The organism is Actinomadura sp. DC4 (assembly GCF_030406325.1).
Lineage (GTDB): Bacteria > Actinomycetota > Actinomycetes > Streptosporangiales > Streptosporangiaceae > Actinoallomurus.
In genome coordinates this window covers 1-55610 of record NZ_JAUEQY010000002.1, presented here as the reverse complement: position 1 = coordinate 55610, position 55610 = coordinate 1, and the positions used below count along the sequence as shown (strand labels likewise).

At 71.0% G+C, this 55610-nt stretch carries 56 protein-coding genes and 1 pseudogene (1 of these 57 running past the window's edge); 31 read left to right on the top strand and 26 right to left on the bottom strand.

Translation table 11 applies throughout. The features are described from left to right. Positions 1–503, bottom strand: partial view of an NADH:flavin oxidoreductase/NADH oxidase gene (locus QWU11_RS02775; protein ID WP_290103392.1) — the beginning only. The gene continues 580 nt to the left of window position 1, outside the view; 503 of the gene's 1083 nt are visible here — the first part of the coding sequence; the start codon lies at positions 501–503; the stop codon falls past the left edge of the window. A gap of 115 nt (positions 504–618) precedes the next feature. Between QWU11_RS02775 and QWU11_RS02770 the strand changes: the two genes are divergently transcribed. Next, complete coding sequence (locus QWU11_RS02770) at positions 619–975, top strand: helix-turn-helix transcriptional regulator (protein WP_290103391.1); 357 nt, start codon at positions 619–621, stop codon at positions 973–975. On the opposite strand, the gene QWU11_RS02765 is transcribed toward QWU11_RS02770, so the two are convergent. After that, the gene (locus QWU11_RS02765) at positions 959–2011 is read right to left on the bottom strand and encodes an aldo/keto reductase (protein ID WP_290103390.1); all 1053 of its coding nucleotides are present in this window, start codon (positions 2009–2011) and stop codon (positions 959–961) included. The two genes, QWU11_RS02770 and QWU11_RS02765, sit on opposite strands and share 17 nt — an antisense overlap. A gap of 91 nt (positions 2012–2102) precedes the next feature. Here QWU11_RS02765 and QWU11_RS02760 point away from each other — a divergent pair, with 91 nt between their 5' ends. Continuing rightward, a complete protein-coding gene (locus tag QWU11_RS02760; protein ID WP_290103389.1) occupies positions 2103–2702 on the top strand; it encodes a TetR/AcrR family transcriptional regulator in 600 nt (199 codons plus the stop codon). Here the strand turns inward: QWU11_RS02760 and QWU11_RS02755 are convergent. The 4 genes from QWU11_RS02755 to QWU11_RS02740 all read right to left on the bottom strand — a co-directional run bounded on the left by QWU11_RS02755 (position 2665) and on the right by QWU11_RS02740 (position 5781). Further along, positions 2665–2979, bottom strand: a complete 315-nt coding sequence (locus QWU11_RS02755) for a CU044_2847 family protein (RefSeq protein WP_290103388.1) — start codon at positions 2977–2979, stop codon at positions 2665–2667. The genes QWU11_RS02760 and QWU11_RS02755 overlap by 38 nt on opposite strands. 36 nt (positions 2980–3015) lie before the next feature. Next, the gene (gene eccCb, locus QWU11_RS02750) at positions 3016–4896 is read right to left on the bottom strand and encodes a type VII secretion protein EccCb (protein ID WP_290103387.1); all 1881 of its coding nucleotides are present in this window, start codon (positions 4894–4896) and stop codon (positions 3016–3018) included. Positions 4897–5011: 115 nt separating this feature from the next. Next, positions 5012–5338 (bottom strand): metalloregulator ArsR/SmtB family transcription factor, encoded by a 327-nt coding sequence (locus tag QWU11_RS02745; protein ID WP_290103386.1) that lies wholly within the window; start codon positions 5336–5338, stop codon positions 5012–5014. Then, on the bottom strand, positions 5335–5781 hold the full coding sequence (locus tag QWU11_RS02740; RefSeq protein ID WP_290103385.1) for an SRPBCC domain-containing protein: 447 nt from the start codon (positions 5779–5781) through the stop codon (positions 5335–5337). The genes QWU11_RS02745 and QWU11_RS02740 overlap by 4 nt, the downstream gene beginning before the upstream one ends. 122 nt (positions 5782–5903) lie before the next feature. Between QWU11_RS02740 and QWU11_RS02735 the strand changes: the two genes are divergently transcribed. After that, positions 5904–6275 (top strand): response regulator, encoded by a 372-nt coding sequence (locus tag QWU11_RS02735; RefSeq protein WP_290103384.1) that lies wholly within the window; start codon positions 5904–5906, stop codon positions 6273–6275. Here the strand turns inward: QWU11_RS02735 and QWU11_RS02730 are convergent. Together QWU11_RS02730 and QWU11_RS02725 are read right to left on the bottom strand one after the other, a co-directional pair. Next, positions 6272–6976, bottom strand: coding sequence for a response regulator transcription factor (locus QWU11_RS02730; protein ID WP_290103383.1), 705 nt, complete (start codon positions 6974–6976; stop codon positions 6272–6274). The two genes, QWU11_RS02735 and QWU11_RS02730, sit on opposite strands and share 4 nt — an antisense overlap. Positions 6977–6996: 20 nt before the next feature. Then, the gene (locus QWU11_RS02725; protein ID WP_290103382.1) at positions 6997–7215 is read right to left on the bottom strand and encodes a hypothetical protein; all 219 of its coding nucleotides are present in this window, start codon (positions 7213–7215) and stop codon (positions 6997–6999) included. A gap of 289 nt (positions 7216–7504) precedes the next feature. Between QWU11_RS02725 and QWU11_RS02720 the strand changes: the two genes are divergently transcribed. Next, positions 7505–11575, top strand: coding sequence for a HAMP domain-containing protein (locus QWU11_RS02720; RefSeq protein ID WP_290103813.1), 4071 nt, complete (start codon positions 7505–7507; stop codon positions 11573–11575). Here QWU11_RS02720 and QWU11_RS02715 read toward each other — a convergent pair. The 3 genes from QWU11_RS02715 to QWU11_RS02705 form a co-directional block, all read right to left on the bottom strand. Then, positions 11538–12764, bottom strand: coding sequence for an MFS transporter (locus QWU11_RS02715; RefSeq protein ID WP_290103381.1), 1227 nt, complete (start codon positions 12762–12764; stop codon positions 11538–11540). The genes QWU11_RS02720 and QWU11_RS02715 overlap by 38 nt on opposite strands. 290 nt (positions 12765–13054) lie before the next feature. After that, entirely contained in the window at positions 13055–14077 is a 1023-nt protein-coding gene (locus QWU11_RS02710) for a hypothetical protein (RefSeq protein WP_290103380.1), read from the bottom strand. A 20-nt stretch (positions 14078–14097) separates the two neighbouring features. Next, positions 14098–14757 carry a response regulator transcription factor gene (locus tag QWU11_RS02705; protein WP_290103379.1) on the bottom strand — a complete coding sequence of 220 codons (660 nt, stop codon included), beginning with the start codon at positions 14755–14757 and terminating at the stop codon, positions 14098–14100. 161 nt (positions 14758–14918) lie between these two features. On the opposite strand from QWU11_RS02705, the gene QWU11_RS02700 reads away from it, so the two are divergent. Genes QWU11_RS02700 through QWU11_RS02685 form a run of 4 tightly spaced genes read left to right on the top strand, consistent with a single transcriptional unit; the run spans position 14919 to position 18868 of the window. Next, positions 14919–15221: a circadian clock KaiB family protein gene (locus tag QWU11_RS02700; RefSeq protein ID WP_290103378.1), complete on the top strand. Its 303-nt coding sequence runs from the start codon at positions 14919–14921 to the stop codon at positions 15219–15221. Continuing rightward, positions 15218–16735: a circadian clock protein KaiC gene (gene kaiC / locus QWU11_RS02695; RefSeq protein ID WP_290103377.1), complete on the top strand. Its 1518-nt coding sequence runs from the start codon at positions 15218–15220 to the stop codon at positions 16733–16735. The genes QWU11_RS02700 and kaiC overlap by 4 nt, the downstream gene beginning before the upstream one ends. Before the next feature lie 2 nt (positions 16736–16737). After that, positions 16738–17757 carry a PAS domain-containing sensor histidine kinase gene (locus tag QWU11_RS02690; RefSeq protein ID WP_290103376.1) on the top strand — a complete coding sequence of 340 codons (1020 nt, stop codon included), beginning with the start codon at positions 16738–16740 and terminating at the stop codon, positions 17755–17757. 43 nt (positions 17758–17800) lie between these two features. Further along, on the top strand, positions 17801–18868 hold the full coding sequence (locus tag QWU11_RS02685) for a Gfo/Idh/MocA family oxidoreductase (protein ID WP_290103375.1): 1068 nt from the start codon (positions 17801–17803) through the stop codon (positions 18866–18868). Here the strand turns inward: QWU11_RS02685 and QWU11_RS02680 are convergent. The 4 genes from QWU11_RS02680 to QWU11_RS02665 form a co-directional block, all read right to left on the bottom strand. Continuing rightward, complete coding sequence (locus QWU11_RS02680; protein WP_290103374.1) at positions 18843–19091, bottom strand: hypothetical protein; 249 nt, start codon at positions 19089–19091, stop codon at positions 18843–18845. The genes QWU11_RS02685 and QWU11_RS02680 overlap by 26 nt on opposite strands. Before the next feature lie 118 nt (positions 19092–19209). After that, a complete protein-coding gene (locus QWU11_RS02675; RefSeq protein WP_290103373.1) occupies positions 19210–19716 on the bottom strand; it encodes a hypothetical protein in 507 nt (168 codons plus the stop codon). Between the two features lie 126 nt (positions 19717–19842). Continuing rightward, on the bottom strand, positions 19843–20112 hold the full coding sequence (locus QWU11_RS02670; RefSeq protein ID WP_290103372.1) for a hypothetical protein: 270 nt from the start codon (positions 20110–20112) through the stop codon (positions 19843–19845). 757 nt (positions 20113–20869) lie between these two features. Further along, positions 20870–21451: a PepSY domain-containing protein gene (locus QWU11_RS02665; RefSeq protein ID WP_290103371.1), complete on the bottom strand. Its 582-nt coding sequence runs from the start codon at positions 21449–21451 to the stop codon at positions 20870–20872. 297 nt (positions 21452–21748) lie between these two features. On the opposite strand from QWU11_RS02665, the gene QWU11_RS02660 reads away from it, so the two are divergent. After that, positions 21749–24949: an NACHT domain-containing protein gene (locus tag QWU11_RS02660; protein ID WP_290103370.1), complete on the top strand. Its 3201-nt coding sequence runs from the start codon at positions 21749–21751 to the stop codon at positions 24947–24949. 4 nt (positions 24950–24953) lie between these two features. Here QWU11_RS02660 and QWU11_RS02655 read toward each other — a convergent pair whose 3' ends face one another. Continuing rightward, complete coding sequence (locus QWU11_RS02655) at positions 24954–26225, bottom strand: HAMP domain-containing sensor histidine kinase (RefSeq protein ID WP_290103369.1); 1272 nt, start codon at positions 26223–26225, stop codon at positions 24954–24956. Continuing rightward, positions 26222–26905, bottom strand: coding sequence for a response regulator transcription factor (locus tag QWU11_RS02650; protein WP_290103368.1), 684 nt, complete (start codon positions 26903–26905; stop codon positions 26222–26224). The genes QWU11_RS02655 and QWU11_RS02650 overlap by 4 nt, the downstream gene beginning before the upstream one ends. A 102-nt stretch (positions 26906–27007) precedes the next feature. Here QWU11_RS02650 and QWU11_RS02645 point away from each other — a divergent pair, with 102 nt between their 5' ends. Both QWU11_RS02645 and pgeF read left to right on the top strand, forming a co-directional pair. Further along, positions 27008–27481 carry a hypothetical protein gene (locus tag QWU11_RS02645; RefSeq protein ID WP_290103367.1) on the top strand — a complete coding sequence of 158 codons (474 nt, stop codon included), beginning with the start codon at positions 27008–27010 and terminating at the stop codon, positions 27479–27481. Between the two features lie 14 nt (positions 27482–27495). Then, positions 27496–28212, top strand: a complete 717-nt coding sequence (gene pgeF, locus QWU11_RS02640) for a peptidoglycan editing factor PgeF (RefSeq protein WP_290103366.1) — start codon at positions 27496–27498, stop codon at positions 28210–28212. On the opposite strand, the gene QWU11_RS02635 is transcribed toward pgeF, so the two are convergent. Next, a complete protein-coding gene (locus QWU11_RS02635) occupies positions 28191–29003 on the bottom strand; it encodes a class I SAM-dependent methyltransferase (RefSeq protein ID WP_290103365.1) in 813 nt (270 codons plus the stop codon). The genes pgeF and QWU11_RS02635 overlap by 22 nt on opposite strands. 63 nt (positions 29004–29066) lie before the next feature. Here QWU11_RS02635 and QWU11_RS02630 point away from each other — a divergent pair, with 63 nt between their 5' ends. The 4 genes from QWU11_RS02630 to QWU11_RS02615 all read left to right on the top strand — a co-directional run bounded on the left by QWU11_RS02630 (position 29067) and on the right by QWU11_RS02615 (position 32351). Then, the gene (locus tag QWU11_RS02630; RefSeq protein ID WP_290103364.1) at positions 29067–29276 is read left to right on the top strand and encodes a RidA family protein; all 210 of its coding nucleotides are present in this window, start codon (positions 29067–29069) and stop codon (positions 29274–29276) included. Positions 29277–29363: 87 nt separating this feature from the next. Then, the gene (locus QWU11_RS02625) at positions 29364–30809 is read left to right on the top strand and encodes an aldehyde dehydrogenase family protein (RefSeq protein ID WP_290103363.1); all 1446 of its coding nucleotides are present in this window, start codon (positions 29364–29366) and stop codon (positions 30807–30809) included. A 19-nt stretch (positions 30810–30828) separates the two neighbouring features. Then, positions 30829–31950 carry an FAD-dependent monooxygenase gene (locus QWU11_RS02620; RefSeq protein ID WP_290103362.1) on the top strand — a complete coding sequence of 374 codons (1122 nt, stop codon included), beginning with the start codon at positions 30829–30831 and terminating at the stop codon, positions 31948–31950. 62 nt (positions 31951–32012) lie between these two features. Then, positions 32013–32351 (top strand): HEAT repeat domain-containing protein, encoded by a 339-nt coding sequence (locus QWU11_RS02615; protein ID WP_290103361.1) that lies wholly within the window; start codon positions 32013–32015, stop codon positions 32349–32351. A 62-nt stretch (positions 32352–32413) separates the two neighbouring features. Here the strand turns inward: QWU11_RS02615 and QWU11_RS02610 are convergent, their stop codons facing one another. Continuing rightward, positions 32414–33301, bottom strand: a complete 888-nt coding sequence (locus QWU11_RS02610; RefSeq protein WP_290103360.1) for an alpha/beta fold hydrolase — start codon at positions 33299–33301, stop codon at positions 32414–32416. A gap of 257 nt (positions 33302–33558) precedes the next feature. On the opposite strand from QWU11_RS02610, the gene QWU11_RS02605 reads away from it, so the two are divergent. Continuing rightward, complete coding sequence (locus tag QWU11_RS02605) at positions 33559–34278, top strand: maleylpyruvate isomerase family mycothiol-dependent enzyme (RefSeq protein WP_290103359.1); 720 nt, start codon at positions 33559–33561, stop codon at positions 34276–34278. Positions 34279–34318: 40 nt separating this feature from the next. Further along, on the top strand, positions 34319–35569 hold the full coding sequence (locus tag QWU11_RS02600; protein WP_290103358.1) for an RNA polymerase sigma factor: 1251 nt from the start codon (positions 34319–34321) through the stop codon (positions 35567–35569). Here QWU11_RS02600 and QWU11_RS02595 read toward each other — a convergent pair. After that, positions 35557–36126 carry a TetR/AcrR family transcriptional regulator gene (locus QWU11_RS02595; protein ID WP_290103357.1) on the bottom strand — a complete coding sequence of 190 codons (570 nt, stop codon included), beginning with the start codon at positions 36124–36126 and terminating at the stop codon, positions 35557–35559. The genes QWU11_RS02600 and QWU11_RS02595 overlap by 13 nt on opposite strands. Before the next feature lie 135 nt (positions 36127–36261). Here QWU11_RS02595 and QWU11_RS02590 point away from each other — a divergent pair, with 135 nt between their 5' ends. Then, positions 36262–37194: an SDR family NAD(P)-dependent oxidoreductase gene (locus QWU11_RS02590; RefSeq protein WP_290103356.1), complete on the top strand. Its 933-nt coding sequence runs from the start codon at positions 36262–36264 to the stop codon at positions 37192–37194. 58 nt (positions 37195–37252) lie between these two features. On the opposite strand, the gene QWU11_RS47170 is transcribed toward QWU11_RS02590, so the two are convergent. Both QWU11_RS47170 and QWU11_RS02585 read right to left on the bottom strand, forming a co-directional pair. Then, a complete protein-coding gene (locus tag QWU11_RS47170) occupies positions 37253–37375 on the bottom strand; it encodes a DUF397 domain-containing protein (RefSeq protein WP_354670802.1) in 123 nt (40 codons plus the stop codon). Between the two features lie 26 nt (positions 37376–37401). Continuing rightward, entirely contained in the window at positions 37402–38262 is an 861-nt protein-coding gene (locus QWU11_RS02585) for a helix-turn-helix transcriptional regulator (protein WP_290103355.1), read from the bottom strand. Here QWU11_RS02585 and QWU11_RS02580 point away from each other — a divergent pair. The 3 genes and pseudogenes from QWU11_RS02580 to QWU11_RS02570 all read left to right on the top strand — a co-directional run bounded on the left by QWU11_RS02580 (position 38234) and on the right by QWU11_RS02570 (position 39980). Then, positions 38234–38614 (top strand): ATP-binding protein, encoded by a 381-nt coding sequence (locus QWU11_RS02580; protein ID WP_290103354.1) that lies wholly within the window; start codon positions 38234–38236, stop codon positions 38612–38614. The genes QWU11_RS02585 and QWU11_RS02580 overlap by 29 nt on opposite strands. Further along, positions 38611–38790 (top strand): annotated as a pseudogene (locus tag QWU11_RS02575) (helix-turn-helix domain-containing protein); the annotation flags it as partial. The gene QWU11_RS02580 and the pseudogene QWU11_RS02575, both read left to right, overlap by 4 nt. A 179-nt stretch (positions 38791–38969) precedes the next feature. Next, a complete protein-coding gene (locus tag QWU11_RS02570) occupies positions 38970–39980 on the top strand; it encodes a DNA polymerase IV (RefSeq protein ID WP_290103353.1) in 1011 nt (336 codons plus the stop codon). A gap of 295 nt (positions 39981–40275) precedes the next feature. Here QWU11_RS02570 and QWU11_RS02565 read toward each other — a convergent pair whose 3' ends face one another. Together QWU11_RS02565 and QWU11_RS02560 are read right to left on the bottom strand one after the other, a co-directional pair. Further along, positions 40276–41385, bottom strand: coding sequence for a N(5)-(carboxyethyl)ornithine synthase (locus QWU11_RS02565; protein WP_290103352.1), 1110 nt, complete (start codon positions 41383–41385; stop codon positions 40276–40278). A gap of 136 nt (positions 41386–41521) precedes the next feature. Next, a complete protein-coding gene (locus QWU11_RS02560; RefSeq protein ID WP_290103351.1) occupies positions 41522–42436 on the bottom strand; it encodes a LysR substrate-binding domain-containing protein in 915 nt (304 codons plus the stop codon). 182 nt (positions 42437–42618) lie between these two features. On the opposite strand from QWU11_RS02560, the gene QWU11_RS02555 reads away from it, so the two are divergent. The 9 genes from QWU11_RS02555 (at position 42619) to QWU11_RS02515 (ending at position 51017) form a co-directional block, all read left to right on the top strand. Then, entirely contained in the window at positions 42619–42933 is a 315-nt protein-coding gene (locus QWU11_RS02555) for a UBP-type zinc finger domain-containing protein (protein WP_290103350.1), read from the top strand. A 26-nt stretch (positions 42934–42959) separates the two neighbouring features. After that, positions 42960–44072, top strand: a complete 1113-nt coding sequence (locus QWU11_RS02550; protein ID WP_290103349.1) for an acyl-CoA desaturase — start codon at positions 42960–42962, stop codon at positions 44070–44072. Positions 44073–44111: 39 nt separating this feature from the next. Then, entirely contained in the window at positions 44112–44567 is a 456-nt protein-coding gene (locus QWU11_RS02545; RefSeq protein WP_290103348.1) for a universal stress protein, read from the top strand. A 212-nt stretch (positions 44568–44779) separates the two neighbouring features. Then, entirely contained in the window at positions 44780–44983 is a 204-nt protein-coding gene (locus QWU11_RS02540; RefSeq protein WP_290103347.1) for a cold-shock protein, read from the top strand. A 138-nt stretch (positions 44984–45121) separates the two neighbouring features. Next, positions 45122–46192, top strand: a complete 1071-nt coding sequence (locus tag QWU11_RS02535) for a ferredoxin reductase (RefSeq protein WP_290103346.1) — start codon at positions 45122–45124, stop codon at positions 46190–46192. Between the two features lie 14 nt (positions 46193–46206). Further along, positions 46207–47316 (top strand): fatty acid desaturase, encoded by a 1110-nt coding sequence (locus tag QWU11_RS02530; protein ID WP_290103345.1) that lies wholly within the window; start codon positions 46207–46209, stop codon positions 47314–47316. 163 nt (positions 47317–47479) lie between these two features. Beyond that, entirely contained in the window at positions 47480–49744 is a 2265-nt protein-coding gene (locus tag QWU11_RS02525; protein ID WP_290103344.1) for a xanthine dehydrogenase family protein molybdopterin-binding subunit, read from the top strand. Continuing rightward, complete coding sequence (locus QWU11_RS02520) at positions 49741–50205, top strand: (2Fe-2S)-binding protein (RefSeq protein ID WP_290103343.1); 465 nt, start codon at positions 49741–49743, stop codon at positions 50203–50205. The genes QWU11_RS02525 and QWU11_RS02520 overlap by 4 nt, the downstream gene beginning before the upstream one ends. After that, positions 50202–51017 carry a xanthine dehydrogenase family protein subunit M gene (locus tag QWU11_RS02515; RefSeq protein ID WP_290103342.1) on the top strand — a complete coding sequence of 272 codons (816 nt, stop codon included), beginning with the start codon at positions 50202–50204 and terminating at the stop codon, positions 51015–51017. The genes QWU11_RS02520 and QWU11_RS02515 overlap by 4 nt, the downstream gene beginning before the upstream one ends. Here QWU11_RS02515 and QWU11_RS02510 read toward each other — a convergent pair whose 3' ends face one another. Next, positions 51018–52064, bottom strand: a complete 1047-nt coding sequence (locus QWU11_RS02510; protein WP_290103341.1) for a magnesium transporter CorA family protein — start codon at positions 52062–52064, stop codon at positions 51018–51020. Between the two features lie 95 nt (positions 52065–52159). Next, positions 52160–55060, bottom strand: coding sequence for a CARDB domain-containing protein (locus tag QWU11_RS02505; protein WP_290103340.1), 2901 nt, complete (start codon positions 55058–55060; stop codon positions 52160–52162). 232 nt (positions 55061–55292) lie between these two features. Here QWU11_RS02505 and QWU11_RS02500 point away from each other — a divergent pair. Next, the coding region (locus tag QWU11_RS02500; RefSeq protein ID WP_290103339.1) for an SDR family NAD(P)-dependent oxidoreductase at positions 55293–55610 on the top strand (318 nt) is incomplete at its 3' end.

Genomic DNA, 55610 nt, shown 5'->3' with positions numbered 1-55610 from the left:
GCGGACGCGGCGAAGTCCTCGACGATGGCCCCGATCTGATCCCGGCTCAGCTCCGCCGGCACCGGGTCACCCTCGTGGAAGGGAAGAGGGCTCGGCGCGACCGGCCGCCAGCCGTGCGGCTGGTCCGGGTGGATGGACCGGCCGCCGCGCCAGGGGCGTTCGGTGGAGGCCTTGCGCCCGGCGTGCGCCAGCTGGATGCCGGGCACCGCGTCGTACCCGCGCACGAACGCGGCGATGCGGGCGAGGCCCTGCTGCTGGCGGTCGTTCCACAGGCCGAGGTCGGCCGGGCTGATCCGGCCCTCGGGGTTCACCGCGGTGGCCTCGGTGATGATCAGCCCGGCGCCGCCGACCGCGCGTGCGGCCTGGTGCGCGAAGTGCCAGTCGCCGGCGACGCCGGTGTCCGGCCCCTCGTCCACGGCGGAGTACTGGCACATCGGGGACATCCAGACTCGGTTGGGCAGCGTCAGACCGCGCAGTCTGAGAGGTTCGAACAGGGCGCTCACGGCAGGCTCCTAAGCTCCGGCGACGGCTAGTACGGTACAAGTCGTAGTACGGGATCTGTCAAACTACGAGGATCGCCGTACAATCGAGCGGACCGCACTGCGAAGGGACCGACCCGTGCCGACCGCGACCGCCCGGACGCTCGATCACCCCACGCGCGCGCAGATCCGGCTCGAAGCCGTGCTCCACGCGCTGTCCGACCCGGTCCGCCTGCAACTGGTGTGCTTCCTCAGCGGCCTGGCCGACGGCGAGGAGGCGCCGTGCTCGGCGCTGAACCTCGCGGTGACCAAGTCGACCACGACCCACCACTACCGCGTGCTCCGCGAGGCCGGCCTGATCAACCAGGTCTACCGGGGTACGGCCAAGATGACCTCGATGCGCCGCGCCGACCTCGACGCGCTGTTCCCCGGCCTGCTCGGCAGCGTGCTGACCGCCGACGCGGAGCAGCGGCGGCGGCTCAGCTCACCGGCGTAGCCGGCCGGATCACGCGCGAGGCGTCCCCGCCCAGGGCGGTGTCCTGCTGCGCGGCGATCAGGTCGTGCGGCATGCCGAGAGGTACGGCGCTGACCTGGGTGAGCCGGTCGTACTGCTCGCCGGTCAGCGAGACGTCCAGGGCGCCGAGGTAGTCATCGAGCTGCCGCACCGAACGCGGGCCGATGATGGTGACGAACGTCGTGGCGATACGCGCCGCGCGCTCGCGCATCCAGGCCACTGCGACCTGGGCCGGGGCCGCGCCGATCTCGGCGGCGATCGCCAGCACCGCGTCGACCACGGCGGTCTTCTGCGTGGTGGTCTCGGTGTGGACGAGGCGGTTCCACTCGGAGAGCCGCCCGGCGTCGCTCTCGCGGTACTTGCCGGTCAGCAGGCCACCGCCGAGCGGTGACCAGAGCGCGGCGCCCAGCCCGAGCGACTCGGCCATCGGCAGGAGTTCGCGATCGGCGGTGCGCTCGACCAGGCTGTACTCCAGCTGGATGCCGGCCGGCGGCGCCCAGCCGCGAAGCTCGGCCAGCGTCGCGGCGCGCGACACCCGCCAGGCGGGGAAGTTCGACAGACCCCAGTGCAGGATCTTCCCGGACCGTACGAGGTCATCGAAGGCGCGCGCGATCTCCTCCATGGGCGTGATCTCGTCCGGGTAGTGCGCCCAGTAGAGGTCGATGTGGTCGGTGCCGAGCCGCCGCAGGCTGGCCTCCACCGAGGCGATCATGTTCTTGCGGCTGTTGCCGGAGCGTGAGACGTCGCCCTTCACCGGGCCGTTGGAGTACTTCGAGGCCAGCACGAAGTGGTCCCGGTCGGCCGCGAGAAAGTCCCGCAGCATCGTCTCGGACTCCCCGGCCTGGTAGCCGTCGGCGGTGTCGATGAACACCCCTCCCGCCTCCGCGAACCCGTCGAAGACCCGCCGCGCCTCGTCCTGCTCGGTGCCTGTGCCCCAGCCGGTGCCGAAGTTGCCCGTGCCCAGGGCGTACTCCGACACGCGAAGGCCCGTCCGGCGGCCGAAAGCGGTGTAACGCATCGCTGTCCTCCAAGACCAAGTAAACCGATCGTTCTACCTCGACCATAACGACTGCTCGCGGCGAAGTAAAACGATCGGTACCATCGAGCGTGTGAGCGCAACGACCAACGGCGGCGGACGCGGCGCGCGTGAGCGCATCCTGCGGGCGGCCACCCGGCTGTTCTACGACCAAGGCATCACCGCGACCGGCATCGGCGAGCTGACCGAGGTCGCCCACGTCTCCAAGCGCACGCTGTACCAGCACTTCGAGAGCAAGGACGTGCTGGTCGCGGCCTATCTGGGCCGCTTCGCCGACGAGAGTCTCCTCGCCCGCGAACAGATCCTCGCCCGTACGGACCTGCCCGCACGCGACCGGCTCCTGGGCCTGTTCGACGACCTCGAGGTGACAGGCGAGGGCGCCCTCCGCGGCTGCCCGTACCTCAACGCCGCCGCCGAGATCGCCGACCCGGCCCACCCCGCGCGCAGGCTGGCCGTCGAGCACAAGCGCGCCTTCCGCGAGCTACTCCGCGCCACCGCGGAGGAGGCCGGCGCCGCCGATCCCGGAAGGCTCGCGGACCAGCTCGCCGTCCTCTTCGACGGCGCCCTGGCCCAGAGTGCCCTGCTGAATGACCGCGCCCCGCTCCGTCACGCCCGCGCAGCGGCCGAGACGCTGCTCAGCGAAGGGCGGGGTCACGCGTCCAGCGGAGCTTGACGACGAGGTGGCCTTCGAGTGAGGTCCGGGCGATGACCGCCCCGGCCCCGGCGTCGAGCTTGACGCCGAACTCGATCTCCACGTCGTCGGGCTTGAGCGTGTCGTCCCGGAACGTCGCGAGCGCTGAAACGGCCGCCGCGCGTACGTTCGCGAGCGCGTCCTCGAACCGGCCCGCGGCGTCGTGGACGACCTCGTCCGGCGCGAACCCGGCGTGCTGCTCGCGCGTCTCCACGACCACCGGACCTTGATCGGTCTGCCACCGCACCAGTTCGGTCACCTGGAGAAACGTAGCAACCTTCGCGGCGCAGGCCGCCTACGGCGCGCCGTCGACCCGGGCGGTCTGGATGAGGCGGGCGCCCGTGCGGTGGTGGACGTACCGGCCGCGGCCCGGCGGAAGGGACTCGGCGCGGTGGTCGCCGAAGAGCGGCCCCTCACCCGGAACGCCCGACATGAGGAGGGCCGGCGCGCTCCCGGACCGGAGCCGATCGAGGATCGGGTCGTGCATCGCCCGGCCCGCACCGGTCATCGAGCGGGTCAGGATCAGGTGCAGGCCGACCTCGCGGGACCACGGCAGGAGATCGGCGATCGGCCCCAGCGGGTTGGGGCCCGCCGCGACCAGATCGTAGTCGTCCACGAGCAGGAACACCTCCGGCCCGCGCGTACCGCCGGAGACGGGCAGCCGGGCGCCCAGCACACTCTGGAGGTCCTCCAGGAGGTCGACGGCCTCGGCGGGGGAGGTGGCGTGGCCGGTGTGGGGGCCGGCGACGTCCAGCAGGCTCCGGCGGTAGTCGACCAGGACGAGCCGGATCTCGCTCGGCACGTGCCGGTCCATGATGGACTTGGCGATCAGGCGCAGCAGGTTCGACTTGCCGCACTCCCGGTCGCCGAGAACCACGAGGTGCGCGTCCGCCGCGAAGTCCAGCAGCACCGGCGACAGCGTGGTCTCGTCCATGCCGATCGGCACCCGCGGCCCGGTCTCGGCGGCCGTCGGCAGGGCGCGCAGGGGCAGGTCCTCCGGCAGCACGCGGACCTTCGCCGCGGGCGCGGCCTGCCAGCCGGCGGTCACCGCCTCGACCAGGTCCCGTACGCCGTCGCTCAGGTCCTCGGTGTCCGTACGGCCGTCGATGCGGGGCAGGGCGATCTGGAAGCGCGAGCCGTTCCCGGAGACGCCGTGTCCCGGGCGGTCCGGCCGGATGGTCGCGGCCAGTGTGGGGTCGATCTCAGAACCGTGGGGATCGCCCAGCCGCAGCTCCAGCTTCGTGCCGAACAGCGCGCGAAGGCCGGTACGGAAGTGGCTCCAGTCGCCGGCCGAGGCCACGAGGTGGATGCCGTAGCCGAGCCCGCGCTGGGCCAGCCGGTACGCCGCCCGCTCCACCTTCTCGAACTCCTGCCGTACGACCAGCCAGTCGTCGATCACGAGGAACACGTCGCCGAAGCCGTCGCCGAGGATCTCATCGCTCGCCCGCAGGCGGCGGTAGGCGGCGATCGAGTCGATCTCGTGCTCGGCGAAGTAGCGTTCGCGCGTGTCGAGCAGCGCCGAGACCTCCTCGACCGTACGGCGGACGCGGTAGGTGTCGAGGTGGCTCGCCACGCCCGCGACGTGGGGCAGGTCCGCCAGCGCCGCGAGCGCGCCTCCGCCGAAGTCCAGGCAGTAGAACTGCGCCTCGTCCGGCGTGTGGGTCAGCGCCAGCGAGGCGACGAGCGTGCGCAGCAGCGTCGACTTGCCGCTCTGCGGGGCGCCGGCGACGCCGACGTGGCCCTGGGCGCCGGACAGGTCGAGCGACAGCGGCGCCAGCTCCGGCCCGAGCGGGGGCACGAGGCCGCCGACGGGCACGCGGAGGCCACCGCGGTCGCCCCAGCCGGTCGTCGTGAAGCCGACGTCGAGGGTGTTGTCGAGCGGGGGCAGGAACTGGTCGAGCGAGCACGCGCCCTCCAGCGCCAGGCGCTCGATCTCCTTGGACAGCGGCGCCTGGCCGCTCAGGAGGTTCTCGGCGGCCTCGAAGAGCGTGCGAGTGTTCGGCTCGCCGGCCCGTACGGCGGCGTCGGCGACCTCACGGAGGGCCGACGCCGCCGCGAGCGTCGCGAACACCTGGGCGCGGGCCAGCGCCTGGCGCCGCTCCGGCCCCTCGATCCGCTCGGCCTCATCGAGGAGATCGAGGGCCTGGCCGGTGTAGCGATCGATGTCCTCGCGCATAGATGATCAACTTAACGATCATCGATCAGATACCGGATGGTTTCCGGCGGACTGGACGTGAGGCGTACGGCGCCGCGATCGCGATCTCTGGGGCGTTTCGCAGAAAAACCCCTGGTCAGGTTGGTCTCGGCGGAGCCTCGGCCGCGCGTTTCAGGGCGACGAGACGGCGGTCCCATGTGGCGGCCAGGTTCGCCATCCACCGGGCGGAGGCGTCGAGAGGCTCGGGGCGCACCTCGTACCGGACCTCACGGCCCGCGCGGGCGCCGCTGACCAGGCCCGCGCCCTCCAGCACGCGCAGGTGCTTCACGACGGCCTGGCGCGACACCGGCAGGCGCCCCGCGAGCCGGGTCGCGCTCGCCGTGCCCTCCTCGGCGAGGGCGTCCAGCAGCAGGCGCCGCGTCGGGTCGGCCATCGCGAGGAGTACGGCACCGACGTCACTCATGCCACGACGCGCTCCGCGCGCGTCCTGAGCAGGTCGCACTGTCCGGCCCAGCCCCCGGTGTTGCCCTCGAAGGCGCTTTCGCGCTCCTCGTCGGTGAGCGCGAGCGCGGCGAAACCGCTCTCGGCGACGCGTACGACCGTGCCGCCGTCGCGCTCGCTCAGCCAGAATTCCACCAGCGTGGAGTTCGTCTCGGACGGAACCTCGCCGGGGGCCGTGCTGGACCACCGGTAGGCGACGTAGGTCTGCGGCTCGACGGTCTCGACGCGGACCGGAAAGCTGCCCCAGCGGCTGTCGATCACGTCGAGGCCACCCTCGCGGCGCCGCTGCCTGCCCGAGTCCTCGCCCTCGCCGACCCACCAGCCCGGCTCGCTGACGAGCCCCCATACGCGGTCGAGCGGCGCGTCAATGCTGATCTCTCGTTCGATGCGGTCCGGAGTACCCATGGCCATCTCCTTCTGTTCGGCTGCAACTCTTAGGTTGCACTACAAGTCACTCAGGCGCAACCTGCCGGTAGCACGTGGGGGCCCGGCGTTCTGCCGTGCGGGCCCGGGGAGATGCTGAGGTCATGGACATGCGCTGCCTGATCGTGGACGACAACGTGTCCTTTCGCCGGGCGATGCGGCATCTGCTCGAACGTGACGGCGCCGAGGTGGTGGACACGGCCTCGAACGGGGCCGAGGCCCTGGAGTGCGCCGGGAGGCTACGGCCCGCCATCGTGTTGATGGACGTACGCCTGGGGTCCGAGAGCGGCTTCGACATCGCCCAGCGCCTGCGGGAACGCTTCACCGGCGACTGGCAGCCGGCGATCATCTTGATGTCGACCCACGCGGAGGACGAACTCGCCGCGCGCATGGAGGCCAGCCCGTATCTCCGCTTCCTGGAGAAGACCTCCATGTCCGTCGGCAGGATCGAGGAGCTGCTGTCGGCGCGGGCCTAACTGGCGTTGAGGAAGGCGAGTACGGCGAGGACGCGGCGGTGGTCGGCGTCGGTCTCCGGCAGGCACAGCTTGGTGAGGATGCTGTGCACGTGTTTTTCGACCGTGGGCTCGGCGATCCAGAGCTTGTGGACGATCCCGGCGTTGGAGCGGCCCTCGGCCATCAGCGCCAGGACCTCGCGCTCGCGGGCGCTCAGTTTGGCCAGCGGGTCGCCGCGCCGGTGGGCGGCGAACAGCCGCTGCACCAGGAACGGGTCGATGACCGAGCCGCCCTTCGCGATGCGTTCGACCGCGTCGATCAGCTCGGCGACGTCGGTGACCCGGGTCTTGAGCAGGTAGCCGATGCGGTCGCCGCTGGACAGCAGCTCCAGTGCGTGGTCCACCTCGACGTAGGCCGACAGGACCAGGATCGCGACCGAGGGGAAGAGCCGTCGGATCTCCGAGGCGGCCTGCAGCCCTTCCGTCGTGCCGGTCGGCGGCATGCGGACGTCCACGATCGCCAGGTCGGGGACGTACTGCCGGACCAGCTCCAGCAGCCGGGTGCCGTCGCCCGCCTGCCCGAGCACCTCGAAGCCCTCGCGCGTGAGAAGACTCGCCAGTCCTTCGCGGAGCAATACGTCATCGTCGGCCACGATCACACGCCCGCGCGGGGGGATCGGACCGTCGTCGTCGCGCCCGACGTCGGGCAGCCGCTGTCCTGGCATGGCCAGGCCAATGATACCCGTCACCCCGTGCGAACAGCGGGGACGTGACGAAATAGCGAGCCTGGACAATATTTCAAATGACAGGTCATGAAATTAAGAGAATGATCGTTAATGGCGCTATAAATTTTGGCAATGGTCTCGTAATTCGGCGTTTCGTCCTCTATCGTCATGCCGTAATGCGACGAGATGTCGCCACGTGCCAGAGTCGTCGTGTGCGCGGCTCGCCCCAGCACCATCACCTCGACACCCTGCGTCCGGCCTCCCGCTCCTGATGGGACGTACGGACCGGGGGCGGTCAGCCCACCACCGCCCGCCGGACGGCGGTCGCGGGCCTGCCGCCCCGATCCTCCGCTCCCTACCTGCTCCTCGAAGTCCGGTGGTACGCCCGCCGCGAACTGCGGGGCAGACGATCCTCCTTCCGCGCGGGCCCGCCGCCTGAAACGTCAGGCGGCGCCCGAACGACGTAGTGCGCCTACGCCGGCTCGCGACTTGGGGGACTTTCGCGTGAGCGTGACGACGGTCAAAGAGATGAACCGCGACGGGTGGATTCGGGTGAGCGAACTCCGCCCGCTGCTGGTGGCGATGGACGCCCTGCGGGACGGCGACTTCCGCGTACGGATGCCCACCGAGGACGAGGGCGTCGCGGGGGAGCTCGCTCGCGTGTTCAACCAGATCGCCGACCGCAACGAGCACTTCGCGTGTGAGCTGGGCCGGGTGTCCCGCGAGGTGGTCCGGTACGGGCGGCTGGACGAGCGGCTGTCCTCCAGCCCGGGCCCCGGCGCCTGGACCGCCGGGGTGGAGTCGGCCAACGTCCTGGTCGAGGCCCTCGTGGTCCCCGCCGCGAACGCGACGCGGGTCCTCGACGCGGTCGCCGACGGCGACCTCACCCAGCGCATGGACCTGAGCAACGGCAACCGCCCGCTGCGCGGCGACCTGCGCCGGCTCGGCCAGCGGATCAACCAGATGGTCGACCAGCTCTCACTGTTCACCGGCGAGGTGACGCGCCTCGCCCGCGAGGTCGGTACGGAGGGGCGCCTCGGCGGGCGCGCCAGGGTGCGCGGGCTGTCGGGAAGCTGGCGCGACGTGACCGAGGCCGTCAACACGATGGCCGACCGGCTCACCGCCCAGGTCCGCGACATCGCCGTGGTGACCAAGGCAGTGGCCGGCGGCGACCTGACCCGGTCGGTGACGGTCGAGGCCACCGGCGAGCTCCTGGAGCTCAAGCTGATCGTCAACACGATGGTGGACCAGCTCTCGGCCTTCGCCGGCGAGGTGACCCGTGTGGCCGGCGAGGTCGGTACGGAGGGGCGGCTCGGCGGCCGGGCCCAGGTCCGTGGGGTGTCGGGGGTGTGGAAGGACCTGACGGACAACGTGAACTTCATGGCGTCGAACCTGACGTCGCAGGTCCGCAACATCGCCCAGGTGACGACGTCGGTGGCGAACGGTGACCTGTCCAAGAAGATCACCGTCGACGCCCAGGGTGAGATCCTCCAGCTCAAGTCGACCGTCAACACGATGGTGGACCAGCTCTCGGCGTTCGCGGGCGAGGTCACGCGGGTGGCCCGTGAGGTCGGTACGGAGGGCAGCCTCGGCGGCCGGGCCCAGGTCCCCGGCGTCTCGGGGGTGTGGAAGGACCTGACGGACAACGTCAACTTCATGGCGGACAACCTGACCTCGCAGGTCCGCAACATCGCCCAGGTCGCGACCGCGGTCGCGCGGGGCGACCTCGGCAAGAAGATCGACGTCGACGCCCGCGGCGAGATCCTGGAGCTCAAGACGACGATCAACACGATGGTGGACCAGCTCTCGGCGTTCGCGGGCGAGGTCACGCGGGTGGCCCGTGAGGTCGGTACGGAGGGCAACCTCGGCGGCCAGGCGCAGGTCCGTGGGGTGTCGGGGGTGTGGAAGGACCTGACGGACAACGTGAACTTCATGGCGTCGAACCTGACGTCGCAGGTCCGCAACATCGCCCAGGTGACGACGTCGGTGGCGAACGGCGACCTGTCCAAGAAGATCACCGTCGACGCCCAAGGTGAGATCCTCCAGCTCAAGACCACGGTCAACACCATGGTCGACCAGCTGTCCGGCTTCGCCGACGAGGTCACGCGGGTGGCGCGCGAGGTCGGTACGGAGGGCAGCCTCGGCGGCCGGGCCCAGGTCCGCGGCGTCTCGGGCATGTGGAAGGACCTCACCGACAACGTCAACTTCATGGCCGCCAACCTGACCTCGCAGGTCCGCAACATCGCCCAGGTCGCCACGGCCGTCGCCGAGGGCGACCTGTCCAAGAAGATCGACGTCGACGCGCAGGGCGAGATCCTGGAGCTCAAGACCACGGTCAACACGATGGTCGACACGCTGTCGTCGTTCTCCTCGGAGGTCACGCGGGTGGCCCGCGAGGTCGGCAGCGAGGGACGGCTGGGCGGTCAGGCCCGGGTCGAGGGCGTGCACGGCACCTGGAAGCGGCTGACCACCAACGTCAACGAGCTGGCCGGCAACCTCACCACCCAGGTGCGGGCGATCGCCGAGGTGACCTCCGCAGTGGCGCAGGGCGACATGTCCCGCCACATCACCGTCGAGACGCACGGCGAGGTCTCGGAGCTGAAGGACAACATCAACCTGATGGTCTCCAACCTCCGCGAGACGACCCGCGCGAAGGACTGGCTGGAGTCCAACCTGACCCGCCTCGCCGGCCTGATGCAGGGCCACCGCGACCTGGTCGAGGTCGCCGACCTGATCCTCCGCGAGCTGACGCCGCTGGTGAACGCGCAGTACGGCGCGTTCTTCCTGGCCGGCGCCGAGGCCGACGGCGACTGGACCGGCCATCCGGCCGAGCACGCGCGGGGACTCGCCCTCATCGCCGGGTACGGCCTGCAGGACGCGGCCACCGAGACGCCGGGAGCGCTGGCCCAGGGGCTCGTCCGGCAGGCCGCGCTGGAGAAGAAGCGGATGCTCCTGGAGGACATCCCGCCGGACTACATCAAGATCTCCTCCGGGCTCGGGGAGTCCGCCCCGGCGAGCATCGTCATCATCCCGATCCTGTTCGAGGACCGGCTGCTCGGCATCGTCGAGCTGGCCTCGTTCTCGCGCTTCTCCGACGTGCACCTGGCCTTCTTCGACCAGTTCGTCAACACCATCGGCGTCGCGCTCAACACCATCCTGGCCAACGCGCGCACCGAGGTGCTGCTCGCCGAGTCCCAGGGCCTGGCGCAGCAGCTCCAGGAGCGGTCGGACGAACTGCAGCGGCAGCAGTGCGAGCTGCAGCACTCGAACGAGGAACTCGCCGAGAAGGCGGCCCTGCTGGCCTCCTCCTCGCAGTACAAGTCGGAGTTCGTGGCGAACATGTCGCACGAGCTGCGCACACCGCTCAGCTCGATGCTGATCTACGCGCGGCTGCTGGCCGACAACGCGCAGGAGAACCTCTCCGAGGAGGAGGTGACCTTCGCGACCAGCATTCACCGGTCCGGGTCGGACCTGCTGCAGTTGATCAACGACATCCTCGACCTGTCGAAGGTGGAGGCCGGCCGGCTCGACATCCGCCCGAAGAAGCTTCCGCTGGTCACGCTGCTGGACTACGTCAACGCCACGTCCGGGCCGATCGCGGTCGACCACGGGCTGGACTTCGGGGTCGACGTGGCCGTCGACGCGCCTGGCGAGCTGTTCTCCGACGAGCAGCGGCTCCAGCAGATCCTGCGCAACCTGCTGTCCAACGCGATCAAGTTCACCCCGAAGGGCCGGGTGACGCTGCGGGTCGAGCGGTTCACCGGCGCCGACGAGGCGCTGTACGGGCTCGGCGACATCGTCGCCTTCACCGTGGAGGACACCGGCATCGGCATACCGCCGGAGAAGCTCGGCACGATCTTCGAGGCGTTCGAGCAGGCCCACGGCGCCGGCAGCCACAAGTACGGCGGCACCGGGCTCGGCCTGTCGATCAGCCGGGAGCTCGCCACACTGCTCGGCGGGCGGATCACCGCCGCGAGCGAACCGGGAGTGGGCAGCTCCTTCACCCTGTACGTCCCGGTGGTCCACCCCGGCCACACACCGGTGCTCGACGCGCCGGTCGAGGACGGCATCCACTGGAACACCGAGCACGAAAACCGGCCGGCCCTGATGACCCGTCTGGACGAGTGGAGCGCCGAGCGCGCCACGCGCATGCTCACGGGCAAGATCCTCGTCGTCGACGACGACATCCGCATCGTCATCGCCCTGACCCAGTTGCTCGGCCGCGTCGGGCTGCCGGTGCTCTACGCGCTGAACGGCAAGGAGGCCATCGAGATCATCGAACGCGACCCCGACGTCTCTCTCGTCCTGATGGACATAATGATGCCGGTCATGGACGGTTACGAGGCGATCAGGGCGATCCGCGGCGTCCCGCGCCACGCCGACCTGCCGATCGTCGTCCTCAGTGCGAAGGCCATTCCGGGTGAGCGCGAGAAGGCCCTGGCGAGCGGGGCCGACGACTATCTGCAAAAGCCCGTCGTCGACGTGGACCGATTGTTGAAGATCGCCTGTGACCTCCTCGACCCGGAGACGTCCGGCCGCCGGGGTGCCGCCGGGGACGAGGTCATGCCGGACGGTCCGTACGAGGCTTCCGCGGGGTGAGGCCGGGTTCGCGCCAGGCCCGGCCGATGAACGGCGGGATGGAGGCGAGCAGGTAGACGCCGGCGAAGACGACGAGAGTCGTCGCCAGGCCGGCCAGCTCGGTGAGCCCCCCGGCCAGGAGGCCGCCGAAGGGCATCCCGGCGTACGCGCCCGCGGTGATCGTGCCGAGCACACGCGCCCGCAGCCGCACCGGGATGCGCTCGAACTCCACCACCCCCAGCAGCGGGTTGATCGCGCCGGCCGCGAAGCCCGAGACGACCGTGACCGCGAGGGCCACGTCGAGCGTGACGTCGGTCGCCAGGATGAGCGTGCGGGGCAACCCGGCGACCAGGAAACACAGCGCGAAGGTCATCCGCCTGGGTAACCGCGCGCCCAGCGTCCCGTACGCGACCGTCCCCACGACCGCGCCCGCCCCGACGGCGCCCACCAGCAGGCCGAACGCGCGCGGGTCGCCCGTGACGTCCCGCGCGTACAGGGGCAGCAGGACCTGGCCGAGGCCGGTGTCGAGCAGGTTGGTGACCAGGACCATCGCGACGGCGGACCGCAGCAGCCGGTCGTGCCACAGGAACGCCATCCCCTCGCGCAGGCTGTCGACGTACCCCGTGTGCTCCACGGTCTTGGGCGACGAGCCGGGGACGCCGAAGCGGATCATCACCGCCGACAGCAGGAAGGTCATGCCGTCGATCAGGAGCAGGTTCGTCGGCCCGAGCCAGACGATGAGCACGCCCGCGAGCGGCGCTCCCACCATCTTCGCGCCGCGGTACGCGCCGTCGTAGGCGGCCGTCGCCCGCTCCATGGTGAAGCGCGCGCGGGCCGCGAGTTCGGGGATCAGCGTCTCGCGGGCGGTCTCGCCCGGCGTGGCGAGCAGCCAGCGCGCGAACAGCAGGACGAGCAGGAGCCCGTACGAGAGGCCGTAAGTAAGGTAGAGCAGCGGGATCGCGAGCACGATGACCCCGCTGAACAGGTCGGAGAGCACGCTCGCGCGCCGCAGGCCGAGCCGGTCGATCAGCGTCCCGGCGAAGGTCGCCGAGATCACCACCGGCAGGGTGGAGGCGAAGGCGGCCAGTCCCGTACGTGCCGGGCTGCCCGTCGTCTGCAAAACGAACCAGGGCACGGCCAGCATCGAGAGCACGTTGCCGGTGAGGGAGACGGCGTTGGCGCACAGCAGAACGATCAGCGACCACCTCACCCGCGCCTCCCCGTCACGTGCCCCCGCGGCCGGGCGGCTCGGTGGCAGTCCGGTGCCCGGCTCCGGTGCGGATCAACGCTACGGCCGGATACGTCCGATCTCCATGGTGGCGGACCCGACAAACCGAAGGTTATTCACCGAGGGGTCCCGGCGGCGAGACGGACGCCGCCGATCGATACAGAGGCGATGGCGAAAGGGATGCAGGCCGGTCGTTCCTCGCCGGGGGGTTCGGCAGGGTAGGCGAACGAGCGCTTGGCCGAGGTGCGAAGAGAACCGATGACTACCTCGGGTCAGGCGCGGCGGAGCGGTGGCGGCCGCAGGCCGGGCCAGTGGCCCGGCAGGCGGGCGCGCATCGCCGTGGCCAGCCGGTGCAGCCCGGCGAGGTCGGCGCGGCCCTCGGTCAGGCCAGCGACGACGCCGAGCCGATGGGCCAGCCGTTCCCGCGCGGTCGCCGTGCCCCACGGCCAGTCCCCGGCCGAGACGCGGGCGAGGTGGTCGGTGATACCCCGCTCGGCCCGCTGGACCAGCGCGTCGCCGCGGATCAGCCATCCCGCGCAGGCGTCCACGAGGTCGCCGTCCGGCTCCGCGCCGGTGGCGGCGCGCCACGCCGTGCGGTAGGCGGCCTCGGCCCGGTCCAGCAGTGGCCCGGCCACCTCGGTGACGCACCAGCAGGTCGGGAAGCCGATGCGCAGGTAGGCGAGTTCCACCAGGCCGTTGCCGAACGCGGCCTGTTCGAGGTCGACGAACCGGACCACTCCATCGACGTACAGGTCGTTGCCGGGACACGGGTCGCCGTGCAGCAGGGCGTCCCCGGGGACCCGCGAGAGCCGGTCGGCCAGAGCGGCGAGCTCGTCCCGCGCGCGAGCCTCGACGGGAGCCCCCAGCCGCCCGGCCAGGCCCAGGAAGGCGCGTACGTCCCCGGCGTCAGGCCCCTGCCAGCGCGGCAGGGCCCCGGCGTCGGCCGGCCCGGCGGCCGCGTGCAGCCGGGCCAGCCCTTCGGCGTACGCCACCACCCAGTCCTCGGCCGGCCCGGTGTCGTCCACGTGTTCCAGGACCATCGTCAGCGTGCCGGGATCGGCGGCGAGCAGGGCGGGCACGATCGGGGGCCGCACCCGGGCGGCCAGTCGCAGGGCCGCCACCTCGCGCTCGTACCGCGCCCGGGCGTCGGCCCCGCCGACGATCTGCTTGACGACGACCTGCGCTCCACCGACGCCGGCCCGCCAGACGTTGGACCGGGGGCTGCTCGCCAGGGGCCGGGGATCGCGCGCCGTCCCGAGCCGTGCCGTCAGGGCCGCGCCGAAGGGGAACTCCATCGCCCCATGGTGCCGGTGGGTCAGCGGGGGCCGGGGAGCAGGCCCGTACGGACGGCGACGCCGACCGCCTCGCGGCGACTGTGGACCTTGAGTTTCGCCAGGATGCGTTTGACGTGGCCGAGGGCGGTGTGGCGGCTCATGCCGAGGTGTTCGGCGATCGCCTGGGAGCCGAGACCCTCGCCCATCAGCGCGAGGACCTCCCTCTCCCGGGCGGTGAGGCAGGCCCAGGACTGCGCCCGCTCGCAGGCGTCCTGGCGCAGGTCGGCGGTCAGGACCGCGAACGTGCCGCCCGCGACCATCGCCCGGCCGCGCGTACGGATCGCCGCCAGCACCTCCGGGAACGGGCCGTCCTTGGCCAGGAAGCCCGTGGCGCCGGCCTCGGTGGCGCACGCGAACTGCTCCGGCGTCGCGTCCGCGGTCAGGATGAAGACGCGGACGGCCGGATTGAGCGCCTTGATCTGCCGGGTCCCGTCGATGCCGTCCCCGCCGGGCAGGTGGATGTCCATGAGCACGACGTCCGGGCATCGCGCGGCGGTGAGTGAGACCGCCTCGTCCGTGGTTCGCGCCGCGCCGACGCATGTCAGGTCGGGCTGCGCGTTCAGGGCGATCGTCAGGGCCTCGGCGAGGGTCCGCTGATCCTCCACGAGGAGCACCCGTGTCTCCGTCTTCGTCCGGCTCATCCCCGAGTGCCTCCAGGCCACCACGCCGTCGCTGGTCAGCCCGGTGATCCGCGGTGTCCGGACCGGGCGGTGGGGGTAGGGCGAGGAACAGGACAAGAGTACCCAAATACACCGCTTTGCGGCAGGTGGCCCGGCCTTACAGCGGAGAAATGGGTTCTACCGTGACGGATTACTCGTTCAGGCTCTATATCGCCGGGCGGACCGCGCGATCCCAGGCGGCCGTCTCGAACCTTCGCTTCCTGTGCGAGTCCCACCTGCCCAAGGGCTACGAGATCGAGGTCATCGACGCGATCGAGCGGCCCGACCTGGCCGAGCAGGAACGGATCCTCGCCACCCCGACCGTCGTACGCCTCGAACCCGCGCCCCAGCTCAGGGTCATCGGCGACCTGTCCGACCACGGCCGGGCCGCGGACGTCCTCGGCCTCTCCGACAGCGGCGGCATGCTCTCCCGGAGGAGCACGTGACGATCGACGCGATCGAGCGGTTGCCCACCGGCATCGGCGGCTTCGACGCCATCGCCCTCGGCGGGATCCCGGCCGGCCGGCCCACGCTCGTGACCGGGACGACCGGCAGCGGCAAGACGCTCTTCGCGGTGGAGTTCCTCGCCCGGGGGATCCTGAACTTCGGCCAGCCCGGCGTCTTCGTGACCGCCGAGGAGACCGCGGGGGCGATCCGCCGGAACGCGATCTCCCTCGGCTTCGACATCGGCCAGTGGGAGCGCGACGGCCTGTGGACCTTCGTCGACGCCTCTCTCGACACCGGCGAGGGCGTCGAGACCATCGGCACGTACGACCTGAGCGCGCTGATGGCCCGGATCGAACACGCGGTACTGCGCAGCAGCGCCGAACGCGTCTCGTTCGACTCGTTCGGCTCGATCTTCATCCGGTTCCGCGACGCCGGCGTCATCCGTCACGAGCTGGTCCGGATCGTCGCCGCCCTGAAGGCCCTCGGCGTCACGCTGCTGCTCACCTCCGAGCGGGTCCACGAGTACGACGGCCTGTCCCGCTACGCCGTCGAGGAGTTCGTGCTCGACAACGTCATCGTCTTGCGCAACGTCCTGCACGAGGAGAGGCGCCGCCGGACCGTCGAGATCGTGAAGTTCCGCGGGGTCCCGCACCGTACGGGGGAGTGGCTGTTCACCATCGACCCGCGCGAGGGGTTCGTCGTCATCCCGCTCGGTGTCCTCGCCACCACGGACGAGGCGTCGCACGCCCGGGTCCCCACCGGCAACGCCGGCCTGGACCGCATGGTCGGCGGAGGCCTGTTCCGGGACGCGATCGCGCTGCTCACCGGGCCGCCCGGCATCGGCAAGACGCTCACCGCGCTGCAGTTCGCGAACGCGGGCGCGCCGGACGAGCGCTGCCTGTTCTGCACGTTCGACGAGACCCGCGGCCAGCTCGCGCGCAACGCCGCGAGCTGGGGGATGGACCTGCGGGGCCTGCAGGCCGCGAACCGGCTGCACGTCAGCGCCGACTACCCCGAGGCGGCGACGCCCGAAGAGCACTTCCTCCGTCTGCGGCACGCCATCGGCGACTTCCAGCCGACCCGCGTCGTCATCGACACGCTCTCCTCGCTGGAGCGCGTCGTCTCCGCGCGGTCGCTGCTGGACTTCGTCATCGCCCTGACGGGCGTGCTCCGCGAGCGCGAGATCACCACGCTCATCACGGCCGCGCCGCCCGGCCACGCCATGGCGGGCGGCACGCTGGCGAGCGCGGTCGAGATGGCGAGCATCGCGGACGTCACGATCATGCTGCGGTACGTCGAGCGCACCGGCGACATCCAGCGCGCGGTCGCCGTGATGCAGACGAGAGGGAGCTGCCACGACCATGCCATCCGGCAGGTCACCATCGACGACACCGGGTTGCACATCGGCGAACCGCTGCCGCGCGTCGCTCACGTCCTGTCGGGCAGCGCGGCGCTGACCGAGCACCCGCCGTGGCCCGCGGAGACCGACCCGGCGGGCGAGGGGCAGGGCTGACCGTGGACCTCGACGAGCAGCCGAGAACGGCCCCCGGTACCGGGCACGCGATCATCTCCGCGTCCGCCGACGGCATCGTCGCGGTCGACGAGGAGGGCCGGATCCGCGTCTGCAACCCCGCCGCCGAGGAGCTGTTCGGCCGCCGGGCCGACCGGCTCCTGGGCACCCCGTTCGGCTATCCGATGGTCGCGGGCGGCGCGACCGAGGTCGAGCTGATGCTGCCCGAGGGCGGCGAGCGGATCGTCGAGATGCGGGTCGCCAGCACGATCCTGGAGGGCGAGCGGCTGCACGTCGCGGCGCTGCGCGACGTCACGCGCCGCCGGCAGATCGAGCAGGACCTGGAGGCGGCGCTGGAGCGCCAGCACACGACGGCCGCGATGGTGGCCCACGAGCTCCGCAACCCGCTCGCGACGATCAGCACGCTCACCGAGGTGCTGCGCGACCCCGGTGTCGTGCTCACGGCCGACCAGCGCGCCGAGGTCGTCGACCGGATCGCCGACCGTACGGCCTATCTCCAGACCATGGTCTCCAAGCTGCTCACCGCCTCCCGCATCGACGTGGAGGTCACGCGAGCGCCGCTGGAGTGCGTGCCGATCCTGGAGCTGCTGCTCGAACGGCTGGCGGAGTTCGGCGAGCGCTCCGGCGACGTGTGCGTCTCGTGCCACCCCCGGCTGGCCGCGCACGTGAACCGCGCCGAACTGTCGGAGATGCTCGTCAACTGCCTGGAGAACGCCTTCAAGTACGGGAGCCCGCCGATCGGCGTGTCCGCGGACGAGGACGACGGCTGGGTGGAGCTGCGGATCTACGACAGCGGGCCGGGCGTACCCGCGGAGTTCGTCCCGCGCCTGTTCGAGCGCTTCACTCGCGACGACGGTGTCAAGGAGCACACCGAGGGATCCGGGCTCGGGCTGTGGATCGTGCGCCGTCTCGCCCAGGCCAACGGCGGCGAGGTCTACTACGAGCCCGGCGACCGCGGCGGCGCCTGCTTCTGCCTGGGCCTGCAGGTCGCGCCGTTGCCTTGACCTGTCAGCCTGTACGAGGCATTCCCCCGAGCTGAGGAGCCCGATGAGATCGAAGGTGCGCGTCGCCCTGATCGGCCTGGGCCGGATGGGCCACATCCACGCCGGAAACCTGGCCGCCCGCTGCCGTACGGCCGAGCTCGCCGTCGTGGCGGACGCCGATCCCGGCCTGGCCGCCGCGGCGGGCGCGGAGTTCGACGTGCCGTGGACCGCCGACGTCGAGGAGGTGCTGGGCGACGCCTCCGTCGAGGCGGTCGCCGTGGCCACCCCCACGGCCACCCACGGCGACCTCGCCGTACGCGCCGCGCGGGCCGGAAAGCACGTCTTCTGCGAGAAGCCGATCGCGCTGGACCGGCCCGCGACCGTACGCACCGTCGAGGCCGTCGCGGCGACCGGCGTGAAGTTCCAGGTCGGCTTCCACCGGCGCTACGACCCCGACTGGGTGGCGGCGACCCGGCGCATCCACGCGGGCGAGATGGGCGAGCCGTACCTCTTCCGCACCTCGCTGCGCGACATGAGACCGCCGCCGGTCGCCTACCTCGCCGGCTCGGGCGGGTTCTTCGTGGACATGACCATCCACGACCTGGACACCGCGCGCTGGATGGTCGGCGAGGTCGTCGAGGTCAGCTCGTACGGGTCGGCCATCGCCGACCCGGAGATCGGCGCGATCGGCGACATCGACACCGCGCTGGTCGTGCTGCGCTTCGAGAGCGGCGCGCTCGGCGTGATCGACAACAGCCGGGCCGCGGGCTACGGCTACGAGTGCTCGACCGAGGTCGTGGGCGCGCTGGCGACCGCGCGGATCGACCGGCCGCAGTACCGGCACTACCAGTGGCTGACGCCGGGCGGCGCGACGTACGGTATCAACCGCGACTTCGAGGAGCGCTACCCGCTGGCGTACGCCGAGGAGATGGAGGCGTTCGCCCGCTGCGTCCGCGACGACACCGCCCCGGCGGTCACCGGCCTGGACGCGCTCGCCGCCTTCGACCTGGCCACCGCCGCCGACCTGTCCTGGCGGAGCGGCCGTACGGTGCCGGTCACGCCCGAGCGCCGCGACGACGGTGTGGTCTACGCGTTCGAAGGGCAGGTCACGGACCGGCCGTCGACTGCCTGATGTGGCAGAACCGCGTCCTCTTGCAGAGGGCGTTGCGGCTCGATGAGACGCCCCCGGCGTTCGCGTTCGAGATGGCCTGCACGCCGCCGTTGCGGGTCGGGCTGCGGATGGAGAACGCGTTGTGGTTGTGCGCGCCGTTCCCGTTGTGGTTGACGTCGGCGTACGCCTGCGGCGGGGCGACCAGGAGGAGGACGAGCAGGCCGCCGTACGTGGTCCGTCGCATGAGCGATGTCCTTTCGGCCGGGTATATCGGCCTCCGTACCCGCCGGGCGGTCCGGGCACCGGTGCGTTGACGGCACGCGGCATGGATGATTGCCGGGCCCTTGCCAGCCTTTTGCCGGTCAGCCGGACAGGCCGAAGGGGAGTACCCCACCGAGCGAGAGGGTCGGCGTGCCGGCGCCCGACCCCATCAGGAGGCCCTCCGGGCCCATGTAAAGGAAGGGGCCGCGCGGCAGGCGTTGACGCGGGGGTTCCAGGGGAGGCGGGGCCTCGCGCTGTGGCTCGGGGAGCACCTCGACGGTCGGAGGCGGCGGCTCCGGCGGCGTCTCCGCGGGCGGCTGTGGCCGCTCCGGCCGGGCGATGTGGACCGTCTGGGTGACGTTGCACACGGTGACGTGCCGGCAGAGCGCGTTCTGCACGGGGTTGGAGCCGCCGGCGTTGCTGTTGCTGGTGTGCTGGTATCCGCGGTTATGGGTCGGGCTGTGCACCGAGATGATGTTGCGGTTGTGGTGGCCGTTCCCGTCATGGTGGTTCCCGTCACGCACGATGGTCGGGACGAGGTCGGCCGGAGGCGGCAGAGGCCGCCCGGCGAGGCTCATGGCGGACGCGGCGAGAAGGTGGTGGATCATTCTTCAGGACCTCTTGTGCGTCGGGGATCGTGCGCACTCCGTTGGAGGGGAGTACCCCGCGCCACGGTCATGAGCGGGCTCGCCGGCGATCCGGGAAAGATCTTTACGCGCCCGTTGTACGGTCGGCTACCAGCCCGGATTGAGATGCTGGGAGATCCGGCAGTGCCGGAACCTCTTCAGGCAGAAGGATGCCTGGCTGTTGTTCCCGCCACCGACGTTGGTGTTGGTGAGGTGCTGTATGCCGTGATTGAACTCCGGGCTGCGAATCGTGACGGAGTTCCGGTTGTACCGCCCGTTCCCGACCGCTAGCCCGCCGCCACCGTCCTGCCAGCGCCCGGCCCATGCCCGCAGCGGCATGCCACCGACGATGATCACCGTCAGAAGAAGGATGAGCACGGGCCGGCGGGCGCTCCTTGCCGGACCACCACGCGTCGGACACTTCCGTAGCGCTGGGGACACGCGGTCGGCATACCCGCCCGCCACACCCCACTCGCACGAGCGGACTAATCCGGGCGCAGATGATTACCCACCCTTTGCCGCCACAACGCGCGAAACCCTCGAAACCACCCTCACAGGCTGGGCGGCCCTCGGAGCCGGACCCGGCGGGGGTAGCGCTCGCTGTTCTCTCCCGTGAGGTTAGGACGTGGCCGGCGGGTGGCCGGTCGTTGGGCGCGGTGTGTCCGCGGTGGTGATCGTAGTTATGGAGTCGGCCGGGGAAGCCTGGCGTCGTTAGGCCGCGGCGTGGCGGGGCGGTGCGGCACGGCGGTGCGGCGGTGCGGCGGTGCGGGCGCAGCGCGGAGTTCCTGGTCGCCGAGGCGCACGCCCGGGGCACGCCGGCGGTGGTGCCGCCGGTCGCCGGGATAGGGCGGCAGGGACGCGGCCCGACGTCTCGCCGCCGTACGCAGACCTGTCCCCTCGTCTCCTGGTGCACCCTCGCGCAGGACGGGCCCGCCGCTTTGGCGGCGGACCCGTCCGAGATGGTGCGGCGCCGGTCTCCCCGACCGGCTCTTCGTCGTCGGCTACGAGCCGCCGGCGGTGGTGACGATGACGATCGTGGCCGTACCCGTCGTTCTATCCGGGAGGTGTGCCGGCCAGGCCACCGCGTCTCGGTGGCCGGGGTCGTCCAGGCGGCCGTGTCGCGGTCGGTGGCGGGTCAGCTGCCGTGGCCTCGGTTGTCGTCGTCACCGCCGTGACGCCCGCCGCCGTGGTCGTCGCCTCCGCGGTCGTCCGAGCCACCTCCGTGGCGGCCGTGGTCGTCGCCGGGAGCGTCGTCGGTGCCGTGCCGCGCTTCGGCCTCGCGGCCTCGGTCGTCGCCCGGCTCGGCCTCGCCGTGCCGGTGCTCCGCCTCGCGTGCCCGGTGGTCGTCGCCCCGGCGGGCGTCGCGGGCCCGGCCCTTCTCGGCCCGGTCGCGGACCACCTTGCCCGTACGCGCGTTGATGTCCAGGTCACGCGTCACGCCGCCCTTGACGACGCGGACGGACCAGACGGTGACGCCGTGCTCGCTCTCCAGCTCGGCCGACCGTACCTTCGCCCCGGGCACGGCGGCGAGCGCGATCTGCTCCGCCTCCGCGCGGCTGATCAGTGAGACGGAGGGCGCCGCCGCCGGCCGGGCCGACGAGGCCGTGGCCGCGGTCCGTGCCGCCGACGCGGTACCGCCGCCGTTCAGCGCGAGCGCCAGGCCGCCGCTGAGTACGACCGCCGCGACGCCGCTGGTGATGGCTGCCTTCTTGCGCATTCGAAACCCTCCTCGTGTTCGGCCTCCGCCGTGGAGACCGGCATGAGGAGAGACTCGCCCGAGATCGGATAGGGGCGCGCTGCGGAAACCCTAAGGCGCCGTTAAGCCTTGACGATCACTGACGTGCCCTCTGGGACGCATGCCCTAAAACCCTATTTAGTGCAAAATTGCACATTAAGTCCAATGGCGCATGGAGGACTTATGATTGTTTGTTCACCAGCGACCCCGCTCGTTAGCGAGTACAGTCGGCGCACCGTTCCCATAAGGCCCTGTGTTTCGAGGTTTGTGATAAAGGATATGGATAATAAGGTCGAGCCGAAAGGTGATCGACTTGTTCCGCCTGGGTGGCTGGCCGCGTTGCTGGGGGTGCCGAGTGCCCTTTTCGCAGGCATTAAATGGCAGGCCATTTCCCGGCACCCGGTGGAGGCGACCGGCCTCGCGGCGGCCGGAGTGGCCCTGCTCGTCCTGATGGGGCTCGCCCGCGAGCTATGGCGGCGTAAGTACAAGGAACGCGTGGTCGATCGCATCGGCCAGGGACTGGATCGATGGCTTGCCCGCTTCGGCGGCCGCTACCGCGACCATCTCCTGAACGACCTGCGCCTACTCGACCTGAAGGGACTCGCCAATCGCGGATTCTTCACCCCTGAACTCGACGAGGTCTACGTGGACGTGGGGCTCATGCCGCGCAATCCGGGTGAGGTGTCGGACAGCGACCTAACCGACCGCCTGGCGGCCGGAGGTGAGCGACGGTCGATCGCCGACTTCATCGGTCAGCCCAAACCGGCGGTCGTGGCCGTGGTCGGCGCTCCGGGGAGCGGCAAGACCACACTGCTGCGCCACACCGCGCGTGAACTCTGCCGGCGCCGGGGAGGCCGCCGGAGCAAGCGGCGAACGGTCCCGATCCTGCTCTACTTGCGGGACCACGTCGCCGCGATCACCGCACGCGACGACGTGTCCCTTCCCGAGCTCCTCGGCGCGGCGCTGACGAGATATGGCATCACCGAGCCGGACGGCTGGTTCCGCCGGCGGCTGCGCGATGGAAGATGCGTGGTCCTGCTGGACGGACTGGACGAGGTGGCCCGGCAGGAGGACCGCCAGGCCATCTCCGACTGGGTCGGTCTCCAGGTCAAGCGGCATCCGAAGAACGACTTCGTGATCACCTCCCGGCCCCAGGGCTTCCGTACCGCTCCGGTGGAAGGTGCGATCGTCGTCCAGACGCGGCGTTTCACCCGTGACCAGGTCTCGCGATTCGTCCACGGCTGGTACCTGGCGGTGGAAAGACACAGCACACGGGCCCCTGACGAAGATCGCGGAGCCGCGGCCGACGAGTTCGCGCGGCGAGCCTACGAAGAGGCCGAAGACCTTCTCGGTCTTCTTGAGGACAACCCGGCACTCGACGACCTGACCGTCAACCCGCTGCTGCTCACCATGATCGTTCATGTGCATCGTTACCAGGGAGCGCTGCCGGACAGCAGGGCGGACCTGTACGGCCAGATCTGCCAAGTCCTGCTATGGCGCCGACAGCAGGCCAAGAAGCTCTCGGTGGACCCGCGCGGCAGCCAGAAGGAGACGCTGATGCGTGTCCTCGCGTACGAGATGATGCTCCGCCGGGTCCGCGACCTGACACAAGAGGAAGCCTGCGACGTGCTGGAATCCTCGCTGCGGAACATCACGCGGCTCCAGCGGCCCATGGACATCCTGGTCGATGCGGGAGTCAACGGGCTCTTCGTCGAACGCGAGAACGGCGTCTACGCCTTCGCCCACCTCACGTTCCAGGAATACCTCGCGGCCGCGCACATCAGGGACAAGGGACTGACCTCGACCCTTGTGTCGGTGGTCGGCGACGTGTGGTGGCGCGAGTGCACACTGCTGTACGTGGCGGGAGCGGACGCCGGCCCCATCGTGGCCGCCTGCCTGGAAGCCAACACGGTCTCGGCTCTCGACCTCGCGTTCGACTGCGCGGAGGAGGCCAACGAACTGGACGACTCCCTGAAGGGACAGTTGGAGAAGCTCCGGGCCGAGGGGCTCACGTCCGATATGGACTCGCGTCGGCGGCTGATGGTCGGCGTGACGCTGGCGCAGTACAGGCGCAAGGCGGTCAAGGTCGCGCGGGGATCGCGCCTCTGCGTCCAGGGGGTCACCGACGAGATCTACCGGTACTTCCTAGAAGACACGGCCAGGTCCGGCGAGGCGAGCCGTGTTCTGGACGCTCCCGACCAGGACACCCCACCCTCGGGACAGATCGTCGCCGGCATGCGAGGTGCGGACGCTCAAGCGTTCGTCCGCTGGGCCAACGACCTCATCAGGGCCGACCCGACCTATCGGCTGCCGTTTGGTGATGAGGTCGAGGATCCCGTGTGGCGTGCCATCAATGATGGGGTCCACAGCGTATGGCTTTCCTCCGAGAGGGACGGAACCCTAACGGAACTATGGACGCCGGAAGAAGCCCGCCATCCAGGAGAGATACCTTCAGCTCTAATAGAGGAGTATCTCGCGGCGGACTTCCTTCCGACCGAGCTGAGGCGCAGCATCCCGATTCTGGTCCGGGCGAAAGTCGTCGTCGCGCTGGTCCGTGGAGTGTTCGGCGCGGACCAGTCCCGCTCGCTGGGGCGGGCCCTTGAGAGGGCCGCCAACCTGGATCGCGTCTTCGGCATCTCTCGCCACGGCTCACTCGCGCATGAGCTCGACCATGCGCTTAATCACAGTCCGGGTCTGGACGTTCGCAGCGCGCGAACGCTGGTCCGTGCCCTTGACTACGCGATCAGCATGGACCAGGCGGTTTCCTGTACCTACGCCGACCCGGATGTCTCGTCCGCTTTCGACGGAATAACCGTACGGATCGCCGCCGTCGGCGTCGCTCTGTCCCAAGCACCCCACTTTGATCTCCTGAGACCGCTGGTGCTCGACCTCGACCACATTCTGGATGGATTGATCGAGCGTATTCTCGAGCTGGATCGCATTGTTGGTGTTGATGCCATCCTTCTTGTGGACCGCGTGTTCAGCCGACCCGAAATCGATGATCTGGAGGGGTCCGTTGGGTTTGCCTTCGCGCGGGCGGCACGAGAGGCGTCGCAGTACGGGTCGACGCATCCGTCGATGACCCGCTTCTGTTCTGCTCTTGTGAATACGTCGCGACTCGCTTGGGGCGGATATTACATTTCATCTGACGGGCTGGCGGGGCTGGTACGCGCCGCAGTGAGCGAACTCCGGTCATTGCCGTGCGAGTCGCCGTCCCAGAGGTGGGCTTTCGACATCACGCAGCGCTTTCAGGACTTGGCGGTGAACGTCTTCTCACGGCGCGTCAAACTGACGGCCGAGCGCGGAACGGCCATCAGGGTCGCGGCGCTCTGCCTGGCCGTCGAGGCGGACCTCGTGGCGGGGGAGGACATCGGCGACATGTTCCGGCAGGTCGCGGCCGGCGTCACGTGGTTGCAGCGGCGATATCGGGGAGAGGACCTGCCGTCCGAGACGATCGTCATGGCGATGGTCCGAGAGTAGGCCGTCATGGCCCGCTGAGATCCAGCGTGACCTGGGCGCCGCCGGTCGGGGAGTCGCCGACGGACAGGGAGCCGCCGGAGGACTCGGCCGTACGGCGGACGATGTCCAGGCCCAGGCCGCTCGAACCCGCGCCGCTCACCCCGCGCTCCAGCGGGTCCGCCGGGCCGAAGCCCGGCCCCTCGTCGGCCACCGTCAGCCGGGCGCCGCCGGACGGGCGCGGGTCCAGGCTCACCGTGAGTCCCGTGCCCTCCGGTGTGTGGGCGAAGACGTTGCCCAGCAGCGCGTCGACGCACGTCGCGAGGTCCTCCCGCGACACCGCGACCGGCAGCGGCCCCGGCGGAGACGGCGCGGTCAGCGGGCGGTCCTGGTCCTCGGCCAGTACGGTCCAGAAGCGCACCCGGTCCGCGACGACCTCCGCCGCGTCGCAGCGGCCCGTGCTCTCGCGCGCCGGGCGGCGGGTGTCCGCGATGATCTGGCTGACGGCGCGTTCGAGTGCCGCGACCGACGCCTCCGCGCGGGCCGCCTCCGCCGGGTCGCGCAGCGACTCCAGCTCCAGCCGCAGGGCCGTCAGCGGCGTCCGCAGCCGGTGGGACAGGTCCGCCGCCGCCTCGCGTTCGGCGGCCAGCAGCTCCCTGATCCGGCCGGCCAGGTGGTTGAGCGCTCCGGAGACCTCCCGCAGCTCCGGAGCGCCCGCCGGGCGGGCCCGCGCGTCGAGCTCTCCGGCCGCCAGCCGGTGGGAGACCGAGGCCAGGTCGCGGGTCGAGCCGATCAGCGACCTCGCGAGCCGGTCCGCGACCAGCAGGCCGAGCCCGAGCAGGGCCACCCCGAGGATCGCGAGGATCAGCCAGGCCCGCGCGACGCCGTGCCGGATCTCGCCGTCGGACACATAGGTCCGTACGACCGCGATGCCCGCCGGCATGCCCTCGACCGCGACGAGGATCTCCCGGCCGCCCGCCACCTGGGCCGTGACGCTGTTGCCGCGCGCCGCCAGTTCGACCGCGGCCGACCGGGGGGCCGAGGCGCCGAGCGTGGTGCCGTCGGGGAAGAACACCGTGACCGGCCGTCCGCCACTGGTGCCGGCCTGTTCGAGCGCCAGGGCGAGCGACGGGCGGTCGACGGTCGCGACCAGGGACGACAGCGACTCGACCTCCAGCGTCGCGCCGCTGACCGCGCGGTCGGCGGCGACCGTACGGACCAGGAGGGCCAGCGGCACCAGGAAGGCGACCAGCACCAGCGAGGTCGTCGCCGCGACGAGCAGCGTGAGCCGGCGCCTCATCGGCCCGGATCCACGAGCTTCACCCCGACCCCGCGTACGGTGTGCAGGTATCGCGGCTGCTGGGCGGTCTCGCCCAGCTTGCGCCGGAGCCAGGACAGGTGCACATCGACCGTCTTGTCCGCCCCGCCGTACGGCACGCGCCAGACATCGGTGAGCAGGTCCCGCTTGGTGACCACCTCGCCGTGCCGCGCGGCGAGGTAGTGCAGCAGGTCGAACTCCCGGGGCGACAGGTCCAGCGTGACCCCGGCGAGTACGGCCTCGCGGGCCCGGGGCGTAACGGTCAGGTCGCCGATCACGAGCGAGGGGCTGGCCTCCTGCTCGGTCGCCCGCCGCAGCACCGCGCGGATGCGCGCCTCCAGCTGGGCCGCGCCGAACGGCTTGATGAGGTAGTCGTCCGCGCCCGCGTCGAGCACGCGGACGATCTCCTCCTCGTCGTCCCGCGCGGTCGCGACGATCACCGGTACGCGGCTGACCGCGCGCAGCATGCGCAGGACCTCGCGGCCGTCCAGGTCGGGCAGGCCGAGGTCGAGCACCACGACGTCCGGCCGGTCCTCGACCGCCTGCCGCAGCCCGCTCATCGCGGTGTGCGCGGAGGAGACGGCATGGCCGTGGTCGGTGAGCGCCCGTACCAGCGACGTACGGATCTTGTCGTCGTCCTCGACGATGAGCACCTGGGGCACGTGTGCACCGTAACTCGTGGCGGTACGGCCGCGCTCCTGGTGAGACGCGGCTTACCTCCCTCTTAACCCCGTCTTATCGGTGCGCCGGGGCATGATGGCGGAATGAACCGGCGCGTCCTTCTCGGCATCGTCGGCTGGCTCGTGCTCGCGGTGGCCGCCACGACGGCGGGAATCGCCACCCTCGACATGCTCGAGGACGGCATCACCGGCAAGAACGTGCGGCCGCTGGACGACGAGGCGATCCACCGTGCGCTCAGCCGGCCCGGGGCGACCCCGACGACCCCGGCCCCGACCCTGAGCGTCACCCCGGCCGGCGGCGTCGCCAAGAACCTCGCGGCCGGCGGCGGCACCGTGACCGCCCGCTGTACGGGCGGGAAGGTGACGGTCGTGGCGGTCATCCCGGCCCAGGGCTTCCACTCCAGCGGTTTCCGCCACGACCCGGCGGCGTCCGTCTCCCTCACCCTCGAGTCGGACGAGGAGGAGTACGCGGTCACCGTGACCTGCGACAACGGCACCCCGGAACTGCGTTCGGCCAAGGACGACGGGCACCGCCGCGGCCGTCGCGGCAGGGGCTGAGTTACCCTCGGCGGATGAGTTCGGCCGAACGCGTTCACCTGGCCATCACCGACCGGTTCGGCGGGGCCAGCGTCGCCCCGTACGACAGCCGCAATCTCGGCGGCGCGGTCGGCGACGACCCCGGGGCCGTACGCCAGAACCGCGAGAAGACGGCGCTGGAGTTCGGCCTCGACCCGTCCCGGGTGGTGTACATGCGGCAGGTCCACAGCGCCGAGACCGCGTACGTCACGGAGCCCTTCGGCGCCGAGCCGCCGGCCCTGGACGCGATGTTCACCGACCGGCCGGGCCTGGGCCTGTGCGTGCTCGTCGCGGACTGCGTGCCGGTCCTGCTCGCCGATGCCGAGGCCGGACTGGTCGGCGCGGCCCACTCAGGACGGGTGGGTACGGCGCTGGGCGTGGTCCCCGCGCTCGTACGCGCGATGGCGGAGCGAGGCGCCGACCCGGCCAGGATGACGGCGCTGGTCGGCCCATCCGCGTGCGGGCTCTGTTACGAGGTCTCCGCCGAGCTGCGCGACGAGGTCGCCGCCGGCCTGCCGGAGACGTGGTCGACCACCCGGCAGGGCACACCGGCCCTCGACGTGCGCGCGGGGGTCGCCGCGCAGCTCACCGCCGAGGGCGTCACCGGCGTCCGGCACGACGGCCGCTGCACGATCGAGACCCCGGAGCTCTACTCGTACCGCCGTGACCGTGAGACGGGCCGCTTCGCCGGCTACGTCTGGCTCGACGACTGAGCGACCGCCAGGAGGTGGGAGCTCGCGGCCAGCAGAGCCGGGTCGGACTCGGCGATGCGCGCGGCGAGGAGCGCGGACTCGGCCAGCGGAGAGCCGGTCAGGGACTCGCCGGTGCGTACCTCGATGCCCTTGAGCGCCGGCCACGCCGGACCTTCGACGCCGTAGATCCGGACGCCCGCGAACCCGGCCTCGGTCACCTCCGACCGCAGCTCGCCGACGGTGTGGAAGTAGGCGGTCGTGAAGCCGAGCCGGTCGTCGTGGCGGCCGGTGGCGAGGACGAGCGACAGGATGTCCGCCGCGTCCCGGTCGAGCCGGCCGATGGCCGCGAGGTCGAGCAGGGCGGCGTGCCGGCTGATCGCCGCGACCGCCAGCGTCCCGCCGGGCCGGAGCACCCTGCGCGCCTCGCGCAGCGCTCGTACGCGGTCGTCCCGCTCGGTCAGGTGGTAGAGCGGCCCGAGCAGGAGGACGGCGTCATAGTTCGCGTCGGCGGCCGTGAGAGACCGCGCGTCGCCGAGCTCGGTACCGCAGCCGCTGGACTCCGCCTGCCGCAGGTGACGCTCGACCGGGTCGACCAGGTGGACCGCGTAGCCGTCCGCCACGAGCCACCGCGCGTGCACGCCGGGACCACCGCCGACGTCGAGCACGCCGGCCGGCGGCGCGGGGAGATGGCGGCGGAGCAGCTCCTGGGTGCGGAGGAACTCCAGCCGGCCGTCGGAACGGGCCGACAGGCGGCTCGCCTCGTCGTACACGGAGGTGTAGTAGTCGATGATCTCCGGCGCGGTCCCGTCCATGCCCTCGATGGTGACCTGCCGTGGCCGCGGCCCGCACCTAATTTTCCCGTACGGTTCAGGACCATGATCCGTCGATGGAGCCCGGCCGGCCTCGCGCCCCCGGTCGGTCAGTACAGCCACCTGGCCGCGGTGCCGGCCGACCACGAGCTCGTCTTCATCTCCGGCCGGATCGGCGCGCGCGAGGACGGCACGCTCGCCGGCCCGGACGGCGAGTCGCAGACACGGCAGGCGTTCGCGAACATCGGCACGCTGCTCGGCCGCGTCGTCGATTGACACTGGTCACCCGCTCTGTCTACAAACGTATGCACCGGGGGGTGAAGACGGGAGGAACTCGGCATCAAGGACCTCTACATCGACGGGATGTGGACCGCCTCCTCATCCGAGGCGTCGTCGCCGACCGTGAACCCCTTCGACGCCCGCGAGCTCGAGACCCTGGCCGAGGCGTCCACCGACGACGTGGACCGCGCCGTCACCGCCGCCCGTACCGCCTTCGACTCCGGCCCCTGGCCGCGCACGCCCTCGGTCGAGCGCGGCCGTACGCTGTGGCGCGTCGCGGACCTGCTGCAACGCGACCGGGAGCTCATCGCCCGGTCCGAGAGCCTCGACACCGGCAAGACGCTCAAGGAGGGCCAGGCCGACGTCGACGACGTCACCGCGGTCTTCCGTTACTACGCCGGGCTCGCCGGTACCGACGCCGGGCGTGTGGTCGACGCGGGCCTGCCCGACGTCGTCAGCCGCATCGTGCACGAACCGGTCGGCGTCTGCGCGCTGATCACGCCGTGGAACTACCCGCTGCTGCAGATGTCGTGGAAGCTGGCCCCCGCGCTCGCCGCCGGCAACACGGTCGTGCTCAAGCCCAGCGAGCTGACCCCGCTGACCACCGTCGCGCTCGTCGAACTGGCCGAGGAGGCGGCGGTGCCCCCCGGCGTCGTCAACCTTCTGCTCGGCCGGGGCGACACCGTGGGCCGGGCCATGGTCGCCCACCCCGGCGTCGACCTGATCTCCTTCACCGGCGGCCTGGCCACCGGCCAGGAGATCATGGCCGCTGCCGCCGAGGGCGTACGGCGCGTGACGCTCGAACTCGGCGGCAAGAACCCCAACGTCGTGTTCGACGACGCCGACTTCGACACCGCGGTCGACTACGCGCTCACCGCCGCGTTCCTGCACTCCGGGCAGGTCTGCTCGGCCGGCTCCCGGCTGATCGTGGCAGGCGAGATCCACGACCGCTTCGTCACCGAACTCGCCGCGCGCGCCGACCGGATCCGGCTCGGCAACGGGCTGGACCCCGCCACCGAGTGCGGGCCGCTGGTCTCGGCCGAGCACCGCGTCAAGGTCGAGGCCCACATCGAACGGGCGCTCGCCGAGGGCGCGCGGCTGCTCGCCGGGGGCATGCGCCCGCCGGAACCCTCCCTGGCCAAGGGCTTCTTCCTCCGCCCGACCGTGCTCGCGGACTGCACGCGCGACATGGCCGTCGTACGGGAGGAGGTGTTCGGGCCGGTGCTGACCGTGGAGCGCTTCGAGAGCGAGCAGGAGGCGATCCGGCTCGCCAACGACACCGACTACGGCCTGGCCGGCGCGGTCTGGACCACCGACGCGGGCCGGGCCGAGCGCGTCGCCGGGGCTCTGCGGCACGGCACGGTCTGGATCAACGACTTCCACTCCTACCTCCCGCAGGCCGAGTGGGGCGGCTTCGGGAAGTCCGGGGTCGGCCGTGAGCTGGGCCCCTCCGGGCTGGCGGAATACCAGGAGCAGAAGCACATCTATCACAACATCGCCCCGACGCCGATGCGGTGGTTCTCCGGCTAGCCACTGGTTGACTGGGCGGATGACGCGCATCCTGATCGTCGGCGGCGGTGTCGGCGGGCTCGCGGCGGCGCTGGCCCTGCACAAGGCCGGCGCCGAGCCCGTCGTGTACGAGGCGCATCCACGCAGCGACCAGGACGTCGGCGCGTTCCTCACCCTGGCGAGCAACGGGATGCTCGCGCTGGCCCAGTTCGGCGCCGCCGGGCCGGTGGCCGAGGCGGGATTCCCGCTGACCACGATGCGCGTCGTCGGCCACGACGGAGCCGAGCTCGCCTCCGTACCCCTCGGCCTGCACGAGGAGCCGCTCACGCGCTACCGCTGCCTGCGCCGGGCCTCGCTGTGCGCCGCCCTGCGGGCCGAGGTGCTGCGCCGGGGCATCGCCGTACGGCAGGGAAAACGGCTGGTCTCCGCCACCGAGGACTCCTCGCAGGTCACGGCGGTCTTCGGCGATGGCACGAGTGCCACTGGAGAGCTGCTGATCGGTGCCGACGGGATCGACTCGACCGTACGGTCACTGATCGATCCGTCGGCCGCTCCGCCGCGTTATGCCGGGCAGCGCGTCTGCTACGGCTACACGACCGAGGCGGTACGCGGGGCGGCGGCGGAGTCCATCGAGATGATCCGCGGCAGCGCCGTCGCGTTCGGGCACGCCGTCTCGCCCGGTGGGGAGACGTACTGGTTCGCCCGGGTGACCGGCCCTGCCGGGGAGGACGAGACGCCCGCCCGGCTGCGCGCATGGCTCGTGCCGCTGCTGCGTCCCGACGCCACCCCGGCCGCGGACATCGTCGCCGCCACCGGTGAGCGGCTGATGGTGACCAACGCCTGTGACCTGCCGGAGGTCGCCCGCTGGCGCACCGCGCGGATGCTGCTCGTCGGCGACGCCGCGCACGCCGCCTCGCCCGCCACCGGGCAGGGCGCCTCGATGGCGCTGGAGGACGCGGTCATCCTGGCCAAGGCGCTGCGGGACGCGCCGTCCACGGCCTTCGAGACGTACGAGCGGCTGCGGCGGCCTCGGGTGGAGCTCAACGTGGCGAACAGCGCCCGGCTGACCGCCGGGGGCGCGCCGCGACGCTCGCCCGGAGCACCGGCCGGGATCCCGCCGGAGGAACTGGCGCGGCAGCTCGACTGGGCCGGTCCGCTCTGAGCGTTTTCGTCGGTGTTGTCCTCTACGATGCGATGCGTTCGTAATCGTGGGCGGAGGACCTGATGACCAACCAGCGCTTCGCGCAGGCGTTGGAGTCGATGCGGAGCCCGGATGCCCGCATCAGCACGCGCGGCTTCGACTTCCTGCGTGAGCACGCGGACGCCTATGTCGACGAGCTCATCGAGGAGTTCTCTCGCGAGCAGGACGACGAGCTGCGCTGCTGGCTGCTGGAGCTGATCTCCGAGGCGCGCTCGCCGAGTGCGCTTCGCGTGCTGGCCGGTGAGCTGGAGAGCGACGACGAGTCGGTGCAATTCTGGGCGATCCGGGGACTGGAGATGCTCGACACCCGCGAGGCGCGGGACGAGCTCTACCAGGCGCGTACCAACGGCTGGATCGCCTGACACGGCACGGGCGCCGGGAACCCGCGTTCGGGTTCCCGGCGCCCGCTTGGCGGGGCCTGGTGTCAGCCGTGGGAGAAGCAGGTGGTCCTGGAGGCGTGCGCCGGGTCGAGGGCGTTCTCGGTCTCGTGCAGGACGACCGGGTCGAAGGCCATCGCGGCGTGTTCGGAGATGTCGGCGACGCAGAGGTTCTGCACCGTGACGTTGTGGACGCCGCTCCCGCTGAGGAACTGCGTGGCGTACGGCGTCACGACCTCGTCGTACCGCGTCGCGATGACGGTGTAGGACACGCCGGGCACGGTGTCGCCGCCCGCGTTCAGCCGGGTGAGCACGGGCGATCCGACGACCTGGTCGGCGCAGGCCGGGCAGCCGGCGGCGACGAGGCCGATCGCGCCGGGGAACTGCTGGGCCAGGGTGGCGATGCCGTCGAGCGTGGTGCCGTGGTTGGAGGGCGCCAGGCCGACCAGGGTGTGCACCTTGCCGGCACCGCCGAGGAACTTCAGGTAGTAGCGCGGCATCATGCCGCCCTGGGAGTGCCCGACGATGTCGACCTGCGAGGTTCCGGTGGCGGCGAGAACGCCGTTGACGAAGGTGGACAACTGCGCGGCGGAGTCGGCCACCGGCGCGATCGCGCGGAGCAGCGGGACGCCGGCCACGGCGCCGTAGGTCAGCGCGAAGACGCAATAGCCGCGCGACGCGAGAATGGGCGCGTCAGCGAGCCAGTTGACCGTTCCGTCGGCGAATGTTCCGTGGACGAGGACGACGGGGCGGGGATGCGCGGCGCTCGGTTTGCAGGACCAGTTGTTCGCGCCGGCCAGGCCCGGAGCGGCGAGGGCCTTGGCGGCGTCGACGGGACCGGCGGCGTGCGCGGGGCCACCGAGCATGACGCAGGTGGTCAGGGCGGCGGTGGCGATGACGAGCAGAGACCGTAGGGCGCGGAGACGGGGCGGCACGGATCCTCCCGGGGGCTTGGAGGCAGGGGACGGTGCGCCACGAGTGTGAACCAGGTCACACAAGAGGTTACTGACGAGTAAAGTAACTCGCCAGTAGGTATTTGACCAGTTAGTCATTGATAACGGTTGGATAACCGTATTGGGCTTCTTGTGTGCTTTTGTGCTGTTTGGGGCCGTCCATTGGCCGGTCTCATCCGTACGGGCCGGGGCGACGGATGATGCATCATGGGCAGCGCCGACGGCAGGAGGAGAGACCGGTGGAGGACGTACGCGAGACTCTCGCGGAGATCGACGCGGCGAGCGAGCGCCTGACGGCGACCGCGGCGAAACTGACCGACCGGGACCTGGGCGAGCCGTCGCGGCTCCCGGGCTGGACGCGCGGGCACGTTCTCGCGCATCTCATACGGAACACCGACTCGTGCTGGAACCTGCTCGAATGGGCTCGTACCGGCGTGGAGGTCCCGCAGTACCCCAGCGACGCGGCGCGCGACGCCGGCGTCGAGACCAACGCCGGGCGGCCGATCGCCGAGCTGCGCGCGGAGCTGCGCGTCGCGGTCGAGCGCTTCGCGCTGCAGGCGGGGACGATGCCCGCGTCGGCGTGGCCGGTCATGATCCGTGCTCGTGCCGGCTGGCCGCACCCGGCCTGGTTCGTGCTCAACCGCCGCTGGCGGGAGCTGGAGGCGCACCACCTCGACCTGGCCTTCGGCTACACCCACACCGACTGGCCGCGGGCGTACGTGGAATGGGAGCTGACGGACACTCTGGGCGCCGTCCAGCTCGACGGCGGCCTGGCCGCCGGCCGCGTCCGCGCCACCGACATGGACGTCGACGTGTCCCTCGGCGAGGGGTCGGAGGTCAGCGCGCCGGGCCACGAACTCCTCGGCTGGCTCACCGGGCGCGGCGGCTCGGTGCATGAGGAGTGGCCGGCGGCCCCGTCGGCCTGGCCGCTGCCCACCCCCGGCTGGCGCCCCTCGTGACCGGTCGTCCTTCCCGCGCCTTCCCGTTCGTCGTGGATGCATGGACTCGTTGATCTCCGGTGAGGCCGAGGTCGAGGCCGCGGTCGCCCAGGCGTTCCGCGACGAGTGGGGCCAGGTCGTCGCGACCCTGATCCGGATCACCGGCGACTGGGACCTCGCCGAGGAGTGCGCGCAGGACGCCTTCGCGACCGCGCTGCGGCGCTGGCCGCGCGACGGGATCCCGCGCCGTCCCGGCGCGTGGCTGACCACCGCCGCGCGCAACCGCGCCATCGACCGGCTGCGCCGAGAGGCGGTCGGCGCGGCCAAGCTGCGGGAGGCCGCCGCCATGGCCCACGAGCCGGAGCCCGACGACAGCGGCGTGCCCGACGACCGGCTGCGCCTGATGTTCACCTGCTGCCACCCGGCGCTCGCCCCGGAGGCCCGGATCGCCCTCACCCTGCGCACGCTCGCCGGGCTGAGCACCGCCGAGATCGCCCGCGCGTTCCTCGTCGCCGAGCAGGCGATGGCCAAGCGGCTCGTACGGGCCAAGCAGAAGATCCGGCACGCCGCCATCCCGTACCGCGTGCCGCCCCCGCACCTGCTCCCCGAACGCCTGCCCGCGGTGCTCGCCGTGCTGTATCTGCTGTTCAACGAGGGCTACTCGGCGACGGCGGGCGCGGAGCTGCTGCGGCAGAACCTCAGCGGTGAGGCGATCCGCCTGGCGCGGGTCCTCGTCCGGCTGATGCCCGCCGAGCCCGAGGCGGCCGGCCTGCTCGCGCTCCTGCTGCTGCAGGACGCCCGCCGGGCGGCCCGCGTCGACGCCGCCGGCGACCTGGTGACGCTGGATGACCAGGACCGTACGCGCTGGGACTCCGCCGAGATCGAGGAGGGCGTGGCCCTGCTGGATGGCGCGCTGCGCCGTGGCGCACCCGGGCCGTACCAGGTGCAGGCCGCCATCGCCGCCTGCCACTCCACCGCGCGTACCGCCGCCGAGACGGACTGGCCGCAGATCGCCGCGCTGTACGGCCGGCTCGTACGGCTGGTCCCGTCGCCGGTGGTGGAGCTGAACCGCGCGGTCGCGGTGGGCATGGCCGACGGCCCGGCGGCGGGCCTGGGACTGGTGGAGTCACTGGAGAGCTCGGGCGCGCTGGCCGGCTACCACCTGCTGCCCGCGACCCGCGCGGACCTGCTCCGCCGCGCCGGCCGGCCCGCGGAGGCCGCCGCCGCGTACCGCTCGGCCCTGGACCTGACCACGACCGACACCGAACGCCGCTACCTGGACCGCCGGCTCGCCGAGGTTCAGCGGCGGTAACGGAGGCCGTCCATCAGGAGGTCGAGGAGGCGGCCGGCCTGGTCGCGCTGGGAGGGGTCGCCGGCGGCGAGGGAGACGCCGCTCAGGCTCGCGAGGATGTCGCCCGGCTCGACGTCCGCGCGTACGGTGCCGGCCTCGACGCCCGGCTTGAGCACCGTCGTGATCCCGGCGGTCAGGCGCTGGCGGCTCTCCTCGAACGGGTTGCCGCCCGAGGCGATGACGGCGCGCAGCGCGTCCGACATGCCGCGCTTCGTCGTCATGTAGTCGACGAACCGGTCCATCCACGTACGGATTGCCTCGTCCGGGGGCAGGGTCTCCACGAGTTCGGCGGCGGCGTCGCAGAGGCGGGCGAGTTCGTTGCGGTAAGCCGCGTCGATCAGCGCCTCGCGCGTGGGGAAGTGGCGGTAGAGCGTGCCGATGCCCACGCCTGCCTCTTTCGCGATCGAGTCGAGGGTGGCGTCCGGTCCGACCTGCGAGAACGCGCGTACGGCGACCTCCAGAAGGCGGTCGCGGTTGCGTTGCGCGTCGGCGCGCAGTGGTCGGGCGCCGGTGGCCACGGAGTCCTCCCGGAGGGTGGTCGTTGCTAAGTGGAGGAAACTCCGCTTAGTGTGGAGGCATAACGGAGGTTCCTCCGCTTTACATTTTACCGGCTGGACGCCGCTTTGCGGGCGCCCGGCGAGACGGGAACACCCATGACCATCACCACTCCGTACGGGTTCGCCACCACGGCCGCCGAGGTCCTCGACGGCGTCGACCTGACGGGCCGCCGCGCCATCGTGACCGGAGGCGCGTCGGGCATCGGCATCGAGACCGCGCGGGCCCTGGCCGGCGCCGGCGCGGAGGTGACCCTCGCGGTCCGGAACCGTGCGGCCGGCGAGCGTACGGCCGAGGACATCATCGCCACCACCGACAACAAGCGGATCCTCGTCGCCGACCTCGACCTGGCCGACCTTGGCTCCGTGGCCGCGTTCAACGCCGCCTGGGCCGGCCCGCTGCACATCCTGGTCAACAACGCGGGCGTGATGGCCGCCCCGGAGACGCGTACGCCGGAGGGCTGGGAACTGCAGTTCGCCACGAACCACTTCGGCCACTTCGCCCTCACCACCGGCCTGCACGACGCGCTGGCGTCGGCGGGAGGCGCCCGCGTGGTGTCGGTCAGCTCCAGCGCCCACCTGCGCTCGCCGATCGTCTTCGAGGACGTCCACTTCCACTCACGCCCGTACGAGGCGTGGTCGGCGTACGGCCAGTCGAAGACCGCCAACGTCCTGTTCGCGGTGGAGGCGACCCGCCGCTGGGCGGTGGACGGCATCCTGGTCAACGCCCTGATGCCGGGCGGAATCCGGACGAACCTCCAGCGGTACGTCACGGACGAGGACCTGGAGCGCCTCCGCGCCGAGGCCGGCGGCGGCGCGCCGCAGTGGAAGACCCCGGAGCAGGGCGCGGCGACGTCCGTGCTGGCAGCGGCGTCCCCGCTGCTGGACGGCGTCGGCGGACGCTATTTCGAGGACTGCAACGAGGCCGAACTCAACCAGCCGGGCACCCGCCGCGGCGTGGCGGCCTACGCCTTGGACCCCGAGCAGGCCGAACGCCTGTGGCAGGTCACGGCCGAAACCCTGGCCGTCTGAGCAGAGCGAAGCCCCCGGCCACGGCAGGCCGGGGGCGCGAGGCCTTCGTTCGGGAGTGCTACTCGTCGTCAGCCGCTGTCTGCCGGCGGTCGACTCGCGTGACCTCCACGCAGTCGCCGCCGTTGCCGCTGCTCCGGCTACTTTTACGCCAGTCGGCGCCGGGCGGGCCGGGGTAGTTCATCATGCGCCTCCCTTCGCCGCCTATCGTTACGCATCTCGCGACAAATCATCACTTACGTCTGAGATGAGCCTCCGTGACGCGTCCGGATGCAGTGCTGCGGCGCGCAGGTGATCGAAAGCCAGGGCATGCCGTTCGATCTCGTGTCCCTTCTCCAGGTACAGCCCTCCGGTCTGCTCTTCCAGATAGACGACGTCCGAGTCTGTGCGCTCGGGGAAGCTCAGGATGACGAAGGCGCCATCCATGGCAGGGTGTGCGCCCGCCGCGAACGGCAGCACCTGCATCGTGACGTTCGGCAGATGTGAGGCGTCGAGTAGGCGGTCGAGCTGGGCGTGCATCGTGGCAGGGCCTCCCACGATCCGACGGATCACGCTCTCGTTGAGCACGATCCACAGCTGTGGAGCATCGTCGCCGGTCAGACGCTCCTGGCGTGCCATGCGGAGCGCGACACGCTTCTCGATCTCGTCTTCCTTCATAAGAAATCCGCGGAAGATCGCTGTCGCGTACTCCTCGGTCTGAAGCAGTCCGGGGACGAGCTCGGATTCGTAACGACGGATCGACACCGCCTCCGCCTCCAGGCCGATGTAGACCTCGAACCAGGATGGGATGGCCTCGCCGTACGAGTGCCACCAGCCCTTCTGCCGCGCCTCACGAGCGAGCGTGAGCAGGACCTCGCGCGGTTCGCCGTCGATGCCGTACACGCCCAGCAGGAACTTCACGTCGCGGGGCAGCACGCTGACGCGCGCGTTCTCGATCCGGCTGATCTTGGCGTTCGACCACTCGAGCCGTTCGGCCACCTCGTCCAGGGTGAGTTCCGCGGCCTCGCGGTAGCGCCGCAGCTCGGCGGCGAGACGACGACGCTTGACCGTAGGTGCACTCCGTGTAGGCATTCGGATACCTCGGCGCTGGCTGGCGAAGTTACTCGCGGACGGATACGCCGGGGTCCTCGACGACGCCGTGCTCATGGCCTGTGAGGCGATCACCAACGCGATCCGCCACTCCGACTCCGGCGACCTCGAAGATCCCGGCACCGCCACGGTCGTCGTCTCCGGCGCGGGTCGTACGGTCCGGGTCGAGGTGCTCGACGCGAGCTCGCCGGACACCGCCCCGCGCCTCGCCGACGAGGACCTGGAGGCGGTGAGCGGTCGCGGGCTCCACCTGCTCGACATCCTCAGCGGTGGCCGGTGGGGCTCATGCGACGGAGACCACGGCCGTACGGTCTGGTTCGAGGCCGGGGCCTGAGAACGGTGCACAACGACGACGATGACCTGCTCACGCCGCGTGAGGTGGCCGCCATGCTCGGCGTGCGCACCGGGACGATCGCCCGCTGGGCGCGGCTCGGAATGCTCAAGCCCGCGGCCTGGACTCCGGGCGGCCATCGCCGGTACCGCAGGCGTGACGTCCGCGCCCTCCGCGAAATCCCAGCGGATCCGGCGCAGCGGCGCATGGCGGAGGACGCCGTCCGCCTCTACCGGCAGGGACGGACGATTCGCCAGGTCGCGGCTCAATTCGGCTGCGGCTCCGGGCGAATGCGGCGAATCCTTCTCCAGCACACGACCCTGGGGGCGCGAGGCGGGAAACCGGGTGAAGATGGAGTGTGACCTCCTGGGTCCTGCACGTCGACCTCGACCAGTTCCTGGCCGCGGTCGAACTCCTGCGCCGCCCGGAGCTGCGCGGACGCCCGATCGTCGTCGGCGGTGACGGTGATCCCGGCAAGCGCGGCGTCGTCAGTACCGCCTCCTACGAGGCCCGCGCCCACGGGGTGCGTTCCGGGCTTCCCCTCCGTACGGCCGCGCGGCGGTGTCCCGAGGCGGTGTTCCTCCCGGTGGACCGGCCCGTCTACGAGGCGGCCTCCGCAAAGGTGATGGCGGCCCTGCGGGCGTACGGTGCGATCGTCGAGGTGGTCGGCTGGGACGAGGCGTACGTGGCCGTCGACGCCGACGATCCCGAGGCGGTGGCGGCCGAGCTGCGGCGGAGGGTACGCGACGCGACCGGGCTCGACTCCAGCGTCGGCATCGGGCGGAACAGGCTGCAGGCCAAGCTCGCCACCGGCTTCGGCAAGCCCGGCGGAGTCTTCCGGCTCACCGGCGGCAACTGGTACGACGTGCTCGGCGACCGGCCGACCGACGCGCTGCAGGGCATCGGGAGCAAGACCGCCCGGCGGCTCGCGGCGCTGGGCATCGACACGGTACGGCAATTGGCGGCGGCCGACCCGCAGGAGCTGGCCGGAGAGCTGGGGCCGGCGACCGGTCCGTGGCTGGTGCGGCTCGCCCGGGGCGAGGACGACACACCCGTGAGCGGCGCGCCGTACGTCGCGCGTTCGGTCAGCCGGGAGGTCACCTACCAGCGCGATCTCGACGACTGGGACGAGGTACGGAGGGAGGTCGTACGCCTGGCGCGGCAGGTCTCCGGTGAGGTCGGACAACGACCGGTCGTCCGGGTCGTGGTCAAGGTGCGGTACGTCCCGTTCACGACTCGCACGCGCGGCCACACCCTCGACGAACCGGCAACGGAGCGACTCGAACAGGCCGCCGTCGCCGCGCTCGGCCGCTTCACCACCCGCCGCCCCGTGCGCCTTCTTGGCATACGGGCGGAGTTCGAACGGTGACGCCCCGGGAGAACCCCGCCACTGCGGAGGCGGGGCTCTCGTCATGCGACAGAGAGTCAGTCGTCGGCTACGGCGATCTCAACGCAGTTTCCGCCGTTGCCGCTCCAGCTGCTCCTCTGCCAGTCGTAAGCCATGTCATCCCTCCTCTCCGCTGGTAGGACCCCCGTAGCTGCACGGAAAGGATCTTGAACGCGAAGGGGCGGGTGCGGGGAGCGGTATGACGACCTTACTAGTAAATAGCAGAAAATACTTCTGTTAAGACAAGCGAAATGTTGGATCCAAGGAAAAACGCCTGCTAAAGCGCTGGATGTGGATATTCCGGTGAGCGGTGCTGGAACGACAGGATCGCGGGATTTTTGATGACGCCGTCCTGAATTTCGATGGCGCGCCTGATCGTCTGGTCGTTCTCCCAGGCGGGCGGCCCGTCCAGGACGGCTCGCAGGTGGGGGAGCAGCGCCTCGCTGATCTCCCAGGTCGCGGAGTTCCACAGCAGCGACGGGCTGTGGTCCACCGCGTAATAGTGCACATTGTCGCCGACGTCGAACATCGGGTCGGTGAACGACGTCGGCTTGGCCCACCCGAAGCCCATGCCCTCGTCACAGGACACGTCGATCAGGAGGCTGCCCGGAGAGAAAGCGGGCAGGTCGTCCTCGGTCACGAACGTCAACGGCGCGTCGGGGTTCTGCAGAACGCAGTTGACGACGATGTCATGCTCGGCGAGGAACGGGGCCAGCGGCTTCCGCGCCCCTCTCTGGAGCGTGTGGTTGCCGCGGGGACCGTGCCCGAAGTGCACGATGCGCGCGGAATGGATCGGCGACGCCACCGCGGTCACGCCGCGGTTGGTGAGGATGTTCACCTCGTGCACGCCGTGCGCGTTGAGGGCCGTGACCGCGCCGCGGCCGGTCGCGCCGAAGCCGATGACCGCAGCCCGCAGCCGCCGTCCGTAGACCCCGGTCGCGCCGATGAGCTGCAGCGCGTGCAGCACCGAGGAGTACCCCGCCAGCTCGTTGTTCTTGTGGAACACGTGCAGGCTGAACCCGCCGTCGGCGGTCCAGTGGTTCATCGCCTCGAACGCGATCAGCGTCAGGCCGTGGTCGATGGCCAGCTGGGTGAGCTCCGTGTTCTGCACACAGTGCGGCCACCCCCACAGCACCTGTCCCTCGTGCAGCGCCGCGAGGTCGGCCTCCAGCGGCTTGGCCAGCAGGATGACGTCGCAGTCGGCGGCGAGCTGGGCGCGGGTGCGCAGCCCGGCGACGTACGGCTCCAGCTCCTTGTCGGACACGCCGAAGCGCCCGCCATAGCCGTGCTCGAGGTAGATGCTCGACCGCAGGTCCGGGTCGATCCGCTCGAAGTGCATCGGGTGGATCGGAAGGCGGTGCTCGTTCTCCTTGCGTGAGTGTGACATCACTCCGAGGGTGAGTCGGTTCATGATCGAGATGAGGTCGTGGAGGGCATCCCCCCAGCCAACCGTGGGTGGGCGACCCGGCGAAACCACCAAGCCGAGCAGGGCTCATCACGGTTGCTGATCACCGTACGGGCCCTCAGCGGGCCGCCGGGTCCGGGGACGCCAGCCAGCCCAGCCGCTTGGACATCGCCCGCGCGCAGTCGATCACGGTGCGTACGAGGTCGGAGGTCTCGGCCGCTCGCCACAGGATCGACCAGGGGTAGTGCGACATGGGCTCGACCAGGGGCCGCCAGATCGTCCCCGGGAGCGCGGAGATGCAGGACGAGGGCACGCAGTAGAGGCACCGGCCGCCGGCGACCAGCGACGCGGCGGCGCGGATGCTCTCGACCGTCCCCTCGTAGACGGCGGGTGTGAACCCGGCCGCCCGGCACATCTCAACCACGAACTGGTTGAACTCCGGCGCCCGCCCGTCTTCGGCGAGCAGCAGCGGCTCGCGGGCGAGCGTGGCGACGGGCACGCCGTCCATGGCCGTGAAGCGATGCCCGTCGGGCACCAGCACCCCCAGCGGGTCGTCGCGGAACAGGTGCGAGGCCACCCCGGGCGGGGCCAGCGCCGCCCGGCCGATGCCCACGTCGAGGCGGCCGTCGAGAAGCTGCTGGTACTGCTCAGGAACGCCGGCCTCGACCTGGTGGATCACCAGGTCCGGATGGCGCGCCTGGACCTCGTGCAGGATCTGCGGCATCGAGTCATAGCTCGCGTCGATGATCCCCACCCGCAGCCGCAGTGAGGACCCGGCCGCGTTCCGCGCGATCTGCGCCGCCCGGTCCACCTGCGCGACGATCTTGCGGGCCTCGATGAGGAACGCCGCGCCGGCGACGGTCAGCCCCACGTGGTGCGTGCTGCGCTCCAGCAGGCGAACGCCCAGCTCGCGTTCGAGCCGCTGCAACTGCTGGCTCAGCGCCGACTGCACGATGTGCTCCCGCGCCGCCGCCCGGCCGAAATGCAACTCCTCGGCCAGCGTCACGAAATAGCGCAGTTGACGAAGCTCCACGTTCCGCCACCTCCGCTCATCTCCGATACCCCTTCGTACGCACAGGTTCACATGGCCGACCGCCGCGATCCAGTCGGCGATCAGCGCAGGTGATAACCCTTGCCTGTATTGCCGGTTTCCGTAAGGGCGGGGTCACGGTCCACTGGGAGTGACCGGAAAACGTGGCGAAGCGGAGGACGGCGATGGTTCCGCACGGACCGAGCGTGGACCTCGACGCCCGGAGAGCGAGCCCGAACGGGGCGACGCCCCGTTGCGGCCATCTCGACGCCTGCGAACCGGTGCCGCCCGGCTCGGCCGTCTGCCGGGAGTGTACTGCGGCCGGTACGGAGTGGGCCGATCTCGTGGCCTGCCTGAGCTGCGGCTGGGTGGCCTGCTCCGACGACTCGCCGGAACGTCACGCCTATGCGCACTACGAGGAGACCGACCACCCGGTCGCGCGCGCACTGCGGCCGGGGCCGGTCTGGAACTGGTGCTACGTCCACCGGCGCCCGGTCTGAGCGCCGGCCAGCAAGGAGAAAAACGAATGGGTCATGACACTCTGAGATCCGGCGAAACGCCGGAGACGGCGAGCGTCCGCCGAGGCCGACCGAGGGCCGCGCGCGGCAGCGACTATGCCGAGCTGTCCCGCCAGGTCAAGCAGGCCGGGTTGCTCGACCGCCGCCCGGCCTACTACGCGGTCAAGATCACCCTCAACCTCATGCTCTTCGCCCTGGGGTGGGTGATCTTCGCGCTGCTGGGCCGATCCTGGTGGCAACTGGCCGTCGCGGCGTTCCTCGCCGTGACGTTCACCCAGGTCGCCTTCATCGGGCACGACGCCGGGCATCGGCAGATCTTCGCCTCGAAACGGGCGAACGACCTGCTCGGCCGCCTGCACGGCGGCCTGCTGGTCGGGCTGAGCTACGGCTGGTGGGTGGACAAGCACAACCGCCACCATGCCCACCCGAACCAGGAGGGCCACGACCCTGACATCGCCATCGGCGCGATCGCCTTCACCGAGTCCCACGCCCGCGCGCGACGCGGCCTCGGCGCGCTGCTGGCCAGGTACCAGGCCTACCTGTTCTTCCCGATGCTGCTCCTGGAGGGCCTCAGCCTGCACGTCGCCAGCGTCCGAGCGCTCCTGAACCGCACGCATACGTCTCCGAGGACGCGGCTGGCCGAGGCCGCCATGCTCGTCGTCCACACGGCCGGCTACCTCACGGTGCTGTTCCTCGTCCTGACGCCGGTCCAGGCCGTGTGCTTCCTGGTCGTGCAGCAGGGCCTGTTCGGGGTCTACATGGGCGCCTCGTTCGCGCCGAACCACAAAGGCATGCCGATCTTCGGCGAGGACGAGAAGATCGACTACCTGCGACGTCAGGTCCTGACGTCGCGCAACGTCCGTGGCGGCCGATTCACCGACTTCGTGCTCGGTGGTCTCAACTACCAGATCGAGCACCACCTGTTCCCCAGCATGCCCAGGCCGAGCCTCCGGCGCGCCCAGGCACTCGTCCACGCGTACTGTAAGCAGCACGGAATCTCGTACGCCGAGACGTCCCTGGCCCGCTCCTATGCAGAGGTGATCCGTCACCTCCACGCGGTCGGCGTCACCGCATCGCGGCGAACTCCTACGAAACCGGCGGATGGCATGGGCGTTGCCTGAGCCGGGCGGCATACGAAACGCCCCGGAAGGATTCGGACGGTGTACGAGCGCATCCTCGTCGCGGTCGACTGGTCGGCGACCACCGAGGCGGTGCTGGACCACACCCGGCGGCTCGCGGCGCTGACCGGGGCGGCCGTGCACGTCCTGCATGTCCGGACCACGGAGTTTCCCTCCGTGCCCCAGATGCTGGGCGACCTGGCCAACCAGGCGCTGGCCGGCGGGCCCACCGAAAGTGACGCGGGCGGCGCCGCCCGGCGGATGGTCGAGGACGCGGCGGCGGCCCTGGCCGCTGAGGGGATCGGCGCCGAGGGCCTTCTGCTGGAGAGCGCCCCCGGCGACACGCCGCAGGCCGTGCTCGACCAGGCACGGGCCTTCGACGCGGACCTGATCGTTTTGGGTGCCCGAAATCACACCCGGCCGTCGGCCCTCTTCCGGTCGAACGTCGCCGATGAAGTCACCCGGCAGGCGAAATGTCCGGTCCTCATCGTGCCCTGACATGATCCAACCGGCCCACGCGGTTTGCGGAGCTTCCGGCTGTGGTAGCTTGTTAAAAGTTGCAGTTGTGGTTCCCATAAACTTTATGCGCGCCTGCTGGTTCTTCACCTCAGGCGCGTTTTGTTTGCACCGGTTTACCTGGTTGGGGTCATTTCAGCGACGCGGGTTCTCAAGTGAGAGTCCCGCTACTGCCCCAGAAAGAAAACGGACACATGGCTACAGGCATCGTGAAGTGGTTCAACTCCGAAAAGGGCTTCGGCTTCATCGAGCAGGACGGCGGCGGCGCCGACGTCTTCGCTCACTACTCCAACATCGCGGCCCAGGGCTTCCGTGAGCTTCAGGAAGGCCAGAAGGTCCAGTTCGACATCACGCAGGGCCAGAAGGGCCCGCAGGCGGAGAACATCGTCCCCGTCTGATCGGCAACACCGGCACGGGCCCGCACGTCTTCGTGCGGGCCCGTGTTCGTTTCCGGCGGCGTCACCGTGAGTTCGCGGTCGTGCACACTCGGGTACGAAGAGGCTCATGGGGTCCTCGAACACACCACGGCACGGCACGTGACGCGCGGCCGATCCGCCCTCTGGCAGGGCGCCCTGCGGCGGCTGGCCGGCACCGCCGAGTGGCTGACCACTCCGCTGCTGCCCGATGACTACCTCACGCTGCTGAACCCCCTGTGGGCAGCCCGCGAGCCGCGCGCCCGGGTGGAGGCCGTACGGCCGGAGACCGCGGAGGCGGCGACCATCGTGCTCCGTCCCGGCCGGCACTGGCGGCCGCACCGCCCCGGCCAGTGGACCCGGATCCGCGTCGACATCGACGGCGTGCGCCACTGGCGCACCTTCTCGCTCTCCTCACCGCCCCGTACGGACGGCCTCGTCACCATCACCGTGAAGGCCGCCGGACTCGTGTCGGGCCACCTCGTCCGGAGCCTGCGGCCGGGAACGATCGTGGGCCTGGCCTGCCCCGAGGGGGAGTTCGTCCTGCCGGACCCGCCGCCCGCGCGCCTGCTGTTCCTCACCGCCGGCAGCGGCATCACGCCCGTACGGGCGATGCTGCACGGCCTGCCCGCAGAGGCGTCCGACGTGGTCCTGATCCACTCCGCGCCGGCGCGCGAGGACGTGATCTTCGGCGTGGAGCTGCGGGACCTGGCGGCACGCAGGCCCGGCCTGCGCCTGTACGAGCGGCACACGCGGTACGACGGACGCCTCGGCCCGGCCGGCGTCGCGGACCTGTGCCCGGACTGGGCCGAACGCACGGCCTTCGCCTGCGGGCCCGCCGCGATGCTCGCCGCCGCGGCCGAGCACTGGGCCGCCCACCGCGTCCCGCTGCGCGTGGAGCGCTTCCACCCCGTCCTGCGACCGCCGTCCGGCGGCGACGGCGGCCGCGTCCGCTTCCTGCGGAGCGGCCGGGAGACCGAGGCCGACGGCCGCACCCCGCTGCTGGCCGCCGGCGAGGAGGCGGGCGCGCTGCTGCCGAGCGGCTGCCGGATGGGCATCTGCCGCAGCTGCCTGGGCCGGCTCGCCTCCGGCCGCGTCCGCGACCTGCGCACCGGGCGGCTGCACGGCGAGGTGGGGGACCTCATCCAGACCTGCGTTTCCGCCGCCGCCGGAACCGTCGAGATCGACCTGTGAACGGGGGCCGAGCCATGTCCACCACCGACCGCCTCAGCCGGGCCGACGTCGAGGAGTTCGGCCGGGAGCTGGACCGGATCCGCGACGAGGTCCTCGCGAGCCTCGGCGAGGACGACGCGCGCTACATCCGCCGCGTGATCGCGGCGCAGCGCCGGCTGGAGGTGGCCGGGCGCGCGCTGCTCTTCGCGTCCTGGCTGCCGCCGGCCTGGCTCGCCGGCACGACGGCGCTGGCCACCGCCAAGATCCTGGAGAACATGGAGATCGGCCACAACGTCCTGCACGGGCAGTGGGACTGGATGCGCGACCCGAAGATCCACTCGACGACGTGGGAGTTCGACATGGCCTCCCCGGCCCGCCAGTGGATCCACTCGCACAACGTCGTCCACCACACCTGGACCAACGTGCTCGGCAAGGACCGCGACCTCGGCTACACGCTCCTGCGGGTCAGCCCGGAGCAGCGCTGGCATCCGGTCTACGTCCTCCAGCCGTTCTACAACGCGCTGCTGGCGATGTTCTTCGAGTACGGCATCGCGCTGTACGACCTGGAGGTCGAGCGCGTGCCGTCGGGCGAGAAGACCGCGGGCGAGGTGCTGACCCAGCTGCGCGCCATCGCGGCCAAGGTGGGCCGGCAGGTGGCCAAGGACTACGTGGTGTTCCCGCTGCTGGCCGGCCCCGCCTTCGTGCCGGTCCTGCTCGGCGACCTGACCGCGAACCTCGCCCGCAACGTCTGGGCGCACACCGTGATCTTCTGCGGCCACTTCCCGGACGGCGCCGAGGTGTTCACCGAGGACCGGCTGGAGAACGAGACCCGCGGGGAGTGGTATGTCCGCCAGCTCACCGGCTCGTGCGACATCGAGGGCGGGCGGCTGCTCCACCTGATGACCGGCAACCTCAGCCACCAGATCGAGCACCACCTGTTCCCGGACCTGCCGAGCAACCGGTACGCCGCGATCGCGCCCCGGGTCCGCGAGCTGTGCCGGAGGTTCGACCTGCCCTACAACTCCGGCTCGTTCGCCCGGCAGGTCGGCTCGGTCTACCGCCGGGTCCTGCGGATGGCCCTGCCGGGCCCCGCTCGCCCCGAGCCCGAGCCGGTCCCGGCGCGGACCCTCCGGAGCGTCGTCTGACGTACGCCGTCGCCGGCGGAGGGGGTGCCGCCATGGCGCGAGGCACCGTACAGTGCTGGCCCTGTCGGATCTTCTGATGGAATGATCGTCAGAAGACCTGACATCCGCTTTCCTCCCATTTGTCCTGATCCATAGGATTGTGGAGTCGAGCCTCGGAGGGGCAATGAGCATTCTGGGCACCCGTGTGGTACGCACCGAAGACCCGCGCCTGCTGACCCGTGGCGCGGTCTACGTCGAGGACCTGCGGTTGCCCGGGCTCCGGCACGCGGCGTACGCGACCTTCGTGCGCAGCCCGATGGCCCACGCGCGGATCACCGAGATCGACGTGTCGGCGGCGCTGGCCGAGCCCGGCGTGGTGGCCGTGTTCACCGCGAAGGACCTCGCCGACCTGCCCGGCGGCGCGAAGGACGTCCCGGAGGTCGAACCGCTGCTGGCCGGAGAGACCGTGCGCTTCGCCGGCGAGCCGGTCGCGCTGGTCCTGACCGACGAGCACTACCAGGGCGAGGACGCGGCCGAGCTGGTCAGCGTCGACTATGACCCGCTGGACGCGGTCATCGGCGTCCAGCAGGGGGTACGCGACGAGACGCTGCTCTTCCCCGAGTCCGGCACGAACGTCGTCGCCCGCGGAGGCGCGGAGGAGTTCGACGACAAGGCGTTCGCCGACTGCGAGGTCGTGGTCGAGCACACCATCGTCAACCAGCGCGTGGCGGCGGTCCCCATGGAGGGGCGCGCCGTCGCCGCCACCTGGGCCGACGGCCGGCTGACGCTGTGGGCCAGCACGCAGAACGTCCACGGCGTGAAAGCGGCCGTGACCGGGCGCCTCGGCCTCGACGCCGAGGCGGTCCGCGTCATCGCGCCGGACGTCGGCGGAGGGTTCGGCGCCAAGATCGGCATCGACCGCGAGGCGATCGCGGTCGGCTGGGCCGCTCACCGTACGGGCCGGGCGGTCCGCTGGGTGGAGACCCGCAACGAGAACCTCCTGGGGATGTCCCACGGCCGCGGGCAGCTGCAGACGCTCACGATCGGCGGCAGCCGGGACGGCAAGGTCGACGCGTATCGCCTGGAGATCCTCCAGGACTGCGGCGGATACATCCGGATGGCCACGCTGATGCCGACGCTGACGATGCTCATGGCCAGCGGCGTGTACGACCTGCCGAAGGTCGAGGTCGCGTACCGCACGGTCCTCACCAACACCACGCCGATCGCGGCGTACCGCGGGGCCGGCCGCCCGGAGGCGACCGCCGCGATCGAGCGGGCGATCGACCTGTTCGCCGCCGAGATCGGCATGGACGCGGCCGAGGTGCGCCGGCGCAACTTCGTCGCCCCGGACAAGTTCCCCTACACGACGCCGACCGGCGCCACGTACGATACCGGTGAGTACGCCAAGGCCCTCGACACCGTGCTCGACGCCGCCGGCTACCAGGAGCTGCGAGCCGAACAGCAGCGGCGCCGCGAGCGCGGCGACCCGTTCCAGCTCGGCATCGGGGTCTCCACGTACGTGGAGATCACCGGGGGCGGCCCCCAAGCCGGCGAGACGGCTTCGCTGGAGGTGCACACCGACGGCACCGTGACGGTGTGGACGGGCAGCTCGCCGCACGGCCAGGGTCACGCGACCGCCTGGGCGATGCTCGTCCAGGACGAGCTCGGCATCCCGATGGACAAGATCACGGTGCGGCACGGCGACACCGACGTGCTCACCGAGGGCGTCGGCACGTTCGGCTCCCGCTCGCTCCAGCTCGGCGGGTCGGCGCTGCACAACGCCGCGGTCGAGGTCAAGGAGCGGGCGCGGGAGCTCGCCGCAGAGGAGATGGAGGCCGACCCGGCCGACCTCGTCCTGGACACCGAGAGCGGCACCTGGACCGTACGCGGGGTCCCCGGGCAGGGAGTGGGCTGGGCGCAACTCGCCGAGCGCGCGGGGGAGAGCGGGCTGTCGGCGAACACGAAGTTCACCACCGACCAGTCGACCTTCCCGTTCGGCGCGCACGTCGCGGTGGTCGAGGTCGACGTCGAGACCGGCCGCGCGCGCCTCGTACGCCACGTCACCGTCGACGACGCCGGGCCGGTGCTCAACCCGATCCTCGCCGAGGGCCAGCGCCACGGCGGCATCGCCCAGGGCGCCGCGCAGGCGCTCTACGAGGAGATGGCCTACGACGAGTACGGCAACCCGATCACCGCCACGCTCATGGACTACTCCTTCGTCAGCGCCGCGGAGCTGCCGAGCTTCGAGCTGGTGTCGATGGAGACGCCCACGACGGTCAACCCGCTCGGCGTGAAGGGCATCGGCGAGGCCGGGACGATCGGTTCCACGCCGGCCGTACAGAGCGCCGTGGTCGACGCGCTCGCCCACCTCGGCGTACGCCACGTCGACATGCCGGCCACCCCCGAACGCGTCTGGACCGCGATCAACGAAGCGAGGACCGCCCAGTGAACGTGACGATCATGGTCAATGGTGAGAAGACCAGCCATGAGGTGGAGGACCGCACCCTGCTGGTCCACTACCTGCGCGACGCGGTCGGCCTCACCGCGACCAACGTCGGCTGTGACACCAGCACGTGCGGCTCCTGCACGGTGCTCCTGGGCGGTGAGTCGGTCAAGTCGTGCACGGTCCTGGCCGCGCAGGCCGACGGCGAGGAGGTCCGCACCGTCGAGGGCCTGGCCGGCGAGGGCGACGAGATGGACGTGGTGCAGAGCGCCTTCCAGCAGCACCACGCCCTGCAGTGCGGGTTCTGCACCCCGGGCATGGTGATGGCGGCGACCTCGCTGCTCAGGGAGAATCCCGACCCCACCGAGGCCGAGGTGCGCACGGCCCTCAAGGGCAACCTGTGCCGGTGCACCGGATACCACAACATCGTCCAGGCGGTCCTCTCCGCGGCGGAAGGTGCGCGATGATCCCCTCGAAGTTCGTCTACCGGCGGGCCGGCTCCGCGGAGGAGGCCCTGAACCTCGTCGCCGAGTACGGCGACGAGGCGAAGTTCATCGCGGGCGGCCACTCGCTGCTGCCGCTGATGAAGCTCCGTCTCGCCCAGCCCGAGGTCCTCGTCGACATCGGCCGCCTGCGCGAGCTGTCCTACGTCCGCGCCGAGGCGGACCACATCGCGATCGGCGCGCTGACCCGCTACCACGACCTGGAGCACTCGGACGTGCTCGCCGAGGAGCTCCCGCTGCTCGCGCGCGCCTCCAGTGCCGTCGGCGACCCGCAGGTACGCCACCGCGGCACCATCGGCGGCTCGCTCGCCCACGGCGACTCGGCCTCCGACGTGCCGGCCGTCGTCCTCGCGCTGGACGGCGTGCTGGTCGCCTCGGGCCCCTCGGGCGTACGGGAGATCCCCTCGGCCGAGTTCTTCCGCGGCCCGTTCGAGACGGCGCTGGAGGACGACGAGCTGCTCACCGAGATCCGGGTGCCGCGGCCCGCGTCGAACGCCTGGGCGTTCCAGAAGCTGACCCACCGGGCCATCGACTGGGCCATCGTCGGCGTCGCCGTCCAGGGCCACTCGGTGGGCCTGGTGAACATGGGGTCGACGCCGCTGCGGGCCACGGCCGTGGAGCGCGCGCTGGCCGACGGCGCCTCGATCACGGACGCGGCGGCCCAGGCCGCCGAGGGCACCTCGCCGTTCGCCGACGCCAACGCCAGCTCGGAGTACCGCTCGCACGTCGTACGGGTGCTGGTCCGCCGGGCGCTGGAGGAGGCCGGCGCGCGCTGATCAGAGCCAGTCGCGCCGCTTGAACATCAGGTAGAGCACGACGGAGCCCAGCGCCATCAGGACCAGCGCGAACGGATAGCCGCCGACCCAGTGCCGCTCCGGCATGTGGTCGAAGTTCATCCCGTACACCGTGCCGACGAACGTGGGAGCGAAGAAGATCGCCGCCCAGGCGGAAATCCGCTTCAGCTCCTCGTTCTGCGCGTAGCTGGCCTCGGTCAGCCGTTTGACCTCCTCGTTCTGGGCCTGGTCCAGCAACGTCGACTTGATGGTCAGCACGGTCTGGTAGAACTCCATCACGCCCTGGATGTACTCCCGTTCGCCGTCGGCGATGCCGCGCACGCGTTCGAGCTGTTCGGCCATGTCGGCCGCCAGCTTCTGGCCGCCCGGCGAGACGCCGGTCAGGGCCCGCATCCGGTCATAGGTCGCGGCGCCCAGCGCGCCCATGGTGCGTACGGCGAGCAGGCCGTGGCGGGCGCGGAACAGCTCGTTCAAGAACTCCACCGGGTCGCCGACGTTCCCGCCGGTGACCCGCTGTTCGAGCCGCCAGACGTCGCTGGTCACCGCCTCGACGAACGCCTCCTGGCTCCGCGTCACCGCGGAGACGACCGCGTGCGACAGCTCCCAGGGGGTGGCGGGCCGCAGCCGCCCGGCCCGCAGCCGCCGCAGCACGGACTCGGTCTCGCGCAGCGCCGCATCCGGCCGTACCGCCGGGTTGAGCGGGCCGTGCACGGTGACCAGGTAGTTGCGGCCGACGAACTGGTCCAGCTCGAGATAGTGGACGTGCCCGCGCTCACCCCGCTCCGGGGTGTGCAGCACGACGAACACATGGTCCGGGTAGGCGTGCATCTTGGCCACCCGGTTGCGCTCGACGCAGTCGTGGATCGCCATGGGGTGGAAGCCGAACACCTCGGCCAGCACCTCGGCGCCTCCGGCGTCGCAGCTCGGGATGTCGACCCAGAGCACACCCTCTCCGCCGCCCAGCAACTTCGGCAGTTCCTTCACGGAACGCTCTTCGACTCCACCCGCGGTGATGAGGCGAACGTCCATCCGGCTCACGCTCCTTCGTCTCGATCATGCCAAGGACGTTCGCCGAACGGACGCACGCCCCGGCACCTCGCGGGTGCCGGGGCGTGCCGCCGGCACTAGGGCCGGTTGATCGTGAAGGTGGTCGTCGTGTTCCTGATGTCCACGGCGTTGTCGCTGAGCTTGAGGTTGTTGAAGGTCGCCGAGCCGACCGCCGGGCCCTGCCCGGGCTCGGGCAGCTCGTTGGCCCAGATCCCGAAGCCGGACTTGGCGTCGTAGGCGTCGCCGCTCTTGTGCGCGCCGCTGATCGTGACGTTGGTGAGCACGGTGTCGGTGACCGGGTTCTGCGGCTGGCCTCCGACGTAGTTGGTCTGGAACATGATCCCGGAGTACGTCGGGTCCACGATGTCCACGTCAGTGACCCGGATGGCCCGGAACTGCTTGGAGGCGGAGAACATCCAGATCGCGGGGAACGTCTGCGCGCCCCAGAAGTGGCCGCCGGCCCGCACGATCGAGATGTTGCTGAAGGTCGTCTGATCCGGTCCGAAGTCCTCCATCGGGTAGCCGAAGTCCAGCGAGCTGATCGTGATGCCGGAGTAGGTCAGCGTGTCGGCGATGTAGATGTTCTTGACGGTGTTGTCCTGCCCGCCGTAGACCGCGAGGCCGGCCGCACGCCACGGCAGGATCGCCGTGAGGTTCTGCAGGACGTTGTTCTTCTCGCCGGAGCTCCCGGAGTCGGTCGCGGCGAACAGCGCGAAGCTGTCGTCGCCGGTCGAGCGGGCCTCGTCGTTGGACACCAGGTTGTCCGAGCTGCCGTTGGTCATGTTGATGCCGTCGGCGAAGGTGTCGCGGATCCGCGAGTTGGTGATCGTCATGTGGTCGGTGTTGTTGCCCCAGTACATGCAGACCATGTGCTCGACCCAGATGTTGTCGATCGTGTCGTTCGCGACGTTCTGGAGGTCGAACACCTTGCCCGGCCCGTCGATCCGCGAGGTGTAGTTGCCGAAGTAGGCGAACCCGGAGAACGTCGAGCCGTTGGCCGTGGAGTCCGCCCGGATCCCGATGTCGGTGTTCTCCTGACCGGTGGGCGCCTGGAACTGGGTGTACCAGGGGCCCGCGCCGACCATCTTGATCGCCTTGCCGTACACCTGGAGCTTTCCCGACGTCTGGTACGTGCCCGCGGGCAGGTAGACGCCGGTCAGGGTCGGGTCCTGCCGGGCCTTGTCGAGGGCGTTCTGCACGTCCTGCTGGGCGAACCCGGCAGGCACCGTGTACTTGGACGGGTCGGGGTTGGCGATCGGCGACACCTGCTCGGTGTTGATGAAGTCGATCGAGTAGTACGCCGCGCTGTTGGCCGCGTCCTTCTGCAACCGGATCTTGTGACCGGCCGCCACGGTCGTGCCGAGCAGGACGTGGGCCTCGTCGTAGATGTGGCGCGGGGTCGAGTCCGGCGAGTTGCCCGGGCCCGTCTCGTTGCCGTACAGCCACGCGTAGTGCGAGGTCAGGTCGATGGTCTTGAGGAACGTGCCGTCGACGTAGATGCCGAGCGTCGAGTTGATCCCGCCGCCGCCGGAGGCGTCGGGGATGGCGAACCGGGTCACCAGGGTGTTGGTGCTGGCCTTGGTGGTGAACTCCACGCTGCTGCCCGTGGAGGCGAGCTTGACGGCCCGGCGGCCGGACGCCTCGCCGCCGAGGTCGCCGATGGTGCGGTTCGGGCCGACGACGGTCGCGCCGCCGGCCAGGACGCCGTCCTCGGCCTCGTAGCTGTCGTAGGGCATGTTGGCGCCGCGGCCGACGAAGAACGGCGTGGTGCTCGTGTTGTTGGCCTGCTTGACCGGTAGCTCGTTCGGGTCATTGGCGAGTACGACCTTGACCGTGTACTTGCCGTTGGCCGCGGTCCACGAGCCGAGGTTGACCGCCGGCGCGGTGGCGCCCGCGGCGATCGTTCCGCTGACCGAGCCGGTGAGCGTCTTCACGACGGCGTTGTTCGCGTCGAGGAGCGTCAGTGTGATGCCGTGCGAGCCGGAGCCGGAGGCGATCGTGCCCTGGTTCTTCACGGCCACGTTGAAGGAAACGTTGTTGCCGCTGGAGGGGTTGCTCGGGCTCCAGCTGACCGAGGCGACCAGGTCCGAGCTCGACACCGGCGCCACGACCAGCGACGTCGGGTTGGTATAGCTGTTGTTGGTCTCGTTCAGCTCCAGGACGGTGTCGGCCTCGTCGACCTTGCCGACGAGCTGGTACGTGCCGGCGGTGCGCGTCCCGGCCGAGACGGTCACGGCGCTCGACGCGCCGGCGGCGAGGGCGCCGACCGAGGCGGTGCCGACCTTCTGGCCGGAGAGGTAGAAGTTGACGTTCGTCGCGTCCGAGGCCGCCGTACCGGTGTTCTTGACCGTCGCCTTGAGGCTGACCGAGTCGGTCTCGACCGGCGAGGACGGGGTCCAGGACATGTCGCTGATCGTGAGGTCGGGCGCCGGGGCCGCCGAGCCCATGACCTGCAGCTCCCCGACCTGCCCGCCCGGCGCTCCGGAGTTGGAGGTGAACTTGAGCTGCACGTCGGCGACCGTGGCGGAGACGGGGATCGTCACGGTGTTGGCGCCGGAGTTCGGGTTGAACGTGTACGACGTGGCGCCCACGAGGCTGGTGAAGTTGCCCGTGTGCGCGGGGCGCCCGAGGACCTCGATGGTCTGCGTACGGGTGCCCCAGATCGGGTCCGGGTTCAGCTTGACGACGACGGAGCTGATGTTGGCCTTGGCGCCGAGGTCGACGCTCAGGGTCGCCGGGTACGCGCCGCCGGCGCTCTCCCAGTAGGTGCCGACGTTGTTGTCGTTGGCGTTGGTCTCGACGAAGTCGTAGACGTGGGAGGAGGCCGTGATGGGCTTTCCGGCGGCCAGGTTCGTGTCGGCGGCCGGCGCGACCGGCTTGGACGACGCCGACGCGGGCGTCGCCAGTCCTAGCGCGGCGAACAGGCTGACCACGGCGGTCGCCGCGACCAGACGCAGACGTACGTGCTTCGGTCTCATTGCGCCTCTCGTCTGAGACATGCGTTGTCGCACGCGACAACGCGTGAGGGGGCACGTGCCTGGGGGAGGCATGTGGGACGCATCCCAGAGGTTAGATTTCTTGACAAGGCAACGCAAGAGGCAAACTTTTCCTCGCAAAAAGTCAATCAAAGGCGTGGCCTTAGGGTGACGTCTCCGGGGTCGCGTCCTGACCGGGGCGCGACCGCGCTTGGAACGATCGAAAGGAGACGCGATGGCTCAGCGGGTGGCGCTGGTGACCGGCGCGTCACGCGGCATCGGGGCCGCCACGGCCCGGCGGCTCGCGCGGGACGGGATGGCGGTGGCGATCAACAGCCACCCCTCGCCGGTGAGGGTGGCCGCGGCGGAGGAGGTCGCCGCCGGGATCCGGGACGAGGGCGGTACGGCGGCGGTCTACGTCGCCGACGTCGGCGACGCGGCGTCGGTGGACGCGATGTTCGGCCGCTGCGAGGAGGAGCTGGGCCGGGTCGGCGTGCTGGTGCCCAACGCCGCCACGACCAGGCGCGCGGACTGGACCGAACTCACCGGCGCC

Coding starts and splice junctions, on each gene's coding strand:
- QWU11_RS02635 (WP_290103365.1), bottom strand. CDS start 29,003: ATGGACGGGACCGCGCCGGAGATCATCGACTACTACACCTCCGTGTAC.
- QWU11_RS02540 (WP_290103347.1), top strand. CDS start 44,780: ATGGCTACAGGCATCGTGAAGTGGTTCAACTCCGAAAAGGGCTTCGGC.
- QWU11_RS02735 (WP_290103384.1), top strand. CDS start 5,904: ATGGACATGCGCTGCCTGATCGTGGACGACAACGTGTCCTTTCGCCGG.
- QWU11_RS02525 (WP_290103344.1), top strand. CDS start 47,480: ATGAGCATTCTGGGCACCCGTGTGGTACGCACCGAAGACCCGCGCCTG.
- QWU11_RS02710 (WP_290103380.1), bottom strand. CDS start 14,077: ATGGAGTTCCCCTTCGGCGCGGCCCTGACGGCACGGCTCGGGACGGCG.
- QWU11_RS02625 (WP_290103363.1), top strand. CDS start 29,364: ATGTGGACCGCCTCCTCATCCGAGGCGTCGTCGCCGACCGTGAACCCC.
- QWU11_RS02515 (WP_290103342.1), top strand. CDS start 50,202: ATGATCCCCTCGAAGTTCGTCTACCGGCGGGCCGGCTCCGCGGAGGAG.
- QWU11_RS02615 (WP_290103361.1), top strand. CDS start 32,013: ATGACCAACCAGCGCTTCGCGCAGGCGTTGGAGTCGATGCGGAGCCCG.
- eccCb (WP_290103387.1), bottom strand. CDS start 4,896: ATGCGCGAGGACATCGATCGCTACACCGGCCAGGCCCTCGATCTCCTC.
- QWU11_RS02505 (WP_290103340.1), bottom strand. CDS start 55,060: ATGAGACCGAAGCACGTACGTCTGCGTCTGGTCGCGGCGACCGCCGTG.
- QWU11_RS02645 (WP_290103367.1), top strand. CDS start 27,008: ATGAACCGGCGCGTCCTTCTCGGCATCGTCGGCTGGCTCGTGCTCGCG.
- QWU11_RS02680 (WP_290103374.1), bottom strand. CDS start 19,091: ATGCGACGGACCACGTACGGCGGCCTGCTCGTCCTCCTCCTGGTCGCC.
- QWU11_RS02740 (WP_290103385.1), bottom strand. CDS start 5,781: ATGGGTACTCCGGACCGCATCGAACGAGAGATCAGCATTGACGCGCCG.
- pgeF (WP_290103366.1), top strand. CDS start 27,496: ATGAGTTCGGCCGAACGCGTTCACCTGGCCATCACCGACCGGTTCGGC.
- QWU11_RS02675 (WP_290103373.1), bottom strand. CDS start 19,716: ATGATCCACCACCTTCTCGCCGCGTCCGCCATGAGCCTCGCCGGGCGG.
- QWU11_RS02555 (WP_290103350.1), top strand. CDS start 42,619: ATGGTTCCGCACGGACCGAGCGTGGACCTCGACGCCCGGAGAGCGAGC.
- QWU11_RS02585 (WP_290103355.1), bottom strand. CDS start 38,262: ATGCCTACACGGAGTGCACCTACGGTCAAGCGTCGTCGTCTCGCCGCC.
- QWU11_RS02720 (WP_290103813.1), top strand. CDS start 7,505: ATGAACCGCGACGGGTGGATTCGGGTGAGCGAACTCCGCCCGCTGCTG.
- QWU11_RS02630 (WP_290103364.1), top strand. CDS start 29,067: ATGATCCGTCGATGGAGCCCGGCCGGCCTCGCGCCCCCGGTCGGTCAG.
- QWU11_RS02600 (WP_290103358.1), top strand. CDS start 34,319: ATGGACTCGTTGATCTCCGGTGAGGCCGAGGTCGAGGCCGCGGTCGCC.
- QWU11_RS02685 (WP_290103375.1), top strand. CDS start 17,801: ATGAGATCGAAGGTGCGCGTCGCCCTGATCGGCCTGGGCCGGATGGGC.
- QWU11_RS47170 (WP_354670802.1), bottom strand. CDS start 37,375: ATGAACTACCCCGGCCCGCCCGGCGCCGACTGGCGTAAAAGTAGCCGG.
- QWU11_RS02665 (WP_290103371.1), bottom strand. CDS start 21,451: ATGCGCAAGAAGGCAGCCATCACCAGCGGCGTCGCGGCGGTCGTACTC.
- QWU11_RS02655 (WP_290103369.1), bottom strand. CDS start 26,225: ATGAGGCGCCGGCTCACGCTGCTCGTCGCGGCGACGACCTCGCTGGTG.
- QWU11_RS02745 (WP_290103386.1), bottom strand. CDS start 5,338: ATGAGTGACGTCGGTGCCGTACTCCTCGCGATGGCCGACCCGACGCGG.
- QWU11_RS02550 (WP_290103349.1), top strand. CDS start 42,960: ATGGGTCATGACACTCTGAGATCCGGCGAAACGCCGGAGACGGCGAGC.
- QWU11_RS02705 (WP_290103379.1), bottom strand. CDS start 14,757: ATGAGCCGGACGAAGACGGAGACACGGGTGCTCCTCGTGGAGGATCAG.
- QWU11_RS02510 (WP_290103341.1), bottom strand. CDS start 52,064: ATGGACGTTCGCCTCATCACCGCGGGTGGAGTCGAAGAGCGTTCCGTG.
- QWU11_RS02565 (WP_290103352.1), bottom strand. CDS start 41,385: ATGTCACACTCACGCAAGGAGAACGAGCACCGCCTTCCGATCCACCCG.
- QWU11_RS02765 (WP_290103390.1), bottom strand. CDS start 2,011: ATGCGTTACACCGCTTTCGGCCGCCGGACGGGCCTTCGCGTGTCGGAG.
- QWU11_RS02590 (WP_290103356.1), top strand. CDS start 36,262: ATGACCATCACCACTCCGTACGGGTTCGCCACCACGGCCGCCGAGGTC.
- QWU11_RS02530 (WP_290103345.1), top strand. CDS start 46,207: ATGTCCACCACCGACCGCCTCAGCCGGGCCGACGTCGAGGAGTTCGGC.
- QWU11_RS02620 (WP_290103362.1), top strand. CDS start 30,829: ATGACGCGCATCCTGATCGTCGGCGGCGGTGTCGGCGGGCTCGCGGCG.
- QWU11_RS02730 (WP_290103383.1), bottom strand. CDS start 6,976: ATGCCAGGACAGCGGCTGCCCGACGTCGGGCGCGACGACGACGGTCCG.
- QWU11_RS02660 (WP_290103370.1), top strand. CDS start 21,749: ATGGATAATAAGGTCGAGCCGAAAGGTGATCGACTTGTTCCGCCTGGG.